Consider the following 57,671-nt stretch of genomic DNA (forward strand, 5'->3'; position numbering starts at 1 on the left):
TATAAATATAAATGATTCGGCAACGATCCATGGGACATCAGAAGAAGCTCAGGAACTGGCTCAGACGATTGCTAATGGATTGACAGGCGAAGAAGCTGAAGGGAACAATGTAGCTATTCCAGCTCCACCACCGCCTAAGCCGTACAAGCTTCCATCGTTCCGTTTGCTTGCCAAACCGCAAAATGCAGGCAAAGGTATGGGACAAAAGGATTACATGCAAACAGCACGCAAGCTGGAGGCCACGCTGGAAAGCTTCGGTGTTCGGGCGAAAGTGCTGGAGGTTGTACGTGGCCCAGCCGTCACACGCTATGAAATCCAACCGGACATTGGCGTGAAGGTTAGCCGGATTGTAAGTCTGACGGATGACATTGCACTTGCGCTTGCTGCAAAGGATATCCGTATGGAGGCACCTATTCCCGGCAAGTCCGCCATAGGAATAGAAGTTCCGAATAATGAAGTTTCTATCGTAACCATGCGTGAGGTAATGGAAACGACAGTTTTCCAGGAATCAGTTTCCAATTTGTCGATTGCATTTGGCCGTGATATTGCAGGACAAACGATTGTTGGTAATTTAGCTAAGATGCCCCATCTGCTTGTAGCTGGAGCTACGGGTTCGGGTAAATCGGTGTGTATCAATGGGATTATCACGAGTATTTTGTACAAAGCGAAGCCAGATGAGGTGAAATTTCTGATGGTTGATCCCAAGATGGTGGAGTTGAACGTGTACAACGGAATCCCCCATTTATTGGCTCCGGTCGTGACTGATCCCAAGCGTGCCTCACTGGCATTGAAGAAAATCGTAGTTGAAATGGAAAAAAGGTATGAGTTGTTTTCCAAATCAGGCACCCGTAATATTGAGGGCTACAACAATTTGATGAAGGATAACCCGGATGCATTTCTGCCTTACATTGTCGTTATTGTGGACGAGCTGGCAGATTTAATGATGGTTGCTGCAGGAGATGTGGAGGATGCGATTGCGCGTCTTGCCCAAATGGCGCGTGCAGCAGGCATCCATCTGATTATTGCAACACAAAGACCTTCGGTTGATGTAATTACAGGGGTTATTAAAGCCAATATTCCTTCACGTATTGCTTTCGGCGTTTCTTCGCAGGTGGATTCCCGCACCATACTGGATATGGGCGGTGCTGAGAAACTGCTTGGACGTGGTGACATGCTGTTCATGCCGATGGGGGCTTCCAAACCAGTCCGCGTTCAGGGAGCGTTTATGAGTGATCAGGAAGTGGAAAACATTGTTAACTATGTGCGTGAACAGGGTGAAGCTCAGTATGATGAAACGCTTGTGCCTGAGGTGGAAGAGGTATCCACTGATGCGGATGAAATGCTGGATGAGCTGTATGATCAGGCTGTCAACATCATTTTGGAGGCTAAACAAGCTTCCGTTTCGCTCCTTCAGCGCCGTATGCGGATCGGTTATACACGTGCTGCCCGACTGATTGACTCCATGGAAGCCCGCGGTGTCATCGGTCCTTACGAGGGAAGTAAGCCCCGTGAGGTACTTATCTCAATGGAACAATATCAGCAAAATAAAGTTAGCTCCTGAGCATTATCTTTTATCAGCATTCCATTTAAACGCTGTTTGTACGCATGATGAGTTGTTAAATATGACAACTCCATGCACGCAAATAGCGTTTTTTTGTGATGTTTTTTTGAGGTGTGGAACTGCCTGCTCAAAGAAGATTAAAAGGGTGAATAGCTTCTAGCGGAGCTTGTCATAATAAACGTAGCCATCCTGTTAATCCCACAAAAGAAAGGTAGAGCGCAGCATATGAAAAAAACAATGGTCTGGATTTGCACGGGTATCCTCGCAGCCTCGGCTATTACGTACACGGGACTTTTTAAAAACGACTCTGTACAGCAGCGAGTAGAGTCGCCAAGCACGCAGCAGAAAGTAACAGCGGCGCAGCCTGTTCAGCCGACATTCAGTTCAGAAGCGGTTGATTTTGGCTCTTATGGCCAGGATGTATATGAACTGCAATCACGATTGAAGCTGCTGGGTTTTTTTGGCGGAAAAGTGGACAGCCATTTTGGCAGCAGTACACTAAAGGCTGTAAAGGGTTTTCAAAAGGAGTTTGGTATCAGACCCGATGGAGTGGTTGGTGCGAAAACCAAATTAAAGCTGGTGAATGCTACTCCACACTGGAAGCCGACGGAAACGCCTATGCATCGTAATAATCAAGGTTCTGATCAGGGACAGGCAGCGAACAAAAACGATAAATCTGATCAAAATGAGGAAACGATGGGATCAGCCAACACCATGGGACTGTCTGAAAACGATCTTAAAATCATGGCCAATGCGGTCTATGGTGAATCCCGTGGTGAGCCGTTTGAAGGACAAGTTGCCGTGGCGGCTGTTATTTTGAACAGGGTCAAGTCGCCAAGTTTTCCGAATACACCGTCTGGGGTAATCTTTCAGCCGGGGGCTTTCACTGCTGTAGCAGACGGCCAAATCTGGCTCACGCCGAATGAGACTGCACAAAAGGCGGTACGTCAAGCCCTGAACGGCTGGGACCCAAGCGGAGGATGTCTATATTATTTTAACCCTAAAACAGCTACCTCCAAATGGATTTGGAGCCGTCCGCAGGTGAAAACCATCGGGGAACATATTTTCTGCATGTAAAACGCCGAAGCAGCCGGGAGCTTGTCTCCGGTTGCTTCTTGGCTTTTGCATGGTTAGAATAAAGATTGGTACACTTTACCTCTTTACAGGAAAAAGATGTACAGTAGCTATTGCTAATCAAAGGCTAGACGCAAATTGACGTCACAAAGGAGTTTTGGACTTGAACAAAACAGGTTTCGAGCGTGGCACACGCAGACAACTAAGGATTCATGTACTGCCCACCAAGCGCTTTAAGACGTTCGCCATATCGTTGTATGTAGGTACTCCGTTACGTGAGGAAACTGTAACTCGTGTGGGACTGGTACCTTTCGTTCTGCGACGGGGTACAGAATCGTATCCGCAGACTACACAATTTAGAGAGCAGTTAGAACAATTGTATGGTGCGGGTTTTGGATTCGATGTATATAAACGTGGAGATTATCAGATCGTGCAATTTCGCATGGATACAATTAATGACAACTTTGTAAGCAGTCCGGATAGTTTGCTGGATCGTTCGTTTTCTTTCCTTGGAGAGGTTCTGACGAAACCTGCATTGGAAAACGGTGCATTTCAAACGGGATATGTACAGCAGGAACGAGAAAATGTCCGTAAGAAGCTGGAATCTATAGTTAACGATAAAATACGTTATGCTGGGGAGCGCTGTATGGAGGAGATGTGCAAAGATGAGCCTTATCGTCTGCATCCTCTTGGGCAACGATCAGATCTGGACAGCATAAATACACAAAATTTGTATGAGGCTTATGGAGACTGGCTGAATAATGCCAGCATGGATTTATACGTCGTGGGAGATACCACGCTGGAAGAAGTTGAAAAGTTTGTGGATCGCTATTTTCAATTAAACCGCTCGACGGAAACGGGATATGTACCTGAACAGCCCAAATCGGTAGAACGTGATGTTCAAACTATAGTAGAGCGTCTTGATGTAAACCAAGGCAAGCTCAACATGGGGCTACGAACCCCTATTACGTATGGCGATGAACGTTATGCTTCTGCATTAATGTACAATGGCGTTCTGGGTGGGTATCCGCATTCAAAGCTGTTTGTCAATGTGAGGGAGAAGGAGAGTTTGGCGTATTACGCTTCGTCACGCTATGACGGGCATAAAGGCATTGGCACAATACAATCCGGTATCGAAATTCCTAATTATGAAAAAGCGGTTACTATTATCCGCAAGCAACTGGAAGATACACAAAATGGAGCAATTACCGAGCTAGAAATGACCCAAACGCAGGCAATGATACGCAACTTGCTAAAGGAAATGCAGGACTCCGCTTTTGAGATGATTGCCTATGATTTTAACAGACAGCTTTCCGGCAAAGAGCGGACGGTAGAGGAGCTGCTGAGCCAGGTGGAGGCAGTCAAGGTGCAGGATGTTCAGGATGCCGCCCGGACGTTCCGACTGGACACTATTTATTTCTTGAGAGACCAGAAGGGGGAATAGCGTTGGAGCATATATCGTATGAGCACTTGCAGGAGACGCTGTACTATGAAGTAATGGATAATGGCTTGCACGTTTATGTGTTGCCCAAACCGGGCTTTCAGAAGACGTATGCCACATTTGCAACTAAATATGGCTCGGTTGATAATCATTTCCGGGTAGAAGGTCAACAGTCCGTCAAGGTGCCGGATGGCATAGCTCATTTTTTGGAGCATAAAATGTTTGAAGAGCCCGAAGGCGATATTTTTGCTACCTTTTCCTCTAATGGAGCATCGGCGAACGCATTTACGAGCTTTGATCAGACCGTATATCTGTTTTCGGCAACCGAACGCATTCAAGAGAATTTGACCACACTAGTCAATTTTGTTCAGCATCCTTACTTTACAGATGAAAATGTGGAGAAGGAAAAAGGCATTATAGGCCAGGAAATCAATATGTATAAAGATAACCCCGACTGGCGGAGTTACTTTGGTCTGATTGAGGCATTGTACAAGGTCCATCCGGTGCATATTGATATAGCAGGTACTATTCAATCCATCAGTACGATTACGAAGGAAACATTGTACAGTTGCTATGAAGCTTTTTACCATCCAAGTAATATGATTCTTTTTGTAGTAGGTGGAGTGGATCCAGCCGAAGTAATCGAATTGGTACGTAATAATCAGGCGAAAAAAGACTATAAGCCGCAGGGGGAGATCGAGCGGATTTTCGATGATGAACCCACAACGGTTGCAGAGCCGCGTCATGAGGTAAAGCTGGCTGTTTCTTTGCCAAAGTTGCTGTTTGGATTCAAGGAGGCTGAAGTAGGTCTAACGGGAGAAGCTTTGCTACGTCATGATCTGGAAACCAAGCTGATGCTTGATCTCTTGTTTGGTTCCAGTACACAGCTATATCAGAAGCTCTACGATGAGGACCTGATTTCGGACAGTTTTGGCCATGAGTACAATAGTACGCAACAGTATTCATTTTCTGCGATCGGCGGGGATACCAAAGACCCTGATCGGCTGTTGGCTAGGATACGAGAAGAGGTAGAGTCTATTCAGAAGCAGGGGTTTGCAGCAGAACATTTTGAACGAGCGCGCAAAAAGAAGATCGGCGGTTATCTACGCACTCTCAATTCTCCCGAAAATATTGCGCATGAGTTTACAAGACATCGCTTCCGGGGCAGTGATTTTTTTCAATTGCTTCCGGTTTATGAAAGTATCACGCTTGAGGATGTAAACCGTCGTCTGAAAGATCATATAAAGTGGGATCAAATGGCAATATCGCTGGTGGTGAGTCCGTAATGTCCAGGGAGAGGGAACCGATGACCACCGAGGGCGGAGAGTTAAAGGCTATTGGCGATACGACTGTGCTGATTACAGGAGCAAGTGGTGGAATTGGTGCGGCTATTGCCGAGCGTTTTGCAGCAGTAGGGATGAATGTGGTCATTCACTACATGAAGTCCCATGAAAAAGCAAATGAAGTTGCCCGTCGTTGCATGACTTATTCAGGCAAGGTAATGACTGTTTCAGCCGATCTGCGGAGTAAGGAGCAGATTGAACGTATGCGGGAAAAGCTGGATAATCACGGAATGAAGCCAGATATTCTAGTGAATAATGCTGGATTATCTCATTATGGGCTGCTTTCAGATGTATCGGAAGAGGAATGGGACGAAGTGATGGCCGTGAATGTTAAGGGAACTTTTTTGTGTACGCAGGTTTTTATGCCGCATATGATTTCCCAACGCTATGGCCGCATTGTGAATGTTTCGTCTGTGTGGGGCATATGTGGAGCTTCGTGCGAGGTATTGTACTCCACTACCAAGGGAGGCATTAACGCTTTCACTAAAGCACTGGCTCAAGAGGTTGCGCCTTCTGGCGTAACAGTGAATGCTGTGGCTCCAGGGGCGGTAGACACGTCGATGTTGGATCACTTGGATGCAGGCGAAATTAACAGTTTGGAAGAAGAAATCCCTGCTGGACGATTGGCACGGCCTGATGAAATATCGTCCCTGGTTTATTTTCTTGCGCTTCCTGAGTCAGGTTATATTAATGGCCAGGTCATAAGTCCTAACGGAGGATGGGTGACGTAAGGAAAACAGCGCTTGGAGGAATCCACCAGTATAGTAAGCGTCTGTGAAGAGCATATTACAACTGTTGATTTTAAATCTGAATCATCTAAGGAGGATTTAAGTATGTCAACAGTTGTTCAGAATTTTGATGTTTGGAAAAAGTTCCTTGGTCAGCGTGTAGAGCAAGCAGAGAAGCTGGGAATCAGTCAAGATACCATTGCGGAGCTTGCTTACGAAATCGGTGATTTTCTGGATGAGAAGGTCGATCCAGCTAACCATTCCAACCGCGCACTGAAAGAACTGTGGGGAGTTGCCGATGAGGACGAACGTCACACCATCGCCCGGCTAATGGTTAAATTAGCTAAGAGCAACGCATAAGTAGGAACCAACATGAAAAGCTCCCTTTTGGGGGGCTTTTCTGTAATGGTTACAGAGCTGTTCTTGTAATTCCATTGTAATTTATATATCATAAACGTGATTGAGGCTTACAACACACTGTAGCCTATCGAATTTCAATAATTGGGTTTTGTCGAATGATGCTATCTTATGATACAATAAGGCTTTGATTTGGCATTGTTGACGGTTTGAATGTGAATGAGGTGCTAACGTGACGGAAGAGACAAAACAGTGGTACATGGAATACAAGATACATAAAAATCGACCCGGACTGCTGGGGGACATTGCTTCCATGCTTGGTATTCTGGGGGTTAATATACTGACGATTAACGGTGTTGAAGGCGAAAGACGGGGGATGCTTCTCGAAACAGACGATGACGAGAAAATACGCATTCTCGGAGATACGTTGAAAAAAGCCAGCAACATTACAGTCACGGCCTTACGTGCTCCGAGACTGGTCGATATATTGGCAGTAAGACACGGCCGTTACATCGATCGGGATTCGGATGATCGTAAAACTTTCCGTTTTACACGTGATGAGCTTGGGTTGCTGGTCGATTTTTTGGGTGAAGTATTAAAGAGGGATGGCAATCAGGTAATCGGTCTTCGCGGAATGCCGCGTGTTGGTAAAACGGAATCCATTATTGCCAGTAGTGTATGTGCAATGAAGCGTTGGACTTTTGTGTCGTCGACGTTATTACGACAGACGGTACGCAGTCAGCTTTCAGAGGAAGAAATGAATCCCAACAATGTGTTTATTATTGACGGCATTGTGAGTACCATTCGATCCAATGAAAGACATTATCACCTGCTTCAGGAAATTATGAGCATGCCAAGTACCAAAGTGATTGAGCATCCTGATGTATTTGTGCGTGAATCGGGATACAGCTTTGACGATTTCAATATCATTATTGAACTTCGCAATAATCCGGCTGAGGAAATTATTTATGATACCTTTACAGCCAGTTATACAGAAGATCTTTAAATAAGTGTAATTACACAAGGAGATGATGACATGTCAGAACTGGGTCAGCAATTAAAGGAGGCCCGGCTGCAAAAAGGATTGAGCCTTGACGATGTTCAGGAAATGACGAAGATACGCAAACGTTATCTGGAAGCCATTGAGACGGGCGATTACAAAGTGCTGCCGGGAAGCTTTTATGTCAGAGCTTTTATTAAAACATACGCCGAAACGGTTGGGTTGAATCCCGATGAGCTTCTGGAAGGGCACCAAAGCAATGTGCCTGAACCTGAACCGGAAGCAGTCATGGAGCCTGTTACACAAAAACGCTCCAGCCGTCCCGCGACGATTGGCAATCTTAAATGGTTGCCTACAGCGTTAATGTGGCTTTTTCTAGTTCTCATTGTTGGGGTTATTTATGCTTATTGGGTGAGTAACAACCATTCCACTCCAAAAACAGCAGAAAATACAACGCCGATTACAACACCAAGTACACCAAGTACACCAAGTACAACACCTAACACAACGCCAAGTACGACACCAAACACGTCTACTCCAAATACAACTACGACACCGAATAATGGTCAGACAACGGCACCAAATGGTGCTGGCGGGCAGACCCCTGATACGGGAAAAACCGGGGAAACCCAGCCAGGTGGTACGGGAACTACAGATGCGACTACTCCAAATCCTGGTCAGCAGCCGGATACGACTACGCCAGCGCAGGGAGTAACTGTGGCTCAGGATGGTAAGCAAGGCAAGACGACGATCTTCAAAGTCTCCAGTGCAACGGGGGCCACGGTCAAGGTTGATATTAAAGCAACGGGCGAAAGCTGGCTTGAGGTGTACAAGGGACAAAATTCCCGTGGAGAAAAGCTGAGCTATGGTATGACTAAAAGTGGAGATGCCATGTCTTTCGATATCGGTCCTGAAGGCTTATATATCAAATCAGGACGGTCATCTGCCACGGATATTTCCGTCGCCGGCCAACCGATAACCGATAATAAATCGACGACCCGGGTGTTGATACAGCAAGGGGAAGCTTCTTCCACTGGAGCGAGTACTGGGGTGACGGGTTCAACGGATACGACGACAAATGGTAGTACGGATACTACACAAAGTGGGACAGATTCTAGTACAACTACTGATGGTGAATAAACGCCTTGTTGCGGGGAAATACTAATGACTGTAATTCTTGGAAAGTCAGTCATTTCATTTTCCGCAAAGTGAGGTGTATACGTTATGACCGTCAGCTGGATTGTGACTGGGCTCGGGATTATTGTCAGTTTACTGGGCTATTATCTAACACCGAATGCATGGGGCTATGGCATATTAGGCTTTGGTCTTGCTCACATTGTGCTTGGAATTTTGGATATGTTTAGAAATCCAACACGAAGTCACTATTAGAAATGTTAAACTGCAATTGTAAATAAAGGCGTTTTTGTCGGGGAACTGGCAAGAACGCCTTTTTAGTGAACGGATTATTGGATTTTTGTAAATGACTAGCCTATAATTAGATATTGAACTTTGTTGTGGAAAGGAAAGTGAAACGATGGCTTCAGAAAATTCATTTGATATCGTCTCCAAAATGGATATGCAGGAGTTAACAAATGCGGTTCATCAGACGGAGCGTGAAATTGAAACGAGATTTGATTTCAAGGGGAGCAAAAGTAGCCTCAAGCTTGAGAAAGATGCTCTTACGATTGCATCGGAAGATGAATACAAGCTGAATGCGGTGATTGATATTTTGCAATCTAAAATGGTCAAACGAGGTCTATCCCTTAAAAATGTGGAATTTGGAAAATTGGAACCAGCCTCTTTAGGTTCAGTGCGTCAGCGTCTTTCTCTTAAGCAGGGAATTGATCAGGATAACGCCAAAAAAATTAATATCCTTATTCGGGATTCCAAGCTAAAAGTGAAAAGTCAGATTCAAGGTGATCAAATTCGAGTAACTGGAAAAAACAGGGATGACCTACAGGCCATTATTCAATTGCTGCGGAAAGCTGATCTGCCGTTGGAGCTTCAATTTACAAACATGAAATAAGCCGTTTTCTCTCATAGATTTTGTAGGACTAAACGTTGCTTGATGTGCAGCAGGTTATTTTGACATGCGTTTTGCGCCATATTATACTTGTAACGAAAATGCAGACATTAAGGTGTATAACGCTCGTCGAAAGCGATTTTACATAGGATTGATTTCAATCCGAAAGCTGCCATTTGTAATCAAGTACGATAATCAGGGGAGAGTGTGTTGTGAATTTACCCAACAGAATTACAATAACGCGGATTTGCCTTATCCCGGTGATGATGCTGGCTTTGCTGGTGGATTTTGATTTTTATCCGCCACCGATTGAGATCGGTGCTTTCAAGCTGCCGTATAATCAGCTGATTGCGGCTATTATTTTCCTTGTAGCAGCCAGCACAGACGGCCTTGACGGATATTTGGCTCGTAAAAATAATATGGTCACCAATTTGGGCAAGCTGTTGGACCCCCTTGCTGATAAGCTGTTGGTAACTGCTATTTTGGTTTCTTTGGTAGAAATGGGAAAAATTGATTCATGGGTTGTCGTTGTGATTGTCAGTCGTGAGTTTGCGGTTACGGGTCTAAGACAGATCGCTTTATTGGATGGCTCTGTGGTTGCTGCAAGCAATTGGGGGAAATTAAAGACGATCATCCAGATCGTTGCTATTGTAGCACTGCTCATTAATAATTTCCCGTTTGTTTTTCTGGGTATTCCGTTTGATTTAATAGCGATATGGGCAGCTGTGTTAATCACCATTTATTCGGGTATTGATTACTTTGTAAAGAATATCCATTTGCTGAGCTCCTCTAAAGTGTAACAGGATAAATCTTATGGAAACAGCAATAGGGACTTAACTTATTGCTGTTTCTTTACATAATTCCCACAATATACGCATCATAGGAGGACGAATTGATGAAAGCTGAAATTATTGCAGTAGGAACAGAGTTATTACTTGGACAAATAGTAAATACAAATGCCCAATATTTATCACAAGAGCTAGCTACAATCGGCATTGATGTATATTTTCAGACTGTAGTTGGCGATAACATGGATCGACTTCAGGAAGCGGTACGACTTGCTCAGAAGCGTGCGGATATTATTTTGTTTTCTGGTGGGCTGGGACCAACTCAGGACGATTTGACAAAAGATGCGATAGCGGCTGTATTGGGGCGGAAATTGCAGATAGATCGTCTTGCCATGGACAAGCTTGATCAGTTTTTCCGGAACCGCGGGGTCGAAATGACCGAGAATAACCGCCGGCAGGCGCTTTCTATTGAAGGAGCCACTCCGCTTGAAAATGAGACAGGTTTAGCTATAGGGGATGCGATTGCACAGGACGGTAAATTTTATGTTGTTTTGCCCGGACCGCCTAAGGAACTTAAACCTATGTTTGCAAATCATGCCAAACCTTGGTTGCTTCAGCAGGCATTGAGCGGTGAGGAGATGCCGATTTATTCGAAAATGCTAAAATTCGCAGGGATCGGTGAGTCAGCTCTTGAAACTCGCTTGCTAGATCTGATCCAATCCCAGACGGACCCCACGATTGCTCCTTATGCCAAGGAAGGGGAAGTTACGATCCGTATATCCACCAAGGCGGCCAGTGAGAGTGAAGCTTTAATTAAGCTGACTGCCACGGAAGTACAAATTCAGCAACGTCTTTCCGAATATATGTATGCAAGTGAAGATGTTACGCTGGAGAAGGTGATTGTAGATTTAATGGCCAAACGCGGACTCACTGTGAGTGCGGCGGAAAGCTGTACAGGCGGTATGCTGATGGAACACATCACTTCTATACCTGGCAGTGCTGTTATGTTTCAAGGTGGAATCGTGTGTTATTCCAATGAAATGAAGATGAAATTGCTCAATGTGCCCTATGATTATTTGGAAGGCGACCATGCGCCAGGCGCAGTGAGTAAGGAAGTAGCCCTTGTGCTTGCAGAGCAGGCAAGAATGATTATGGACAGTGATTTCGGACTTTCCGTTACTGGTGTAGCTGGGCCCGGATATTCCGAGCGGAAGCCAGTTGGTCTGGTGTATATTGGTATTGCTCAGCGTGACAAGGAAACGGAGGTATATGAGCTAAATTTAAGCGGTAACCGTGAGACCATCCGTTTGCGATCCGTCAAAGCTATCTTGTACAGATTGTGGCGTCGATTGGTAGAGAACGAGAAACTCTCTTAATTATCGATGAGTTGTTTTAGATAGATATTCATGATATAATCTTCTTATCGGAAGAACCGTTGCAAAGCTTTTTGCCAGCGGTTCTTTTTTCGTTTTATGAGAAAGGTTTAATTATAGAAGAGAGTTGTGGGAAATAAAAAAACGAATGTATGTTCGAAAAAATGCTTGGCAAGCGTGTCAAAACAAGGTATTATTAAAGTACAAACAATGAAGGATGTGAGTTTATTGTCAGATCGTCGTGCTGCGCTGGATATGGCGCTCCGTCAAATAGAAAAGCAATTTGGTAAAGGTTCCATTATGAAGTTGGGTGAGTCTACTCACATGCAAGTGGAAACAATCCCCAGTGGTTCGATTGCTTTGGATATTGCGTTAGGAACGGGCGGCTTTCCAAGAGGCCGGATTATTGAAGTATATGGACCGGAATCATCCGGTAAAACGACAGTAGCTCTTCATGCTATCGCAGAGGTGCAAAAAACAGGCGGACAAGCCGCCTTTATCGATGCCGAGCATGCGCTTGATCCGTCGTATGCGAGCAAGCTGGGTGTCAATATTGATGAGTTGTTACTATCGCAACCAGATACAGGTGAGCAGGCATTGGAGATTGCCGAAGCTCTTGTGCGTAGTGGGGCAGTGGATATTATCGTCATAGACTCTGTAGCGGCACTTGTACCGAAGGCAGAGATTGAAGGCGAAATGGGAGATTCCCATGTCGGTCTTCAAGCGCGTTTGATGTCACAGGCATTACGTAAGCTGTCTGGAGCCATTAATAAATCGAAAACCATTGCTATCTTTATCAACCAGCTCCGTGAAAAAGTAGGTGTTATGTTCGGTAACCCTGAAACTACACCAGGTGGACGTGCTTTGAAGTTTTACTCTACGGTACGTTTGGATGTTCGTCGTATCGAAAGCTTGAAAATGGGTAACGACATCGTGGGTAACCGCACACGTATTAAAGTCGTGAAGAACAAAGTTGCGCCTCCTTTCCGTCAGGCCGAAGTGGATATTATGTACGGTGAGGGTATTTCCAAAGAAGGAAGCTTGATTGACATCGGTACGGAGCATGACATTGTCGACAAGAGCGGAGCTTGGTATTCCTACGAAGGCGAGCGCCTTGGTCAGGGACGTGAGAATGCAAAGCAATTTTTGAAGGAAAATCCGAACATTGCTAGTACGATTGAGCAAAAAATCCGGGTGGCCAGTAATTTGATTACAACAATTGCTCCACCGACAGAAGAAGAGTTGGCGCAGGAGGCCAAGGAAGAACAGGAATTGCTGGAGCTTGAATAAGCTTGCCTGAGACTTCGCTTTTGATCTGTCATGTGAACTGTAGCCAGGGATTATGGTACAGTCCGTTTGAATAGCATAATTCTGATGCCCTGCACAGGTGTGCAGGGCATTTTTGCATCAAATAAAGTCTGCTTTGTCAGCAGAATCTAACTTTTGCGTAGCAGGTGATCATAGGCTGCTTTCGTGAATTTCAAAGTGAGGGAAACTAGTGCAGTTGGACGATAAAGATGAATACACTTCGGAAGAAGATAAACAGCAAGGGATTTCTCTTTTTCCAGATCATGTGGAATTGATGATTACTAGAGTGGAGCAGGGGCAGAGACGCAACCGTGGAAGATACATCATTCATTTTGGTCCATATTCACTGTCTGTATTGGAAGATGTAATGATCAAGTACAACATGTTCAAAGGAACGTCATTCGTCAAAAAAGAACTAGAAGATATCGTTCTGGCAGATGAAAAACAACAGGCTTATGTACATGCGCTGCGCTATTTGGGGCAAAAGCCTCGTACACGTCAGGAAATTGCCCAGCGTTTAGCGCAAAAGGAAGTGGATCAGACTGTTATTGATGAGATATTGGTGCGATTGCAACGGGAGAAGCTTGTAGATGATGATTTATACGCCCGTCAGTGGGCAAGACAGCGTATAACAAGCCAACGTAAGGGTAAGATGTGGATCAGACAAGAACTTCGTCAGAAGGGCATCTCTAAAGCCTCTATCGGGGAAGCATTAGGTGAGATCACTGACAATGAGGAGTGGGAGAGTGCATTGTCGATTGGACGTAAAAAATGGAATCAGGTACGTGGTGATATAATGGATAAAAAAAGGAAAACATTTCCGTTTCTTATGAGACGCGGATATTCGGGGGATATGACACGCCGCGTGGTCAATCATCTCAGTGCGGCTGAGCAAGACGGAGCTTTCGATGACGAGGAATTACTGCATTGGGAGGAATAAGTTGCAAAACGGTAGCTGAACTTCTGGCTAGATGAGCTGATTATGATATGGACAGCTGCACGGTAGTCTACTAATGTTTGCATTCCCTTGACAATGCCATTTGTCAAATAATAAAATATATATGAAACGATATTTGTGGAGTGCCCTTTTTCCTTCCAAAAAAGCGGAATCCACGGTAAAGTTCTCATCGCCAAATAACAAGTGATGCCGCTATGCCAGGCGGAATTGTACGTGTGAAAGCATGTGCATATGAAATGAAGCGACCTTGAGTCGTTATCTTAGTTTGACGATCAAAGTAAATGTGACAATTTCAAAAAGTCCCAAGGAATGCCTTGGAGGAACCAACGGGGAGGTGAACAGTATGATGACTGCGATCTGGTTCGTTCTCGTTGCTGTAGCCGCGTTATTCTTTGGGTTCGGGATTGGTTATTTTATTCGCAAATCTATTGCAGAAGCTAAGATCTCCAGTGCGGAAGAAGCTGCCGCGCAAATCGTGGAGAACGCGAAAAAAGAGGCAGAAGCGCTGAAGAAGGAAACGGTATTGGAAGCGAAAGATGAAATTCATCGCATCCGTGCCGAAGCTGAAAAAGAAACTCGTGAACGTCGCAATGAAATTCAACGACAGGAACGAAGATTGCTGCAAAAAGAAGAATCGCTGGATAAAAAATTGGAATCGCTGGAACGCAAAGAAGAACAAGTGGCCAACAAAGAGAAACGAATCGATGAAACCCAGCAGCAAATTGATTTGATTTACAAGAGCCAGGTAACTGAGTTGGAGCGTATTTCTAATCTTACGATGGAGGATGCAAGAAGTATTATTCTGACCAACGTAGAGCAGGAAGTTCGTCATGAAACAGCTCAGATGATTAAGGAAATTGAACAGCAGGCCAAAGAAGAAGCGGACAAAAAGTCCCGTGAAATCATCACACTGGCCATCCAACGCTGTGCGGCAGATCATGTAGCAGAAACGACGGTTTCTGTTGTGACATTGCCGAACGAAGAAATGAAAGGCCGGATTATCGGACGCGAAGGCCGTAACATTCGTGCACTTGAAACCCTTACTGGAATCGACCTCATTATTGATGATACGCCGGAAGCTGTTATATTGTCCGGATTTGATCCGATTCGTAGAGAGATTGCGCGTACTGCTCTTGAGAAGCTCGTAGCGGACGGACGGATACATCCGGCTCGTATTGAAGAGATGGTGGAAAAATCCCGTAAAGAGGTGGACGAACGAATCCGTGAGTATGGTGAACAGGCCACCTTTGAAGTGGGTGTGCATAGCTTGCATCCGGATTTGATCAAGATCTTGGGACGTCTCAAGTTCCGTACGAGTTACGGACAGAACGTATTGAAGCACTCGATGGAAGTTGCATACTTGACAGGTCTAATGGCCGGGGAACTGGGCGAGGACGTTGTACTGGCAAGACGGGCAGGCTTGCTGCATGACATCGGGAAGGCGCTGGATCACGAAGTGGAAGGATCACACGTTGAAATTGGCGTGGAACTGGCGAAGAAGTACAAGGAACACCCGGTCGTTATCAACAGCATTGCTTCACATCACGGCGACTGCGAAGCGACTTCAGTGATCGCCATGCTGGTTGGAGCGGCAGATGCTCTGTCAGCAGCAAGACCGGGAGCGCGGCGTGAAACGCTAGAGACGTACATCCGTCGTCTAGAGAAGCTCGAACGCATCTCCGAATCTTTTGAAGGCGTTGAGAAATCATACGCAATTCAAGCCGGACGCGAAGTTCGTGTCATGGTACAGCCAGAGAAAATTGATGATGCGGAAGCATTCCGATTGGCCCGCGATATTACGAAAACGATTGAGAATGAACTGGATTATCCAGGGCATATTAAGGTTACCGTTATTCGCGAGACCCGTGCGGTAGAATACGCAAAATAAAAGCATTTCAATGAAAAGTGGCCGCTGCTTGTAGGGCCACTTTTCATTATGTAAGGCAGACTAGGGAGGGTTTTCTATCAACGTATTATTTATTGGAGACATCGTCGGCAGTGTAGGCAGAAAGGCACTGAGGGAGAATCTCCCTTCGCTAAAATCAAAATACAACCCGCATGTTATTATTGTGAACGGAGAAAATGCAGCTTCGGGAAGAGGAATTACTCAAGCCATCGCCAGAGAGTTTTTTGATTGGGGCGTTCATGGGATTACGATGGGCAATCATACATGGGACAATAAGGAAATATTTGATTTTATAGATGATGAGCCGCGGATCATCCGTCCGGCTAACTTTCCGCCAGGGACACCAGGTCGGGGTTACACTGTTGTAAAAGGTGGAGGTAAGGAACTAGCCATTGTTAACCTGCAAGGTAGAACCTTTTTGCCAGCTATTGACTGTCCATTTCGGGCAGCAGATGAAATTGTAGACGAGCTGCGCAAAAAACATAAACATATTCTAGTAGATTTTCACGCTGAAGCCACTTCCGAAAAAATTGCCATGGGCTGGCATCTGGATGGACGTGCATCAATCGTGGTAGGAACACATACACACGTACAAAGTAATGACGATACGATTTTGCCACAAGGAACTGCGTATCAGACAGATGCGGGAATGGTAGGTCCTTATGAGGGCGTGCTTGGTATGCAGAAAGAGGCTGTATTACAGAAATTTCAGACCCAGCTTCCGGTACGCTTTCAAGTGGACATGGGCAAATGGCACTTTCATGCCATCAGCGTAGAGCTCAATGATGACGATGGGAAAGCCCGTAAAATTCAGAAAATCAGGCTTAAAGAAGACGAATGGCGGATGGATTAACTTTGTTGTGAGCTACTTAAGGAAAGAATAAGGAAAACTGTCACCAAAAAGCAGGAATTTTTTGCTGACCCTCGAATAACATCTAATAGTGGAATCAAACCATCATCATTCCCAGGGGAGGTACTTACTATGGATGTATTAAAAGTATCAGCAAAATCCAATCCCAATTCAGTTGCAGGCGCACTCGCAGGAGTACTGCGTGAACGCGGAAATGCAGAATTACAGGCGATTGGAGCGGGTGCACTAAACCAAGCCATTAAAGCGGTAGCCATTGCCCGGGGATTTGTCGCACCAAGCGGAGTGGATTTGATTTGTATTCCTGCTTTTACAGACATTGTTATTGATGGAGAAGATCGGACTGCGATCAAATTGATTGTAGAGCCAAGATAATAAATGGAAGTTGCCTGAGCCTGTTTACGTTTTGTAAACGGGCTTTTTTGCTTTGTGGTTTAATTACTATGGTTTTCAAAATAAATTTGTGGGCTTTAATCCAATGGGGGTATAGTGCATGAATGATAAGTTTGAAGCGAATTGGCCAGTTGTTGATCTTCACTGCGACGTGTTATGTAAAATGCAACTCGATTCGCAGGTAGATTTCAGTCATTCATCGCTTGATGTCACAAAAGAGCGTTTGCTAGAAGGCAATGTAAGATTGCAAACATTCGCTATATATATTTCACAGGTATTGGGTACACCGAAATTTGAGCATGTGGTTCGTCAAATTGAGCTGTTCAGGCAGCATGTAACTTCTACCTCAGGTGGGTTAAAACCTTTGCTGTGGAAAGAAGACTTGGCAGCATTTAAAAATACGTCCGCTATACGTCAAGTGGAGCAGGCAAAGCAGACAGACGTAGAGAAGCAAGCAGGAAAGATAACGAATGGGCATGGAAGTGGGACGAATCATACAGGATCACCTTGGGCGTTGCTTTCGCTTGAAGGGGTAGATGCGCTGGAAGGAAATCCGTTTTATGCGGATGTGTGCTATGCATTGGGAATACGGTTGATCGGGCTGACGTGGAATTATGCAAATTGGGCGGCTGACGGCATTATGGAGCTTAGAGGTGGGGGTCTAACCCGCAAGGGACATGATTTGGTCAATCGCTGTAATAGTCTGGGACTGCTGCTAGATGTATCACACTTGTCCTTACAAGGCTTTTGGGAAGTGATGGAGGAGGCGGCCTTACCGCCCATCGCCTCGCATTCGAACGCATTTGCGAGATGTGCTCATCCTCGTAACTTGCGAGATGAACAGATTCGGGCACTGATTGCCCGTAACGGACGAATTGGGTTGACCTTTGTCACGATGTTTCTGAAAGAGCAGGGTACAGTACACGCTGAGGATCTGTTACCGCACATTGAGCACATTTGTTCATTGGGTGGCGAAAGACATTTGATGTTCGGCTCTGATTTTGACGGTATCGAGGCCCATGTGCGAGGACTGGAGCACGCGGGGAAATATCCGGCTTTTGCAGAACTACTGCTGAAGCATTACTCTGAGGAGCTGGTCAAGGGATGGCTTGGAGAACATGCACTGGACTATTTAAGAACAAATCTGCCATCTAAAATGTTGTCCTAAATAGCTTAATATCGCAGTTGTTTTCGGCTGAGCATTTTCTTGACAAAGCGAGAACGATTACGAAATAATTGGAGCATCCGAGGATTGCATGGTGCTAAAATAACGCTTTCCGAAATTGGGCATACGTAGAAGCGAGCCTGAAAGCACAATGCTATACCGCCATACTAGAGGGGAGCTCCGTTACATAATGCTGATAAAAAAGGTTACCTGGCTTGAACTCTTTTATGATTTATTGTTTGTAGCAGCTGTCTCCAAGGCGACTCATGTTTTACTACATGTTGAGCATGGTAGTGTTGGTTGGCATAATTTAGAGAAGTTTATTTTGATTTTTATTCCGATCTGGTGGGCATGGGTGGGGCAAACAGTCTATAACAATCGTTTTGGTCAAGACAGTATAATGCATCGAATTTTTATGATTTTGCAATTATTTTTTGTGTTAATCATGACTGCTAGTCTTAATATAGATTTTGATGCGTATTATGTATCTTTTTTTGTTGGCTATATTGGCTTAAGAGGTTTGACTGTCGTTCAATATTTGCTTTTGGCCCCCAAGGAAACGGCTCATAAACAGGAAACAGCTCGTTTTTTTGGAACCTATCTTTGGGTTGGGATCGTAATCTCTAGCTTCTCCCTTTTCTTCGACTCGTGGGTTCGATATTTGATTTTGTATACTGGCATTGCGGTTGATATCCTCGTTCCATTAATCGGTCGTAAAAAATTGGTGATCACACCTATCCATACAGAGCATCTTTTGGAGCGTTTTGCACAGTTCACCTTAATCCTGCTTGGAGAATCAGTGATAAGTATACTTTCTGTTTTACAATCCGATCATTTCACGATCTCTTCCATTGGTTTTGCTGCTTTGACATTTGTATTGGTCATCGCAATCTGGTGGCAATATTTTGAGAATATAGAGAAGCGCGTAGACAAATCCAAACAAACAGCAGGACAGACTATTATCTATGGTCATTTGTTTATTTATCTTTCTCTTAGCATGCTTGCGGCTTCCATACAGCTCTTATTTTTAGGGCAAGCAGCCTATACTTTTGTGCTTTGCTTTACTTTTGCTTCTGTTTTTATTTATTTTTTGTCAGTTTTGCTGGTATTCCATCAGTACAGATTGAGTCATCTTAAACCTCGTCTCAGAGTCATTCTTTTCTTAACTGGAATCCTCTGTGCGCTGTTTATTCTGAATATATTTATTGTAGTTCCTCATCTCATCGTAGCTGAGATCATGCTTTTCTTTCTTCTGTTTGCAAAAATGACGGTTTGATCCCAGTTTTATATGGACGATATGTATGGCTGGTTAGGGCGAAAAAGGGAACTTTATGCACTATCCTTTTCTTTCTTGTCGAAATAGGAGTATAATAGCATAGATGTGTAAAGTATTGTATAGAGAAAAAGGAGTGACCACACGATGACTAAAATCGTACCTGTCGGCGTTTCCGCCCGTCATATTCACCTGACTCAAGAGCATATTGAAATCTTGTTCGGAGCAGGCTATCAATTGACTGAATTTAAACCTTTGTCCCAACCAGGACAATTTGCCGCAAATGAAACGGTAGCTGTAATTGGTCCTAAAGGCCAATTTGATAAGGTTCGCATTTTGGGACCAGCTCGTCCAGCTTCCCAACTGGAAATCTCTCGCACAGATTCCTTTGCTATTGGTGTAAAGGCACCTGTACGCGAATCCGGTAGCATTGATGGTACACCAGGAATTACAGTGAAAGGACCAGCCGGAGAAGTGGAACTGCAAGAAGGCGTTATCGTAGCAGCCCGCCATATCCATTTCCATACATCCGATGCAGCTAAATGGGACATTAAGGACAAGCAGTTGCTGAAAGTACGTGTTGGCGGCGAACGTGGCCTTGTATTTGAAAATGTTCTTGCACGTGTGTCCGATTCTTTTGCTTTGGATATGCATATTGACACGGATGAAGCGAACGGAGCCGGTGTGAAAAACGGTGACACTGCTGAAATCGTAGACTAATACACGTATTGAATACACAAGTTGTAAAAGTCCGATTCTTGCAAAAGAGTCGGGCTTTTTTTTATATACTATAAATACACCAATGCTCACCTTATACATAAAAAACTTTGTGCATCACACTGCATCTGATTCGTATCCGGGGATGATCTATGGCTATGACCTATAAATCATGCTATAATTTAGTGTAATGCCTTTTTCAAAGGTTTTTTGGAGCTTAAATAAAATAACCAACTGCCTAAAGATACAGTAAATCACAAATTAGCTCGTGAAATAGATGGTGTAAGGAGTGACCAGCGAATGGCTAAGGAAACAAAAGATTACTCCCAATATTTTGATTTCTCGGATGCGAAGATTATTTCTGAAGATGAGCATAGCAAAAAGATTCGTATTCGCGGACGTGAAATCAACATTATGGCGGAGCCGAACCATAGAAAAGAAAAGCAGCGTGGTAAAGAGGACGTACAGGTATTGTATGATAACGCAGTCCCGGATGAGCTAAAGCATATCGGTGAGGGCAAGCATTATATCGTATATACATTCGGTTGCCAGATGAATGAGCATGATTCCGAAACAATCAAAGGTTTGCTGGAGCAAATGGGCTACCAGGCAACCGAGGATCGGAAGGAAGCAGACATCATTTTACTGAACACCTGCGCTATCCGTGAAAATGCGGAAGATAAAGTGTTTGGTGAGCTGGGTCACCTCAAGCATCTCAAAACAGAAAAGCCAGGACTTTTGCTCGGAGTGTGTGGCTGCATGTCGCAGGAAGAGAATGTCGTGAACCGCATTATGCAAAAACATGGTTTTGTCGATATGATCTTTGGTACCCATAATATTCACCGTTTGCCTCAGCTCGTTAAGGAAGCACTCTTTAGCAAAGAAATGGTGGTCGAAGTGTGGTCCAAGGAGGGCGACATTATCGAAAACCTGCCGAAGAAGCGCGAGGGTATGCGGGCTTGGGTAAACATCATGTACGGCTGTGATAAGTTTTGCACCTATTGCATCGTTCCCTTCACACGTGGTAAGGAAAGAAGTCGCCGACCAGAGGATGTTATTGCTGAGGTACGGGATTTGGCCCGTCAAGGATTTAAAGAGATTACCTTGTTGGGTCAGAATGTCAATGCCTATGGCAAGGATTTGAAGGATATGAATTACAGATTCGGAGATCTGATGGATGATATGCGCAAAATCAATATTCCGCGTGTACGTTTTACGACCTCTCATCCGCGTGACTTTGACGACCATTTGGTTGAAGTCCTTGGTAAGGGTGGCAATCTGGTGGAGCATATTCATTTGCCTGTACAATCCGGTAATACGGATATATTGAAGAAAATGAACCGAAAATATACTCGTGAGCGTGTTCTGGAACTGGCCGCGAAGATAAAAGCAGCTGTTCCGCATGCTTCTCTGACAACGGATATTATCGTCGGTTTCCCGGGTGAAACAGACGAACAGTTCGAAGATACTCTATCTTTGGTGCGTGAAGTGGGCTATGACTTTGCCTACACATTTATTTATTCACCACGTGAAGGCACACCAGCGGCTTCGATGGAAGATAATGTGCCTATGTCGGTAAAAAAAGAGCGTCTCCGGCGTCTGAACATTGCTGTGAATCAAAACAGCCTTCGCTTTAATAGTCGATTGCGTGGCGAAGTGGTGGAAGTGCTGGTGGAAGGCGAGAGCAAAAATGACAGCAACGTGCTTGCTGGTCGGACTCGTTCCAATAAGCTTGTTCATTTTGAAGGATCGAAGGATCTGATTGGTTCCTTTGTCCAAGTTAAAATTACAGAACCTATGACCTTCTACATTAAAGGTGACTTGGTTCAAACGCCAGTAGCGGTTAACGGATAAAAAGAATAGTCTAGCGGGCTGCATGCGGTTTGAATAAAAGGCTGCGTGCAAGACCATCTAAGTGAGAAAAGGAGCGATGGACAATGACAGAGGAGCGGTTGCAACAAACAGAACTTCAATCGGCGGCGCGCCAGCATGATCATTTGGTCAATCGCGATATGATATTGGCAAAGGCCAAAGAGTTGGCGGGTATTCTGGGCAGCAGTGAGGAAGTCCAGGTGTTCCGGAAAGCAGAAGAAAAGATTCAGGACCATGAGCGCATCCAGCAACTGATTGCAACGATGAAGAAGAAGCAAAAGGAAATTGTAGCATTTGAATCTTTAAAGAATCAAAAAATGATTGCTAAAATAGAGGCTGAACTTCAGGAGCTACAGGAAGAGCTTGACGGTATTCCAATTGTAACAGAGTTTCAGCAGAGCCAGGTGGAAATTAATGAGCTACTGCAAATGGTGATCACGGCCATCCGTGATACGGTTGCTGAAAAGGTGAACGTAGAAGAGGGGAAGGTCACTTCCTCCTCTAATTGCAGTGACTAGAATAAGGTTTGTGGTGTGGAGGCTTAGCTTCCACGCCTTTTTTTCGGAAGCAATTAGTCATCGTATATGTTCATGGGACATCAAGAGAATTGCGACAGCATAGAAGGGATGGAAGAGAGGGAATGGATAAGTTGCGTAAGATGCTAGAGGGTGAAGATAATACCTTTTGGGAGTATTTAGGATGTGAGCTGATCACAGCTGATGCTAACGAGGCACATATCGCTTTGGAGGCCAAACAACATCATACCAATGTGATGGGGATTGTACATGGGGGGGTGCTCACTTCATTGATGGATCAGGCGATGGGGATGGTCAGTATGGCTTCAAGAAATATGGATCCATGTGTAACAACGAACCTGAATGTTCATTTCTTGTCAGCCATGGGACAAGGACGACTGGAGGTTAAAGCACGGATTATTCATCAGGGAGGCCGCACTATAACCACCGAGGCAGAAGTAAGGGATAGCGAAGGTACACTCGGTTGTACAGCTACAGCAACGTTCCGAGTGTTGCGTCAACAAGCAAGTGACTCAGGCAAGGCCTAACGCTTGACAAAAATTTTTATTATGTCATAATGAATTTATCAAAACGATATAATATGGTGATGCCAATGGATAGCAATCGTATAAACGAAGAGGCGCAGAAGGCGTCTTATAACATTAAGAAATACCGTACCCCGGATGGTGCTCCGGCGGATATCGTAATGTTTACTTTAACGAAGCGTGAGCGCAAGACGGTAACAAAGACATTGCCGATTCGTGAGCTGAAAGTGATGCTCATCAAGCGCCGGAGTTGGCCGTTTGCGGGACGCTGGGCGTTGCCTGGAGGGTTTTGTCAAGAAGATGAATCCATATATGGAGCGGCCAAGCGGGAACTGTTAGAGGAAACCGGTGTAGACGGCGGGCATCTGGAGTATTTGGGCGTATATAGTGGACCAGGCCGTGATCCGCGCGGGTGGATCATATCGCATGCTTTTTTTGCGCTGGTAGAAGAATGGATGCTAGAGCAACGGCAGGCGGCTGATGATGCTTCTGAGGTCGGGTTATTTACGATCAGAGAAGCGTTGGAGGAATTGGAGCTGGCGTTCGATCACCGGGATATCATAGTCGATGCTTATCGCAAGATTCAGTTGCAGATGCTTCAGACAACGATAGCCAAGCAGTTTTTACCGCCACATTTTACACTGGGTGAATTGTATCAGGTGATTCAGAGCGTCGTACCGGATTTCGAAGAGCCGAATTTTATTCGCAAAATAACATCGACTCGTAGCAGACAGGGAATACTGGAAGAGGTTCGGGATGAGAATGGTAAACCGCTGAGTTCCAATCAATATTCACAAAGACCGGCCCAGTTATATCGCTTTAGTGATAGAGTACCGCGTTTATCTATCTATACGTAACGTTTATTGGGATAGGTTACGCATAGAGCGTGCAATCTCACTTTGATGATAAGGAGCTGACTGTACGATGAAGGCACTGATTGTTATTGATTACACGAAAGATTTTGTGGACGGTAGTCTGCCTGTGGGACAACCTGCGATTGAGCTGGATGAACGGATCACAGCCATCACGCAAGCCTATGTAGAGCAAGGGGACTTTGTTGTCATGGCTGTTGATTTACATGAGGAGAATGACCCTTATCACCCGGAGAGTAAGCTGTTTCCTCCACATAATATACGTGGAACCGATGGACGACAATTGTATGGTAAGCTTCATAGCCTATATGAGCAACAAAGTGATCGTATCTACTGGTTGGATAAAACACGGTACAGTGCTTTTGCTGGTACAGATCTGGAACTCAGGTTGCGCGAACGCGGGATTCTGGAAGTACATCTGATTGGTGTGTGTACAGATATTTGTGTGCTGCATACGGCTGTAGATGCTTATAACAAAGGTTTTGCTATTACCGTATATAAGGACGCTGTGGCGAGCTTTAATCAGGCGGGACATGACTGGGCTTTGGGCCATTTTGAGGGAAGTCTTGGAGCCACGGTGTGGTCGGCTGAAGATACGCTTTTGCGCCAGAAGAAGTAAAATAACTGAATGATTGTGCACCAATGTCCGATAACAAAATGGAGTCGGATATTGCTGAATCTGGGCAGATAAGACGGTATGCCGTCACCAAGCCAGGGACCAGGGACAGTCAGAGAGGATGATACGATGAAGTCAACGAGCCTCGCATTACATACAGATAAATATCAGATTAATATGATGTACGCCCATTGGGTGAACGGAAGTCACCAACGTAAAGCTGTGTTCGAGGCGTATTTTCGTAAGCTCCCTTTCGGTAATGGATATGCCGTGTTCGCTGGTCTGGAACGCATTGTGAATTACATCTCAAATTTGCGGTTTACAGAAGAGGACATTCGCTATCTGTCAGAGCAGGAGGAAAAGTACGATCCCATGTTCATGGAGGCATTGCGCCAGTTTAAGTTTGGCGGAACGGTCCATTCGATGAAAGAAGGGGCGCTTGTTTTTCCAAATGAGCCTCTGGTCCGTGTTGAAGGAACAATTATGGAAACGCAGCTTGTCGAGACGGCGTTGTTGAATTTTATGAATTACCAGACACTCATTGCGACAAAAGCATCGCGTATCAAGCAGGTGGCCAGTGACGATACACTGCTCGAATTTGGTACACGGCGTGCGCAGGAGGCAGATGCAGCCATTTGGGGAGCGCGTGCAGCTTATGTTGCAGGTTTCGATGCGACTTCTAATATGCTGGCAGGCGAACATTTTGGGATTCCGACAAAAGGAACACATGCCCATTCATGGGTACAAACCTTTATGACGGAGCAAGAGGCGTTTGACGTGTATGCGAAGGTTTTGCCAGATCAGGTTACATTGCTGGTAGATACCTTTGACACGCTGGAGAGCGGTGTTCCTCATGCGATTCGGACAGCAAAGATGCTGGAGAGTCAAGGCAAGCGTATGAATGCCATCCGTTTGGATAGCGGTGATTTGGCTTATCTATCTATTCAGGCCCGGGAAATGCTGGATGCCGAAGGTTTGGATTACGTACAAATTGTTGCTTCCAACGATTTGGATGAAAATACGATTTTCAATCTAAAAGCCCAAGGTGCACGTATTGATGTATGGGGTGTAGGAACACAGCTGATTACGGCTTCAGATCAACCTTCATTAGGCGGAGTGTACAAGCTGGTTGAGCGGGAAGTAGACGGTGAAATGCTGCCGACGATTAAGATCTCGGGTAACCCGGAAAAAGTATCTACACCAGGCAAAAAGGATGTATACCGCATTGTGGATAAGAAGAAAGGGAGAGCTGTAGCTGATTACATTTCTTTCCCGGATGAAGAACGTCCGCGCAATGGTAAGCGCCTGAAGCTGTTTAACCCTTTGCATCCATATATGAAGAAGTATGTTGAAAATTACGAAGCTGTACCGATGCTTGAACCTATTTTTATAAATGGACAGAAGGTATACGAGCTTCCCGAACTGGATGAAATTCGTGCCTATCATGCTTCACAGTTGAAACTGTTTTGGCCAGAATATTTGCGGAAGCTGAATCCTGAAATTTATCGTGTTAATCTTAGCGAGAAGGTATGGGAGCTGAAGCAAAGGCTGATTGATAGCTACATGCAGCCCGAAGTTGAAGAAAAAGAATAATGTGAAAAGGCACCTCATTCAAATATGGGGTGCCTTTTTGTGTCGGCGCATGTGTGGAATAGGAGCTTATTTATAAATTTCTCTCATCACATGTCGCAGTTCAGGGACAATAATGCGTTCCATTGCCAAACGAACGGCTCCGCGGGAGCCAGGCATAGAAAACACAGCTGTTTGGCCCACAGTACCCGCTACAGCCCGGCTTAATATAGCTGCTGATCCAATGTCCTCAGCAAAGCTTAAGTAACGGAAGATTTCACCAAAGCCAGGTAGTTCCTTATCCAGTAAAGAGGAGATGGCTTCATATGTAGTATCACGCGGAGAAATGCCAGTACCACCTGTTAAAAGTACAGCCTCGATGTCCTCATGTGCTGCAGCTTCGGTTACCAACTGCCGGATACCCTCATAGTCGTCTTTGACGATAACATATCGAACAACCTTATACCCATTCGTTTCTAGTAGTTCCTTGAGCAGTCGGCCCCCAGTATCGGTTTCCATGGTTCGTGTATCAGAGACGGTCACGACCATGCAGTTAACCTGCTGCGGAGACTCCCGTCGGTGCTCCTCTACAGATGTTATGTTCATTACAATCTTCACTCCTTGATTCATGGTTAAGCATATTCTTTTTTTACAATAGAGGAATGACCGACTGGATGCAAGTCAGAAACGAGGGATAAAAAGTTATGTGATTAATATCCTTGCGCTTGCACCTTGGAATATAGTACACTTCCTTACATAAGTCGGGATTTTCTGGGTTTATTTTGTTGAAAGCGCGAACATCAATTGATTAATTTCAAGGCTCAGCGGGTAATAGTACAGCAGGATCAACAACTGGGAGGTAATGTATTATGAATCATTCATACCAAAAATGCGTGGATGCTTGCCTGGAATGTATGAACGCTTGCAATGTATGCTATGTAGCAAGTTTGAAGGAATATGATTTAGCTATGCTGCGTGAATGTATTCGAGTGAGTAGGGAATGCGCAGAGATATGTGGGTTTGCTGCTCAAATGTTGCAGCGCGGAACGGATTTTGCCGAGGAAATCTGTGAGCTATGCGCCAAAGCCTGTGAGGTATGTGCTGCTGAATGCAGCAAGCATTCCCATAATCATTGCAAACATTGTGCAGAGGCCTGCCGTCATTGTGTTGAGGCTTGTCGCCAATTGGTGGCAGTGTAATTACATATACAGAACTAGTCCCTGAAGAGGGAATAAAAGGTTGCTTTCTACTAAATAGGTTTGTATAATGGTGGGAATTAACGTCAAGGAACGGGAGAGTAGCAACGGAACCGTATCATTACAGCGAGCCGGAAGAGGTGGAAGCCGGTATGAAATCCGATGTGAAGCGCACCCGGGAGACGGTTGATCCAACGATAAGAACTTCTAGTAGATCAACCCGGCTGACACCGTTATTTGTCAATGGAGTGAAATCGCGATTTGTGTAAGCTAGCTTTATCTACACAACCGATTTACAAAGAGTGGTACCGCGGGGATATCGAAGTTCTCGTCTCTTGATTATATCAAGAGGCGAGGGCTTTTTTTTTGTTAGATCCTATAAAAAGAAGGAGAGAGGAACATGTTGTTGATGATTGCTACCCAAGCTATTTTAGCTCATACGGGCTTGGAGGAGAAAGAAGTTTTATCTTTATTCGAGGTGCCTCCGCAGCCTGAATGGGGAGATGTGGCGTTTCCCTGTTTTGTGCTGGCTAAGAAATTTCGAAAGTCTCCACAGCATATTGCAATGGAATTGGCAGAGCTAGTAAGCCATGAAGCGGGTCTAACCGCTACAGCATCGGGTGCCTATGTAAATATTACATTGGATCGATCTGTTCATATTCCACCGATGCTAGCTGAATTGAGCAAGACTGAGTTTCTCAAGCCCAATATTGGGCATGGACAGCGAGTAGTAATTGATATGTCCTCGCCCAATATTGCGAAACCATTTGGTATCGGTCATCTTCGCTCTACTGTTATCGGTGCCGCCTTGTATCGCATACTTGGTGAAACCGGATATGTACCGATTAGTGTGAATCATCTAGGGGATTGGGGAACACAATTTGGCAAGCAAATTGCGGCCTATAAAAGATGGGGTAATGAAGAGCAGCTACAACAGGATCCGATCGGGGAATCATTGAAGCTATATGTCCGTTTTCATCAGGAGGCTGAGCATGACCCGTCTTTGGAGGATGAAGGTCGCGAATGGTTCCGACGTTTGGAGCACGGGGATACTGAGGCTCAACAACTATGGGAGTTTTTTGTTGAAGTCAGTCTGGGTGAATTTGATCGTATGTACCAACGCCTTAACATTTCGTTTGACCATGTGTTGGGGGAAAGCTTTTACAATGATAAAATGCAGGCAGTTGTTGCCCAATTAAGAGCAAAAGGATTGCTGGAGGAAAGTGATGGAGCACTTGTGGTTCGTCTGGAAGACGAGCAGCTGCCGCCGTGTCTTATTTTGAAGAAGGATGGGACTACCATTTATCCCACCCGTGATCTGGCAACAGCGATTTATCGTCATGAAGTGATGAAGGCTGATCGGCTGCTGTATGTCGTTGGCGGGGAACAGAAGTTACATTTCCAACAGGTATTTGCGGTGCTCAAGCATGCAGGGGAGGCATGGGCAGAGCAATGTGGGCATGTACCGTTTGGTTTAATGCGGTTTGCAGGCAAAAAAATGTCCACAAGACGCGGCAAGGTGGTGAAACTGGAGGAAGTGCTGGATGAAGCTGTAGCGCGTGCTCAAGCCATTATTACGGAGAAGAATCCCAATTTGCTGGAACAAGAGGCAATAGCAGAAGATGTCGGCATCGGAGCGATTATTTTTGGCGATTTAAAAAATAACCGTCTGAATGAAGTGGATTTTTCGTTGGAGGAGGCATTGACCTTCGAAGGTGAGACTGGCCCTTATGTGCAGTATACCCATGCGCGTATACGCAGCCTTCTGGAGAAAGCTCGCGCTCGCGCTGAGGTTGATTCTAATTCCAGTGACAACGTCCTTGGTCAAGAAGGGCATTCTCCTGAATGGAATATCGTTTCGGATGAAATGCTGGGTGACGCAGGCTGGACCTTGCTTAAGCAGTTGGATCGCTATCACGGGCAGCTGATACGTGCTGCTCAGCAACTGGAACCTTCGGTTATTGCTAGATTTGCATTGGATACAGCACAGGCGTTCAACCGTTTTTATGCTAAGGAAAGGATTGTCGATGGTGGACAGTGGCGCATTCAGTTGGCGGAACAGACTGCAGATATGCTGGCAAGTACACTGCGACTTCTTGGACTGAAAGCTCCTAACCGGATGTAAGCTACCACAAGTGGGTATTTTTGTTAGGTTCACTGCTGCTTTTGCTAGCTAAAATTACTGCGAATTAGCTCTTTTCTCTAAAAGGCGCTGTAAAAGGAAAACTATCATAGACACTTTTGGGTTTGCATGGAGATGGTGAGCAGAAAAGAGCAAGACGGGTTACACTAATCGCAGGGTATTCCAATGTTTTGCAACCAATTTGTGCATATTTGAAACATTTGATGGTTTTATTGCGTCCGTAAGTATAGAAGCAAAGTAAACATGGAGGTGTATCTCATGATCAAAAATAAAAGCGTGGCAGCTGCGCTGCTTGTCGTCTGTTCATTGGCTGTGGCTACGTCGGCTTCTGCTTTTCGTGATATAAAGGGAGCTGAGCAGGAGAAGATCGTAAGTTCACTTCAGAACAAAGGAATTATTCAAGGGATAACCAAGGATAAGTTTGCACCGGATCAAACGCTCACGTATGCACAAGGAGTACACTTGGTTGTTCGGGCGATGGATCTTCAGGTTATGCCTGATTTTACAACGGGCTCCTTTGCAAACATTCCGGCTTCCGCATGGTATGCCGATTCCTATCGGATTGCAGTCCAGCACCAAATCCCTCTGTCACCGGATATTAATCCAAGTACCCGCATGACTAGGGAGCAATTCGCGAATATTCTGTATAAAGCAGTGAGTGCAACGGGTGAATATCCAACGGTCCGTATGCTTATTAACATAGCAGATGGCAAAAAATTAGACCAAGAGTCGAACGAAGCAGTTCAATTTCTTTTGTTGACCAAAATTGCAACATTGGATGAAAAGAGTAACTTTAACCCGGATCGTAAAGTAACGCGGATGGAGGCAGCAGAAATGGTCTATCATGCATCCGAGTTTGTACAAAATCATAAACCGATGCAAGCCACTCCGGAAAATCCAGCTGAGCCTGTAGATTCAGATCAACAAACCAATATTAGCATGAGCATAGAGAAGGCGAATGACCAGCAGAACAAAGTAACCATCACTCGTCTTCAGGCACCTAATCCAGGTTACGGTATTGAAGTGGATCACATCGACTACGTAGATGATACGAATGCGGTCATTTACTACAAGCTGACGAGTCCAAAACCAGGGGAAATGAACATTCAAGTCATTACAGATACCCACACCAGTACATTGATAGATAGTAAGTATAAGGTTACGCTCAAAGCAGTCGATGGAACAATGCTTCCTCCCACAGGTACAGGCACGTCTGTAGCTAAATAAAACGACAAGATATGTCATATATAAAATAAAGCCAGCGAGTCCCCAATATGAATGGAGACCGCTGGCTTTTTCATGCTAAATATTAATTGTTAGCCCCAGGCTCTAGTATTATTTAAGCTTTAAATGCGACTTTACCTGTAAGCAAGTCATTTTGCGCAGAAGGTGTAGCTGAGGAAGACGCAGATTCTGCTGCAACCGTTCCTGACTGAAGTTGATACATTTGGAAGTAACGGCCGCCTTGGGCCATAAGCTCGTCATGGCTACCCCGTTCAACAATTTCACCCCGATGCAGCACCAAAATTTGGTCTGCACTACGAATGGTGGACAAACGGTGGGCAATGATAAAGGTCGTACGTCCCTTTTTGAGCACTTCAAGAGCAGATTGGATGAGCGCTTCCGTTTCGGTATCAATATTGGCGGTAGCTTCATCCAGAATTAAAATGGCCGGATCAAAGGCTAACGCGCGAGCGAAAGAAATAAGCTGACGTTGCCCGGCGGATAAGGTGCTGCCTTTTTCAATAACAGGCTCATCAAATCCTTGGGGCAAATGGGCTAGCAGTTTGTCGGCGCCAACGTCATGCAGCGCTTTATTCACCTGCTCTCTCGTAATTCTACTATCTCCGAGACTGACATTAGAGGCTACCGTACCTGTGAACAAATATGGGTCTTGAAGCACAATACCCATATGATGGCGAAGCCATTGCTTAGGAATACTTTTGACAGGCGTTCCGTCAATGGTGATCGTTCCTTTTTGCGGATCATAGAACCGGAATAGCAGGTTGATAATTGAGCTCTTACCTGATCCGGTATGCCCGACAAGAGCAACCGTTTGGCCGGGCTGTGCTGTAAAGGAAATATGCTTAAGCACATCATCCTTTTTGTAGGCAAAGGAAACATCATTAAATTCTACCTGGCCTTTGTAACGCGGCATCGTACCATCTGTCACCGGCTCTCCAGTTTCGTCCATCAATTCAAATACGCGTCCTGAGGATACGATGGAAGTATCCAGTACGGCGAGCTGGTTGACCATCCCCGTTATAGGTTGGAACAATCGACCCAGCACATCGACGAAGGCATACAATACCCCTAGTGATATCGCACTACCTGTAGTGCCAAGCGCCGCAGATCCAAAATACCACAACACGACAGCGAAAGCGAGGTTTCTCAACACGTTGACCAAATTGTGCGAAGTAAAAGCGTTCAAATTCAGCATTTTATTCTGATGCTTCATATAGTCATCATTTAACTCTTCAAACTCTTGCTGTGTTTGTTTCTGATGCCTGAATACACGAATAATGGACATCCCCTGAATGGATTCATTAATAATCGCATTAATCTCGCTGAGCCTGGATCGGATGATCGTGTTATAGCGGGTTGCAACCTTGCGGTACAATACAATCCATAAGATCAGCAACGGTACAATAAATAGAGAGATAAGACCCAGTCTGAAATCCAGTAGAAAGAGTGCCACATATACCCCTGCCATCGTTACAATCCCTGAAGTGAAGTTTGAGAGTACAGCCACAAACAAATCTTTGACTGCCTCCGTGTCATTCGTAACACGGGATACGACCTTGCCTGCGGGTAAGTTATCAAAAAAGTAAACTGGCAAGCGCTGAATGTGTGCATAGAGATCAAGCCGAAGCTTCTGAATGACTTTGTTCGCCGAGGATTGCAGCCAGTATGTTTTGCCGAACTCGGCAAAAATCGAAACGACTAAAAAGAAGCAATACCACCCAATCAGCTGAAAAATGCCGGGCATTTCCGGTTTGTAAAAGCTATACAGCTCATCAGCCGTTAGAGCCTTAGCTTTATAATGAAAGGTGTCGGAGCCGCGTGTCACGGTCAGCGTACCGTTCGTAAAGGATCGGTTACCATCCGCTACCTGGACGGAACCATCGACAAATACAAAAGATCTGCCGACTTGTAAAATCCTCGCTTCGCGCCCTTTGGTCTCCCCGGCCTCAAAGCGATCTTCACGTTTAAAATGGGTTCCAGCATAACTTATAGTGCCGTCCACACTAGTCGTTTCATAAAATGGTTTTTCAATAGCGAGCATGTGGTCGTCAATCATCGTTTTGGCGATGAAGGGACCGGCCAGCTCAGCGGCTACTCCAATAGCCAGGGCGATGAGAGCGGCAATAAAACCCGCTTTGCTCGTCAGTGCATACTGGAACAGCCTTTTGCCGATATTGGGTTTCATTAGGATACCTCCCCTGAGGTCAGATCAGATTCCACTTGTTGCCGTTCATATTGTTGTCGGTACCATCCGTCAGCTTGAAGCAGCTCATTGTGGGTTCCTTCCTCAATAATACGTCCTTGCTCCAGTACGACGATCCGATCTGCATGCTCTACAGCCGATAGACGGTGGGTGGAGATCAAGGTTGTTTTACCCGAGCGTTTATGACGGATATTGTCAATAATACGTGCTTCCGTGCGGGCATCTACTGCTGATAGTGCATCGTCGAGTACTAGAATATCCGGATCACCAATAAAGGCGCGCGCAAGCGAAACACGCTGCTTCTGACCGCCGGACAGGGCGATGCCTTTTTCTCCAACCAATGTATCCAGTCCATCGGACAGAGTTCCCAGATCCTGATCAAAGGCGGCCGTACGAATTGCTTCCATGATGTAAACATCATCGGCACCAGGCTTTCCGAACTGAATGTTCTCGCGCACCGATTTGGAGAACAAAATTTGTTCTTGCGGCACGTAGCCAATCCAGCTGTGTAATTGTTCCGCTGCAATGTCCTCCAGCCGAGTGCCGGAGATTAAAATATCACCACTGCCAGTCGGATATTCATGCAATAGCTGTTTGAGCAAAGTGGATTTTCCACTGCCTGTTCGACCGACGACACCTAGTGTTTCCCCACGTTTGAGCTCCAGATTCACATGTGACAGATTGTCAACCGTGGAGGTAGGATAACGAAAAGTAACGTCTTTCATAGTGATGGATTCGGGATGATCCACTGGAACAGGTTGGGCTACATCCTGAACGTCTGGCTGGACATCGAGAGTTTCATTGACCCGGTCCAGGGAAGCGCTACCGCGCTGCATAATGTTAATCAGTTCGCCAATGGCAAACATCGGCCAAATCATCATTCCTAGATACATGTTAAAAGATACCAGTTCGCCTAGCGTGATATCGTTATGAAATACCAGATAAATACCATACCCGAGTCCGATAACGTAACTAAGTCCTACACATAAACGGATTGTTGGTTCAAAGAGAGCATCCATTCGGGCCACTGCCAAGTTTTTACGAAACACATCCTCAGTAATATCGGCAAAACGTTTTTCGTCCATTCGTTCTTGCACATAAGCCCGAATGACACGGATACCAGCCACCGACTCCAGCACCTGGTCGTTCATATCGCCAAATGCATCTTGTGCCAGTGTGTAACGCTCATGTACGGCTTTACCGTAAATACTCATGGCCAGCGCAATAAAAGGAAGGGGCAGAATGGCCGCCAGTGTTAGCTTCCAGCTAATCAGGGTTCCCATGGCAACCAATACAACGGTAAGGTAGACAGTGGAGTCCGTTAATGTCAACATACCGAAGCCTGCTGTACTTGCGACAGATCGAAGATCGTTCGTGGCACGAGCCATCAGATCGCCTGTACGATTGCGTTCAAAAAATGGAGGGGTCATCCGCAGCAGATGATTCATAAAACGTGTGCGCAATAGGCGCTCCACCAGATTAGCACCACCAAACAGCTTGTGCATCCATATGTACGTAATGTAGTAGATGACGGCAAGAATGCCTATGATGTACAAAATATAACGCCAAAGCGAGGACCAGGAAATCGAACCGCGTACAATCTCATCAATGGCGCTGCCTAGCAGCCGAGGTGGAGCAAGCTCCAAAACGCCAACCGCAATCAGCAAAAACAATCCAATGGCGTATCGGCTTCGTTCTCTTTTAAAAAACCAGCCTAAATTTTTGAGTACTGAGAACAAGAGGAATCCCATCCTTTCATGTCAAGTTCATTCGAGAGTTGTGTACCATTTTGAAGAAACAACAGCGGCTTGTTGCCACAAGTACGATTCGGCAACAGGCGCAAAAAAGGCATACCGTCCGCAGACGATATGCCTTAAATCTCAATATCATATGGCGCGCAGGTATTTTCAGCACACTCACCACTGAAAAACTGCTCAAACGCAGGCAGCCACTCGTATTAAACCATACAACAGAAATGGCCCAATTCTAAAGGATGCGACAGGGGAGATGCTCCGGTATGAAGTTGTTTTGTTTGTAGATGTGGGTGAAATACAATCATAAATTTTAGCACCGGAAACACTCCTTTCTTCCTCAAAATGGGGTTATTCTTACATGAGTTATCGTTCAAATTGGTAATAAATTTCAAAATGGATCTCGTATGGTTGAATCTTAACACCCTTTTTTACGAATTGTCAAACCTTTTTCAAAAAAATGTATATGACTTGTCCAGGAAGCCGCATGGGGAGAGACGGTTGGTCGTTATTCCAAAAGATGCTATGATATAGTTAACAGGACGTCATTGTACAAGGAGATGAGCATAACGCATGAGCATACAGGTAACTGAACCTGCGGCACAGTGGTACATTAAGGAGCTCGGTTTGAATCGTGGAGATTCCATCCGTTTTTTTGTTCGCTATAGTTCCGGCGGTGGGTTGCATCCAGGCTTTTCTCTGGGAATTGCCGTAGAGCCTCCGCAGCACCCTGCATTACAGCATGAAGCGGCTGGCATTACGTTTTATATGGAGGACCAGGATTACTGGTATCTGAAGGGCCACCATCTGGAAGTTAAGTATTTGGAGGAACATGACGACATTATTTACACCTATGAAAAGGATGAACAAGCTTAATGCCTCCACGTTAAAAATAGTATGCTAGTAATGGTTTATGGACATGAAAAGCGGCGGAGTATCGTGTGGCAGGGGATGAACCTGCACATGATACTCCGCCGCTTTATTGTGGTTAGGGCAGGATGCCGTATTGTTAAGGGTTGTTAAACATCGGACCATCGACTGCAAAATCAAAATCATCAATATCGTACACATGTACAGGTACGGAAGCTTCGATAATGCGGTGAATCCAGTCCAGTTGATCAGTCAGGATGGGTAATGCTTCACGCTGAGCTGTCAACACCAGTTCGGTTTCAATCGGATCAAAATACTCTCCGTAATGCGCCGTATCAACAGCATTAATGACAATGAGTGATGTATTGGCATCGAATAGGATTGGCAAGCTTTTCGCCCAAGGCATCTGAAGGGCACGCCGAATTTTTTTCTGATTCAACGGTTCTTCAAAATAACTGATCAGCTCACTTACTTTTCGCTTCACATGTTGATCGTCCATAGGGTTATCCATGAGAGGCTCTGTACTGTCCTGGAATTCGTACAGCTCTAGCAGTGATGTGTAAGGCACTATATATTCCACAGGGGCGGGAGATGTAAGCAACTGGCCATATATAGCCACCATTACAGCTTCCGTTACAAATTGTCGAGACATCGGTCAAGCCTCCTGCATTTACCAAATTATGCGATTTGAGTATAACACAAAGCGGGACTGAATTCAGCCAGATATGCAGATTGCCATCATTCATTTGTATATTTGTTGAACGGCTCTTTTCAATCCTGTGTCTAGAAATTTAGGAGCGACCGATTAATAAGGAGAGCAGCCCGGCAGCAATCAGAGGTCCAACAGGAACCCCTTTAAAGAAGGCAACGCCAATGACGGTCCCGATCAGTAGACCTGTCACAATAATAGGCTGTCCGGACATCAAAGTTACTCCGCGGCCGCCAAGGTAGGCTACCAGAATTCCGATACCAATCGCGAGCAGGGACTTCCAGTGCAGGAAGGACTCTGTCACCTGATTGATGCTGATTTTACCGCTGGCTAGCGGGGTCATGACCCCAATCGTCAAAATAATAATTCCGATCGTCAAGCCATACTTTTCAAGCCAGGGGAAAGCAGTATGAAAGCTGGTTACCCGCAGCAGTAGTAGTACTACCATAGCAATCGTCACGGTTGAGTTGCCACTGATAATTCCAAGGCCAGCCAGTACCAGTAGGATAAGTGAGCTGTAATCCATTCAGTTGTTCTCCTTTGATCGTTTAACTTTGGATATGTTCGGCGATTTGACGCCCGTGCCAGCGACCTGTTTCGATAAACACTTCATTGGCATTGCTGCCTGAAGCGATAACTCCGGCGACATATATACCTGGGATGTTAGTTTCCATCGTGGCAGGATTAAATTCGGGTTTGTCCAGATCTTCAGCCATGTGGACTCCGACAGACTCCAGTAGTTTTCGTTCTGGGTGAAATCCAGTCAGTGCCAGTACAAAATCATTTTCGAGCTGGAATGCTTCTGTGTTCATCGGAGTGACGATAACATGGTCTGGATGAATTTCAGTAATGCGTGCGCCTAAGTGCAGTGTGATCTTCCCTTTTTGTACCATACTGTCGAACAATGGACGAACCCACGGTTTGATATATGGAGACAACTCATTACGACGATAAACCATATCAATCGTAGCCCCGACCCGCACCAATTCCATTGCAGCATCTACCGCAGAGTTACTACCGCCGATGACTGCGACCCGGGTTCCTGTATAGGGGTGGGCTTCGCTGAAATAGTGAGTGACTTTATCCAATTGTTCCCCGGGAATGCCCAGATAGTTCGGATGATCAAAATATCCCGTAGCCACGACGACATAGCGTGAAGAATAGCTCTTGGTTATTTCCCGTTTGCTTAGAGTATGTACGGTAAATGTACCGTCTTCCTGCCGCTGAATGGATTGAGCCTCCTCATAATGCTGAATGTCCAGGTTATAATGTGAGGCTACTTTGCGATAGTACGCAAGTGCTTCATGACGAAAAGGCTTGTCATTGGGAGTGCTGAACGGAACATCACCGATTTCCAATAGTTCAGCGGTGCTAAAAAACTGCATATTTGTTGGATACAGAAAAATGGAGTGAACGATGTTGCTTTTTTCAATAATGATCGTACGCAAACCTCTGCGGCTGCATTCGATTGCAGCGGATAGTCCGCAAGGTCCGCCACCGATAATGATTACGTCGTGCATTTGGATGAACCTCCAGTTGTATTAGTTTATTTCGTCAAACGGATCTCAGAATTGATGCAAATAGCTCAGTGTGTGAGAAGTTTTCAAATAATAATCCTACCGTAATGTGTGCACAATATCCAGCCGTTTTCAGAAAGAGATGATGGAAGAGAGAATTGACAGAAACATTTGACAAACATATAATTAGATAATTATCTATTTAGGTTAAGCGAATTTGCTTGCATAGGAAATCTGTAGTAGTGAAAAGAGGTGCAGTTACGGTGCAACTAGATAAAATGGTCAATTATCATAAAGCACTTGCGGACCCAACGCGTATGCGAATATTACTCCTTTTATCCCGTGGTGAGATGCATGGTCAAGCTTTGGCGAAAAAGCTAAATCTGTCACAGCCTACGGTTACGCATCATGCTTCCAAACTCCGAGAGGTCGGGTTGATTAAGGAACGCCGTGATAAAAACACAGTGTATTTTACACTGAACCCAGAGCTGATTCGGCAGCATGCCGAGGCGACAGTGCGTTTTATTTTTGAAAAAGGAGAGGAAGAGGAAGATATGTCCGAATTGAATGAAACGCTGGAAGCAACGGTTTTACGCAATTTTTTTGCCAAGGACGGCAAGTTGCGTCAAATTCCTGCCCAGTATAAGAAAAAATTGATCGTACTACAGATGCTCGCCGAAAAACTGGAGCCAGGGCGCATCTATCCTGAACGTGAACTAAACGAGTGGATCAAGCAATACCATGAGGATTTTGCGACGATTCGGCGTGAACTGATCATGCATCAGTTTATGTACAGGGAGCGAGAAATGTACGAATTGAACCCGCGTGAAATGTGGACACGATGGGATCAGGTACGTTAAACAAAACTTGAAATAGTTTTAAATGTTTAGAATCAGCCTTGACAGACAATTGATGGACTTGTATGATAAAGGAAATTTTAGGAGGAGGCGATGTTATATGCGTACGAACATGAGTGAATGGGTTCAGCAGCAGAATGACTTGTCTCCCGCACGGACGATGCACGGCTAAAGACTGTTAGATCTATAGTCTTAGCTCAGCAGTTGGTTGGACAGTAGAACCAACGAAATCCGCAGGGAGTGATTCCCTGCGGATTTTTTTATGGTCAAGTGTTTTGTTATCCGGTTGTTGGTTTCGAAAGTAGTCCGTGTAAGACTGCTTGCATAAGTGAACGAACGGATCACATCGCTTGAGCTGTATACATTCCGCAGGGGTTTCCCTGCGGATTTTTTGCGTTGTTTGCTTGCGGAGAGAAAAATGTACACCTATTGAGTAACACCAAAAAAAAATTAAACATGATCTCAGGAGGAAAATAATGAGTATACATGAATACGGTTGGTCTGATTACTGGAACGGTTTGTGGGACCAATGGAAGCAAAACTATGAGGAACGAGCAGGAAACACGCAGATACGCCCTGCCCGCTTGATTGCCGATTATGGACAAAAGGTGAAGCTTATTACGATGGATGGGGAACGCTGGGGAGCCGCTTCAGGTAAGCTAAGACATGCTATTGTTGACCCGGCGGAAATGCCGGCTGTAGGGGATTGGGTGGCCATCACCACGTCGGACGAAGTATCGGATGCAGTAATCCATGCTCTCTTGCCACGCAAAAGCCAAATATCTAGACAGGCTGCAGGCTTTGAGACGAAGGAGCAACTGATCGCGACCAATGTAGATACGCTTTTCCTTGTTAATGCGCTGAATCATGATTTTAATATGCGCAGATTAGAACGGTACTTAATCATGGCCTGGAATAGCGGAGTAAACCCGGTTGTCGTGTTGAGTAAGAGTGACCTTTGTGAAGATGTCGAACAGCGGGTTGCAGAAGCGGAAGGAGTTGCTCCTGGAGTACCCGTTATCGTAATTTCTGCTTTGCAGAACGAAGGCAGAGAGCAGCTGGAGGCGTTCCTTGAGCCTGGGTGTACGGTTGCTTTGACTGGCTCTTCCGGTAGTGGCAAATCCACAATAGTGAACTGGCTATCCGGGGCTGAAGTTCAACTGACACAGGATGTGAGGGAGGAAGACAGCCGAGGCAGGCATACAACCACACACCGACAGCTTTTTCCCATTGCAAAGCAAGCCGTTCTGCTCGATACACCCGGTATGCGCGAGCTTAATCTATGGGATGATTCCACGGGTGTAGCTCATACCTTTGCTGATATTATGGAAACAGCTCAGCAATGCCGTTTTGCCGATTGCAAGCATAAGGGAGAAGCTGGATGTGCGGTGGAGGAAGCTATCCAAAGAGGGGAATTATCTGAATCCAGAGTGAACAATTATCGCAAGATGCAGCGGGAACTGGAATATCAGGCACGCAAGGAAGCAGACCGACGTAGAAAAGATAGCCGTTCAAGTACAACTCCGGGCCGCAGGGATCAGCGAGGTGGTTGGCGACGTGATGTGGAGTGGTAAGGCGAGCTGTCATGAAACATCATTTGTAGAAATTTAAGAAAATCTATGTGGTAGTCGGCATATGGTGTAGAGGGGTGAACATATGCCGAACTACAGCATTGTGGTGGATTTATCGGATCGTCGTCTATATTTAAAAGATGGAAGTCAGATCGTTCTTAGTTATCCAGTCGGTATTGGGAAGGTGGCTACACAGACACCGCATGGGCAATTTACGATTATTAACAAACAGCCCAATCCGGGCGGTCCTTTCGGAGCGTTCTGGATGGGGCTGTCCAAGCCGCATTATGGCATTCACGGCACCAATGAGCATGGTCCATTGGCAAGTTGGTGTCACATGGCTGCATTCGAATGCATAATAAGGATGTACTGGAGCTTCAAGAGAAGGTAAGTATAGGGACGCCGGTCACGATACAGCCATAACAGCTAGATGATATAGGATTCCTTTGGCTGCCTAGTACGATTTGGGTTGAATTTGGACACGGGCTTCAATCCGTTTGGAGCCCTTTTTGTCGTCTGCGGATTTAACTAATGATCCCGCAAGACGCTCTCCTTTTGTACCATAAGCCTGTTTGGCGTTGATCCACATATCTTCGTTCGGCTCGAAACTTATGACCAGGGTGTAGCGGTTGGCAAGGCTCGGCTTATTGACCCTCATGCTGAAGGAACCATCAGGCATGACCTTGGTTTGATCATCGTAGCCAAACTGCCATCGTCCCGGAAAATCAATTGTGAGCTTGACGTCCGAACCCTCGAGCAAATTGCTGCGCGCATATACGTGATAATAATTTCCTTTTTGCCTCACATCGGGCTTAATCCACACTTGAGGATTACCGTAGTCCTTTGGTTTGTTCCAGACAGGCTTAATTAGAGGGACATGGCGGTCTTGTTCAGGATCAAACTCAGCACCTATCCGAATTTCTTGCAAAAGTTGTTCGTTTTCTTCGTATTGATATACATAAGGGCCTTCTAATTTGTTGCCACCACTACCATACAGATTTCGTATTTCTTTGTCTTGGTCATCTGGACGGAACAGAACAGTCAGATCCATACTGCCCTGTATACCAGGTCGGTGCACTTGGAGTACAAAACTTCCGTCCTTTTGAATAGTTGTCTCGTCCGTATATCCGGTTAACAGAGAGTTTTTGACTGCAAGATTCCCTTTGATCCGTGCTCCAGCCGGCAGATTGGAATGCCCTGTAACCTTCACTGTATTTTTATCTATACTTACGTCACCTGATATTTCGACATAGCTGCTGCCTTGCTGATGGACAGGTGCATCGTTGGCAGCTCGTTCATCAAGGGATGATGCAGCTTGGTTCGGATTACCTGTCACGGTATAGGCACGTGCTTCAGCTTCGTGTTGGGCCATACTTCGAGTTGAGGCTTTCTCCCTGCTGCATGCAGCCAGCATAGTTAGGATGAAGAACATACATAAAAGGTTCCGGCTTATTTTGGTCATTATGTGCTTACTCATGGTTTTTGCTCGCTCCTTGTCCGTAGCTTCCAGGCTAAACTGATAAAACTTTCGAAACTTTATGTATTTACCCTATTTAAAGGGTATGTAATCCCGCCTGCTTTATCCTAGTCAAAGCGTACGTGTTTAAAGAACAGGTGGAATGGTTAAAAATGGATAGCCGGATCATCCCCTTGAAAAGCAGGGGCAGCTTGCTGTAAAGGAGCCTGAGTCATATGTCCATTGACCGTTTTATCTTAAAAAAGCTGGACAACTGCCGGGAAGAACATACACGCGCTAATTTACTAGAACTGTTTAGAATACGAATTGAGAAGGCGCAGAAAAAGGAACGAGGCGGTAAAAAAGGTTATCGCAGAATACTATAAATAGAGTCTGATCAAATGCATAGGCTGCGGTAAGTCACATGTAGCATGTTTCATAACCGCTGATTTGGAGAGGGTGCTGAAATGCCCCTCTCTTTTTTGTGTCTAATGCAAACAAAAAAAAAGTCCCTCTTAATAGAGGGACAATGCCAATGAATCATTTTCACTAACGCTATGCAGGATGGCTTCACAACCGACAATCTCTATACTGATCAAAGAGTTAAGACATTTTTGAAGGGCACGCTTGCCACTGGAGATTTTGTTCTCCAAAGTATTACTTAGAAGTTTTAAGGTTTTTTGTACCGGTTGCTTATTTTCTTGATTGAAGTATACGGGAATACGTTTGTTTTGAAATGTAATTAATGTTCTCACAAAAATCACCTCACCTGAGTTATTTCATGGCTTTATTGTAGTGCCCGTTTCTTAAAATTACCTTAAAAACACCTTATAAAAACATAAAGGTCTGAAAAATTTACAAAGTGTTCACAACAATTTGGGTAACAATCGAATTTAGTTCTACCTAATCGACAAAATGACGTAAGCACGCAAATGAAATTTGTAAATCCCTATTTTTGATTCATATGACTCTACTATTAATTTTAAGCATGACTATAGTCACCGTTTTATTTTGAGTGTGGGTATTTTGTAACAAATTGACAGTCTAATAGGCGGATGCTACAGTTACGATAGCCATATTTCCGTAGAAATAGGCTTTTTGCGTGAGTATTGCTGTATAAATTAAGGATCGGGAGGGATGACAGATGATCCTGACCGTGCTTTCAGGACGACAGGAAACAGAGTGGTTTGATATTGAGGTGGCAGATGAATACTCGGTAGAACATTTAAAATTGATGCTGGGTGTGCGTATTTTTGGTGAGCCTCCGGCTGAAGGCATGCAATATATTATGGAAGCAAAGTTCCCGGAAGGGCTTTGGTTCAGAGTGGAGGATAACCAGCTACTCACAGGAGCAGGCTTACGGGAAGGCTGCACCGTGCGCATTCAGCGAGCTTTTTCGACAACTCAGGACGAGGCGCCTGTATATGGAAGGCGTTCTTTGTTTCAAACTGAAAAAAATGGGTAAATACACACATGAAATAATATGAAACCTTGGTAAAATGAAATAGTAAGCGAAAAGGGGGACTTTTGTCTTGAATGTATTATACCAGCGATCCCCGAGATTAAGACCGGCCCTCCGAGAGGAGAAGCTAGAGATTTTACGGCCTCCGGCTGAGCCGAGCAAGCCGTCTTTTTCTATTATATCTATACTTATTCCGTTAATGATGACGTTGGTGACTATAGGCTTTTATGTATATATGAGCAGAACAGGCAAGATGGGCAACAGTAACTATTTGATGTTCCAGATGGTCACGGTGGTCATGATGCTTACATCTTATACGATTCCTTTTTTCGTCTATTTAAATAATAAGAAGGAATATAAGCGCAAGTTGGAGGAACGGGACCGCATGTACCGGGAGCAGCTCCAAAAGCATCGTGAAGAACTCAAAATGAAACGCGAAGAACAAGTTCGCACGCTATATGAAATTCACGGTGATCCGCAAATATGCACTCAAATCGTAAAAAACCGCAACAGTTCTCTTTGGGAACGATCACCGGAGGATGAAGATTTCTTGCAGGTACGTATCGGGACTGGACAAGTTCCCTTTCATATTAAACTGCAAATCCCACGACCTGACGGTTATGACCGAGATCCTTTGTTGGGAGCTGCAGATGAACTGGAAGAAGAATTTCGTTTGGTGGACGCTGCTTCCATTACATTGCCACTGTTTCAATCCAAAGTGATCGGATTGGTCGGCGAGCGGGAGCATACTCTGGCTGCGTTAAGAGTCATCTTGGCACAAGTAACGGTTCGTCATTCGCCAGATGAAGTGAAAATCGCCTCCTTCTATGATGAGCGAGAGGAAAGTGAATGGACTTGGATGCGCTGGCTCCCACATGTATGGGATGATGACCGAATCCAGAGAATGATGTCAGACCGCAGTAGTAGCGCCCATCAATTAGCTGACTTTCTGTTTGCTAGATTGAACCGTCGAAAAAATAATCGCAATGAACGTCAGGGCAAAGGGATGGAAGCCCCGTGTTATGTGATTGTTTTATCTGACACCCAACTGATTGAGGAAGAACCTTTGTTACCGTTGCTGCTGGAGGACGGCCGAGCCATAGATGCGTGTACAATTGTGCTGGCTTCTCGTAAAGAAGCTTTGCCAATGCAGTGTCAGCTGATCGTGGAAGCTTCCAAGGAACAGGGTGTATACGCCCTTAAATCAGAATCGGCGGAGGTTGAACAGCAAAGTTTTAAACCGGATCGTTTGTCCAAAGAGGAAGCCGATGCACTGGCGCGGTACATGGCGCCTATTCGCTTGAAGCGTTCTTCGGCTTCTGATATTCCCGCTGTTCTGCCTCTTTTTGATATGATGAGTGTAGCAAGTGTGGAAGAACTGGATGTGGCAGACCGGTGGCGACGTAACCGCCATCCTGATACATTACCTGTGCCGATGGGCGTGCGGGCAGGCGGCAAAAAGATTATGATTAACTTGCATGATAAAATAGAGCGTCAAGGGCATGGGCCCCATGGCTTGATCGCTGGTACGACAGGTTCAGGGAAAAGTGAGGTTATCCAGTCTATCGTAGCCTCGCTCGCTGCTGAGTTTCACCCACATGATCTTGCTTTTATGCTGATCGATTACAAGGGTGGAGGCATGTCCAACACGTTCGTTAACTTGCCGCATGTTGTGGGTACAATCACGAACCTGGACAATAATTTGATTGAACGTGCTAAAATATCTCTTAAAGCAGAACTGGTTCGTCGACAAAAGATATTGAACGATGCAGGCAATTTACAGCATATTGATGAATATTACAGACTACTCCGGCAGCGGCAGGAACAACCGCTGCCTCATCTGGTTATTATTATTGATGAATTTGCACAGTTAAAGCGGGATCAGCCAGAGTTTATGGACGAGCTAATCAGCATTGCCGCGATTGGGCGGACATTAGGTGTCCATCTGATTTTGGCGACTCAAAAGCCGGCAGGTGTTGTCGATGATAAGATTTGGAGTAACTCCAGGTTCCGCATCTGCTTGCGGGTGCAAAGCGAAGGTGATAGCCGTGATATGTTGAAAATACCGAATGCCGCGTGGATAACGAAGCCGGGACGAGGATATTTTCAAGTGGGTAGCGACGAAGTGTTTGAAGAAATGCAATTTGCTTGGAGCGGTGCGCCGTATATAGGCAACAGAGACATTTCTTCTGCCTTACCTGTTCATGAAGTGAGACTGAACGGCAAACGTGAAGCGCTATTGACGGGCGGAGAACGGGCAAGCTCAGGCTTAAAAGGAGAAGAAGCTCCTAAACAGCTTCAAGTATTTATTGATTATATTGCAAAAGAAGCAGCTAAGGCAGGAATCGAACGTCTTCAGGGACCGTGGCTTCCGCCGCTGCCAGAAATGTTGGATTTAACTAATCTACCGCAATGTACCGAAATAGATAGTACATCATCATCGTTGGAGCTGAAGTCTCTTATTGGGCTGGTCGATGATTTGCCGAATCAACGGCAGGAGCCGATGTATGCGTCGCTGGATCATGGTCATTGGGCTGTGTATGGCATGCCGGGCATGGGAAAAACGACCTTTTTGCATACGTTGCTGATGTCCACGGCACAGCGTTACGCTGTGATTCATTGGAACGGTTATATCATTGACATGGGTCGAACCATGCGCGACTTTGGAGAGCTTCCACAAATCGGTGCTGTTATGATGGCAGAGGAGGATGACCGGATTAAACGGTTGTTCCGCTATTTGTTCAAGATGGTGGCCCTACGCAAGGAAATGCTTTCTGAGGCTGGCGTCAAAACAATAAGTTCTTTTCGACGTTCTGCTGTTGAAGATGTGCCGCAAATTGTCGTAGTTATTGATGGATATCTTAATTTTCGTAATGCGTATCCGGATGAAAATGAACTGCTGGAATCACTCTTGCGTGAAGGAGGCAGTCTAGGCATCACCTTCATCATTACAGCGAATCGGATTACCGATGTGTTTGAGAAGTTCCGCAGTAACATACCTAATGCTGTTTCTTTCGAATTGGCTGATCCTAGTGACTACTATTATGCGGTAGGACGACCGGCCAAAACACCAGGACCTTTAATTCCGGGCCGGGCTCTGGTTAAAGGGCATGTTCCTCCGCTGGAGTTCCAGACGGCACTGCCTTCACCAGGAGAAGATGAAGCGGAACGATCAGCACAACTACGTCGCAATATCGCTGGTATTGCGCAGGGATGGAAGGGTAAGCACGCACCGGCCATTCTCCCATTGCCTGAGCGGATTCCGTTGCTGGAACTGCTTCAGCAGTGGGATCGGACGAGTGGACCATCAGGTGCGCTTCCTTACGAAGTACCTGTAGGCCTACAGAGTGACGATCTTGAGCCTTTTCTCCTAAATTTAAAAGAAGGGCCTAATTTTATCGTAGGTAGTCCAATGGAGGGTGGAAAAACCTCCTTCCTGATGAGTTGGATTATATCGCTCGCTTATTACACCTCGCCGGATCAAATGCAAGTCTATACGATCGATACACGCTATGGAGGTGGGGGACTATCCCGATTACGGCATCTTCCTCATGTCAAGGCTGCTGCCGAAAGCGAGGAAGAAATGGGACCTCTGGTACAACAGGTGCATGATATCGTTCAACAACGGAGCAAGGATGGAAATGATCCCGAACTGCTCCTGGTCATTGATGATGCGGATATGTTAAGCAAGCAACTGAACGATTTTATGATAAAGGATCAGCTTTCCGCCATTGTACGGTTGGGACGTGATCGCAATGTGCATGTCGTGCTAACGGGTGTGCCAGCTGATTTTCCTACCTTTGGTGTGGACTGGTTTAATGATGTCAAAGCAAGCCAAAGCGGTATGCTTTTTGGAACACTGGATTCGAATGATTTATCGTTCTTTCGTATCCCTTATTCAGAAGCGAATGCCGCTGCTGGTGGCCTAAAAGTCCTGCCTCCTGGGCAGGGATACTACGTACGACGCAAATTTACCAGGATAAAAGCGGCGATTCCCTTCTCAGAGCAAATGAGCTGTGAGGATTGGATAACGAAAATTCGTGACCGATGGCATGTTGTAGTTTGAAGGGAGGTGGCTCATAATGTTAACGTTTCAAGCTTCCAAGCAGAAGTTAATAACCCTCAAGGCAAAGGAACTGTTTTTTCTGGCAGGCGTATTGGGTTCTGACAGACTGCTTGGGGTGGAAGATCCGTTTAAGGGCTATCTAGCAGAGGAGTTGGCGGAAGAGTGGGAGCAGGTCAAAGCTGCTCTTCTGGAAAAAGGTTATCTGAAGCAGGCCGATAAGGGTAAAGAGCTGGCTATGCCTCCTACCGTTTTTTCAAGAGTTGCTATCGCGGGATTATCCAACAGGGCTTGCCGTATACGCTATGTAAGGGGAGGTAAGCAGTTTGAAGGCTATCTTCATTGCACGAATGAGCGTGTGGTGGAGCTTGTGAAATCTGTTGACGAACCCGATGAATATCGTCTGTACGATCTGGGTAATGTGGAAAAGGCTTGCGAAACATTGATTGATAAAATGGGCTGGGTTGATCGGCTTGTACCTGAATCTCCCGCGCTTATGTTTTCCAAGCAGACCTTTAATAAAATTTACGAGCAATCTGCAGGAGAAAGTTTGTCTCAAATCAGCAGTAAGCTAACTGAGGCTAGCGGAGATGAAGAGGGAGCAATGAGACTGGCTCAGTCTTTGAGTTCCCGTGTAGCCGAGGGAGAATTGCAATTGCTGGTCTGGAACGGCAGAGAGTGGGAGTCACAACGGGCAGCTTTTGTCCTTTGTCCTGCAATGAACTGGATATTTCGGATGAGCTCTGCGGGTAACGGAGACTGGTTGATTGCAGCTATGGCTTCGAGAGATCAGTTTGTGGACTTATTATTGAATTGGTTGAAACAGTCGGCAGTGACTGAAGAAGTGACAGAAGAAGGGTGATGGATATGCGCATTCGAGTTGAACCGGATGTGCTTCGGGGGCTTAGCGGGCAGCTACAGCATGCGGCGGAGCAAATTCAACAGTTAACAGCAGGTTTGGAGCAGGCGTTACAATCGCTGGATTGGGATGTATCTGCGCGTGAGGCGATCTTGAATCAGTGGATGCAAGCCAAGCGAATGTCAGAACAGATTCATGCTTATCTCCATACATCAGGTACACAACTGAACCGAAAGGCAGAGCAGTTTCAGTCTGTTGACCACAACTATCAAACGATTCTGCCATTTGCCAGCCAACCATTGGGACGACCCGTCACGATGCTCGATTGGTCGAATCAACAATCACCGTCTATTCTGCCTGGGCAAGCTTCGGAAGGAAGCAGTCTAATTTCAAACCCGCAGTCTGTCGTACATGCTATTGCAGGTGTACAGCCTTCGGATGTGGGCACCTTGCATCAGGATATTCTGAAGCAGGCGTCTTCTAGCAGTCCGCAGGATTGGTATTTTACTGATCCGTCTATAGCAAGAGATCAGCCTGTCGCTTAGTTCGGATCGTTCCGGGATATTTGGATCGGCCTGTAATCCATATGAATTTGTTATACCATTCCCGGTTTTATGGGACTAATATGGGACTTATTAGGTGGTTGTTTTATTAAGATTGTACTGTTAGATGCTGTTTTATAGTTAAAAAGTGGGATTATTGCAATTAGGTCCTTTGCCTTTTGTATGGGATTAAATAGCCATAGTACAATTTGAACCAGCTAAACAAAAACATTTTTTATCATCAAGGAGGACGCAAAAAATGGCAGGACGCATTTTAATTACCCCAGAACAGGTTGATCAGGTAGCTAACCAATTTAAACAAAGTGGTGAGCAAAGCCAGCAGATCGTTTCCAGTTTGACTCAGTCCATCTCCGGTATGGAAGGTCAATGGGAAGGTATGACTAAACAACGCTTTTTCCAAGAGTTCCAAGAAGCAAGCAAACAAATGCAAGCTTTCGTAACGACTTTGAATAGCATTAGCCAAGAATTGACAGCTATCGCTAACAAATTCCGTACGGTTGACCAAGCGAAATAAGTTGTCGTGCCTGATCGGCATTAACTTATCATATATCACTCTATAATGAAGCAATATGTGAACCTATTCCTCACGGTTTGGCACAGATTGTATAGGAAAAACCGGGCGATCTTCGGATACCCGGTTTTCTTGCCATCCATAGACGTATATAATAAGGTGAGGAAAACTAGCATACTGAATGATATAAGGAGAGGGATGTTTCATGTCTTTTCAACCGAATCCGGGAGACGAATTGATCATAAACGGCACAGCTTATGTGGTTGGACGACATCCCGCTGCACCCGGTTTAGCCTATGCACAAGCAGGGAGGCAGGGAATTGTATACCAGCTGATTGCCAAAAACGGAGCACCGCATGAGGCGAAAGCCTCAAAGTGTTTTTTCCGAAGTTCCGCATCCCGGCTATGGTTTATCAATCTGAGCATATGGAAACATACGGGAACATTCCCGGTTTGCAGGTATGCAAGCGTGATGTGCTCACTCCAGAAAGAAACGGAAGTCTGATCGCTGAGCAGCCTGATTTGCTGTATGCGGTGCTGATGCCATGGGTTCATGGTATGACATGGTTCGATTGTCTCACAGATCAGCGTCAGCTTGAGGCTTCCGATAGTCTGGCTTTAGCCAGAGCACTGGCAGGGATCGGTTCAGCGATGGAGCAAAAAGGATTGGCGCATTGTGATTTATCAGCGCCCAATGTTATGCTTCCGTTTTTTTCTGAAGTGGAACTGCCTGAAGGCACGTCAGCTGTGGAATTGGTAGACGTGGAGCAAATGTATAGCACCAAAATGGATCGTCCAGATGCACTATTGGCAGGATCGCCGGGGTATGCTGCACATCGTACTGTTCACAGCGGATTATGGAGCGCGTATGCCGACCGTTTTGCAGGGGCTATCATTATTGGAGAAATGTTAGGCTGGTCTGACCGTGTGGTGGTCGATAAAGCGTGGGGCGAAAGTTATTTTGATCAACATGAAATGCAGACGCCTTGCGAACGTTATTTTATTTTGCGGAAATCGCTTGAAGCCCGCTGGGGCAGCAAGGTGGTAGAACTATTCAGCCGTGCTTGGGATAGTCAGGATCTAAGCAGTTGTCCTACCTTTGGCGAATGGCTAGTTGTACTTAATGCCGTTACTGAGCAGGAAATTCTGGTGGAGGATACAGAAACGGAGCCAGCTGGGACAGATACAGGAGATCTGGCTGCTATGAGCGGCACTTCCAGTGAAGCGGTACCCTCGTTGGCAACACCTGCTCCGCTCAAGGCTGAACAGGCTGAAATGTTAAATCAGGCTGCCCTAGAGCAGGGAGAGCGTGGAGTAACGGATAAGCTGTTTCGACAGGCGCGTGAACTAGAGCAGCAGAACAAACCTGCTGCAGCGCTGGAAGTATATCGTTCGTTGTATCACTTTGTAGAAGATGGCAGTCCTCTGCATGTAGAAGTGTCGGCTGCGATCACAGGACTGGAGGAGCAGCTGAACCCCAAGATGCCAGAGCAACCTGAGAAATCGAAAGCCTGGTATCGCTCCAAAATGTTTATCGTGACAGCATCGGCCGCAGTCGTTCTTTTGGCAGCGGGAATCCCAACTGTGAGTATTCTTGCGGATCAGTCTAATCAGCGACAAATCGAGGCTGCAAAGCAAGAAGAGGTATTGAAGGCTGCAAAAGCAGCCGAGGAAAAGTTGGCTGCTGAGCAGGAGGCCGCTCAAAAATCGCTAACGGAGAAACAACGGCAGGAAGCTGAACAGCAGGCCAAACAACAGGCTCTTGCTGCTCAAAAGCAACAGGAAGAGCAGAAGAAACAACAAGCCCTGATCGCTCAACAGGTTAAATATGAAGCTTATCTGGCACAAAAGGAACAAAACAAGCAGGCTGCTGCCAAGTTGGCGAAGCAAAAAGCATATGATCAACAGGAAAAATATGAAAAATACCTGGCCTTGAAAAAGGAGCAGGAAGCTCGTGCTGCCAAGGAAGAAGCAGCTCGTAAAGCAGCAGCTGAGTCGGAACAAAAGCGAAAAGATGCTGTACAGGCACGTAACAAGGAGAATGTTCTCCAGCTTATTTCCCTCTATAACAAGGCGTATGCTTCTCAGGAAGGTGGAAGCACCGCGAAGGCCAAGAGCTTTGCCAAACGTTTTAGGGCATTATATGATAGCAATCCTTCTTATTATCGTTCAGTAGGTGAAGTGGGCTATCGGGCTTCCTCTATTTATAACTTTTTAGGAGATACGAATTTTAGACTGCCTAAAATTTGATGTTTCATATGTTTATATAATGTCGGAATGATAGATTAGGAAACAGATACAGATCGAAGGTAACTGAGGGGAGCATGTACAAACCATGAATTATACAATACAGGCTTCACAACGTACTCCCGCCCTGATCATTTACCTGATTGACATCAGCGCGTCGATGAATATGCTGATGGAAGGGCGGCGGCGTATTGACGTTGTATACGAAGCTATATCACTGGCGATCCGACAGATGGTTTTCCGATCGACCAAGGGAAATCGGTTGACTGCGCGCTATCGGATTGCAATTTTGGCTTATAGTGACGACGTATATGACCTGCTGAATGGTGTCAAGGGAATTGATGAAATCGCGGCTATTGGTTCGTTGCCTGATTTGACACCCAAACGATTCTCAGATTCAGCAAAGGCTTTCCTGCAAGCTGAACGTATTTTACAGGCGGAATTACCAGGGATGCAGGATTGTCCTGCACCTTTGGTCTGCCATATGACAGATGGTGTTTCCACAGGCGATGATCCGGAACCGATTGCGAAGCGCATTATGAACATGAGTGTACCAGATGGCAATGTACTGGTGGAAAATATATTTTTATCCGACAGGTTGCTGGAAACGCCTATTCAGGACCCCCGTCGCTGGAAAGGTCTGACGCATAATACGCCTTTGCAGGATGAACATGCTGTGAAACTGCGTAATATGTCTTCTGTGCTTCCTGAAAGCTATCGGGAAATGCTGTTTGAGGCAGATTATCAGTTAGGTGAAGGAGCCATAATGATGCTGCCTGGAACCTGTGCGGAACTGGTGTCCATTGGTTTTCAAATGTCAGCTGCAACGCCTGTACGGTAAGGAGGTAAAAGCATGAATCCACTGCTGTCCCTGCTCCCCACGAGCAAAAAAAAGGGATTGAATGCAAGGCTGACTCAGCAATTTGCTTACATAAGCTCTCAGACAGGCGATCAGCCTTTATCATCTCATCACAGTCGTTTTATGTGTCGTTATGGCTATGGAAGGTCTGCTGAATCTGCCAGTATGGGAGAAAGCGGACAGGATTTTGCCGCAGTACGTATTCATAAATCTGTCTGTTGTTTTGTCTTGTGTGATGGTGTCGGGCTCAGTTACCGAGGAGATTTTGCAGCTCGCTATCTGGGTTCTTCTTTACTGGATTGGATGGAACAGAGACAGGATCTGTCTGCTAATCAATTAAGGGAGTATCTTGAGCGTCTGGCAGGTGCAGCTACTGAGGAACTGGATCGGCAGCCTCTGGATCACGAATCAGGCTTAATGCGTTCAGTATTGGAAGATAAACGTCGACAGGGAAGCCAGTCCATGTATATTTGCGGTAAAATCGAACTGCCGAAACGAGGTACCCGTGGTCGTCTCCGACTTGCCTGGCAAGGGGATTCACGTTTGCGATTGTGGAACGGTACGGAAGAAATCAGCGAACTATTTGATCATACCTTCTCTACTGCGGAACGCTGGTCTACAAGCCGTGGACCGATTGGAGGGAAGCCGCATTGGTACGAAAGAAGCATACCCGCAGATATGCCAATGAGATTACAGGTATACACGGACGGTTTGTCCGATTTAGATCCTATTCGCGAGCCTGTCCCTGATGAGCAGATACAGGTATTACTTGATGCGTCTCATACCGGGGGACTTGATGATGATGCGGCATTTATTGAGCTGCAGTGGTAAATGAATAAGCCAAAGGACGTATGCATCCATATCGATGGTTGTAGAACGTCCTTTTTTGATAGATACATAGAAAACTGCGAATAGGCAAGATATTTACGGAATGTAACGAGAGGGAAGAAGAAAAGATGCACTAATGCGCGAAATATTCGATCTTTTCCTGAATATCGCAAAGGAACAGCAAAAAATGCGCAAAAATGGTGATTATAAAGTATACCCTTTTGGGTAATCTTGTGATTATACAGATTATTGAAAGGGAGCGATACGTATGAGCTATACATATGCAGGAGGCGCGCGCTTTGAAGGCAAAACTGCTCTAATTACGGGTGCAGGTTCTGGTATTGGCAAGGCAACGGCCATTCAAATGGCTAGAGAAGGAGCAAATGTCGCTCTTTTTGACGTAAGTAATGATCGCATTTTGGAGACGGAAAGAGAAATTAATGCCATACGTGAAGGGTCAGCCCGGGCTTTTGACGTGGACATTGCCGATCCGGTGCGTGTGGAAAAAGCAGTGCTGGAAGCGGTTGAATTGTTTGGCGGGCTGCATATCATCTTTGCCAATGCGGGGATTAACGGGGTCGTCGGACCGATCGAGGAGCTGAGCATTGAGGATTGGCGGCAAACCTTGTCTACGAATCTGGATGGCACCTTCCTGACGGTAAAATATACAATACCGCATTTGAAAAAGAATGGCGGCGGCAGCATTATCATTACCAGCTCGATTAATGGAAATCAGCGCTTTACCAGCTTTGGGATGTCAGCCTATAGCACATCGAAGGCAGGTCAAACCGGTTTTGCAAAAATGGCAGCCCTAGAGCTGGCCAAGTTCCGTATTCGTGTCAATGTCATTTATCCAGGGGCCATTTCGACGAATATTGATGAAACCACGGAGAAATCGGAAGGGTTGAAGCAGATTACCATCCCTGTGCAATTTCCCGAGGGAGATCAGCCGTTGGCAGATGGACCGGGACAGCCCGAACAGGTTGCTGATTTGGTAACATTCTTGGCCTCTGATCATTCGCGTCACATCACTGGCGCACAAATTGTGATTGATGGGGCAGAGTCGTTATTGTTTTAGAAAATGGAGTATTCTCTGGGACAGAGAAATGTTTTGTGGTATCTTAAGTGTATTCTTACTTACGGTGCGAATGTGAAGCTCACATAAAAACCCCAGATCCTTCGCACCTCGAAATTTGTCGAGATGGATTTATATTCATTTTATCGTTAGAAGTCAATAGTCGATTCAAGCTTTTTAAGCATCGTTATTTTCGAAATTATAAGGAATTAATACCGTTAGAGTATTAATTCCTGCATTTTCGCTGTCGCACTCTATATGAGTGCGTGGATTGAAATATGCAGCTCCGCGATATACCCATCCCAAGGAACCCGAGTCGCACTCTATATGAGTGCGTGGATTGAAATACCTGCATTCGTGTAGGTGCGTATAAGGTATTCAGTCGCACTCTATATGAGTGCGTGGATTGAAATGACTGCTTCGGCCGGTGTTTCCTCTGCGGCTTTCGTCGCACTCTATATGAGTGCGTGGATTGAAATCTTCAGATCAGCTTCGTAAATGGTCACCATAACCGTGTCGCACTCTATATGAGTGCGTGGATTGAAATCTATACGCAGGAACTCGTCATAATCCTTATCTATGAGTCGCACTCTATATGAGTGCGTGGATTGAAATCAACTCACAGGGCGGCATTCTCTATTTGGAGGCAAGTCGCACTCTATATGAGTGCGTGGATTGAAATTTGTTCATGTATCAGCCTCTCCCCCACTGTTTCGCGTCGCACTCTATATGAGTGCGTGGATTGAAATTGCTGTACTTGTAGCAACTTGAGATTGTCTAATAATCGTCGCACTCTATATGAGTGCGTGGATTGAAATCCGAAACAAAGGAAAAATACTCAAAATTCATTGAGTCGCACTCTATATGAGTGCGTGGATTGAAATTTCCTGGATGTGAATGTACATTTGATGCGTCCAAGTCGCACTCTATATGAGTGCGTGGATTGAAATTCTCTTGTTGTTTGGTTTATTGCCAGGTGTACCAGGGTCGCACTCTATATGAGTGCATGGATTGAAATAACTAAATAAACAACAAAGGACTCCATACTGGTTGTCGCACTCTATATGAGTGCGTGGATTGAAATTAAAATTTTTGGAAAAGGGTAGGGGGCTCAAATTGTCGCACTCTATATGAGTGCGTGGATTGAAATCCCTAGTTCCACCTGAAGAGCTAGAATTTTTTCGTCGCACTCTATATGAGTGCGTGAATTAAAATTATCTATAGTACCTAACTTGCATAAGAACTCCCAGCAGATTCTTCATGATTGTAGCCAAGACATAATTGATATTAAACTTTAGGAATATCGGTTTAGTTATCTTAAAAATATTATTTCCACATGACTATAAAAATATTTGTTTACATAACGAGAATAAATCTAATATGATTAAGAAGTCGTTGAGAATCTAGTGTTTTTAGGCGAAATACAAACCTCTTCACATTAAACAACCATAAGTTCGTAAAATGAAACCTGAGATAGGATACGGAAACCAAAGGCTTTAAATTAAGTAGATAAAAGAGGAGTATGTAGCATATAACGCTACGACAATATATAAAGAATTGTCGATGAATTCACTTAACAACGCAAGTGTTTAAGTGGTTATTCTGGGCTTTGTCGATATTATCTTATGCATGGTCACACATTTAAATATTTGTTCAATGGAGGTAAATAGATGAATTTATTAGCTATTCCTGGTCTGTATTTTTATATCTATCTAGGCATAGGCCTTATCGTGGGATATCGGTTTGTATCTCAGGAATTAACTGAACGTGCACAGGAAAAACGGCAAGACAACGAAGAGGAAAACGATAAGGAACTGTCTGCAGCAAGAGAGGGGCTTTATCAATCTCTACATGATCTTCATCGTTTAATAGGTCAGAAAGGTGTTATTGCTACGATATATATTTTATTTATGCTTTTTTGGCTTCCGTCTTGGTTAGTAATTACTTGGAAAAGGCTATTTACAAAGAAAACTGAAGGAGATTAAAAAAATGGAATATATCGCCCACATACGGGAAAGCAACCAAGAGATTCAAACAGTTGGTGAACATCTATACGAAACCCGACAATTAGCAGAAGTCTACGGTGACAAAATAGGTATACGACATATTACCGGATTAGCTGGTATGCTGCATGACTTGGGGAAGTACACGGAAAAATTCCAAAATTACATACGTTTAGCGGTACAAAATCCTGATAATCCGCCGAAGCGAGGAAGTGTAGATCATTCTAGTGCAGGTGGGAAATTATTATATACTCTCTTTCACATCCAACCTCAAGGTACGTTTGATAAGCAGGATGTATTTATTAAATATGTATTGACCGAAGTTGTAGCAAACGCTATTATTTCACACCATTCTTATTTACAGGATTTTTTAAATCCACAGCTGGAATCTAGATTTTTGTATCGGGTGCGTGACCTAGATATAGAGGGTTTTGAAGATGCAGTAGTGCTTTTTTATAAGCAGGTCATAGACAAATCTGCATTTTTTGATTATGTGAACCAAGCAATGGCTGAGTTGGATCAATATATGAAACGAGAAGGTGAGGTGGATTTTGAACTTAAATTAATGTATTTATCCAAGTTTGTTTTTAGTGCTTTGATTGATGCGGATCGAACTAATACCCGCTGCTTTGAAGAAAAAAAGAGTGCAGGTGATAAAACCAAAGTTGAACCAATGCATCACCAAAAGCTATTTCATGAGTATTACAAAAAATTAATGATGCACATCAAATCCCTGCAAGCAGGCAGTGATGCCAATACACCTATTAATTTACTTAGAAAAGAAATGTCCGAACAATGTGAGCAGTTTGCAAAAAGACCTTCTGGAATACATACGCTCTCTATCCCTACAGGCGGTGGTAAAACACTCGCCAGTTTTCGTTATGCCTTAAAACATGCTGCAACATTTGAGAAGAAACATATCATTTATGTCGTTCCATTTACAACTATTATTGAACAAAATGTACGAGAGATTCGCAAAATAATATTGGACGATGCGAATATTTTGGAGCATCACTCTAATGTGGTCGTGGACGATCATGAAGAGGAAGAGAGCAGTGAGTTCGAAGATGTAGTTGTGAGTACGCGTCAAAAATTAAAGCTGGCTAAGGATAATTGGGATTCGCCAATCATTTTCACCACAATGGTGCAATTTTTAAATGTCTTTTATGCTGGCGGAAGCAGAAATATTCGTAGACTTCACAATTTAAGCGAGTCCGTCATTATTTTTGATGAAGTACAAAAAGTCCCTACTCACTGTATTTCATTATTTAATCAAGCAGTGAATTTTTTGAAAACGTATGCTTACTCAAGTATTGTTCTTTGTACGGCTACACAACCAGAATTAGATTTTGTACATAACAAGCTGGCAATTGAGCCAGACGCTGAAATGATACATGATCTGGATCATGTCATAGAAT

The 57,671-nt window shown here is 45.1% G+C and carries 52 protein-coding genes, 2 pseudogenes, 1 CRISPR repeat array and 1 other annotated feature (2 of these 56 running past the window's edge); of the genes and pseudogenes, 46 read left to right on the plus strand and 8 right to left on the minus strand.

What is annotated here, in order from left to right; genetic code table 11:
- From C400_RS0119660 to C400_RS0119785, 26 genes are all read left to right on the plus strand, one after another.
- Positions 1 to 1,561: the 3' portion of an FtsK/SpoIIIE family DNA translocase gene (locus C400_RS0119660; RefSeq protein ID WP_017427949.1), read on the plus strand. Its footprint begins 1,121 nt before the window's first position; the window shows 1,561 of its 2,682 coding nt (coding positions 1,122-2,682); its start codon lies off the left edge, out of view; it ends in the stop codon at positions 1,559 to 1,561.
- A 225-nt stretch (positions 1,562 to 1,786) separates the two neighbouring features.
- Complete coding sequence (gene sleB, locus C400_RS0119665) at positions 1,787 to 2,638, plus strand: spore cortex-lytic enzyme (RefSeq protein ID WP_017427950.1); 852 nt, start codon at positions 1,787 to 1,789, stop codon at positions 2,636 to 2,638.
- 160 nt (positions 2,639 to 2,798) lie between these two features.
- Positions 2,799 to 4,079, plus strand: a complete 1,281-nt coding sequence (gene yfmF, locus C400_RS0119670) for an EF-P 5-aminopentanol modification-associated protein YfmF (protein ID WP_017427951.1) — start codon at positions 2,799 to 2,801, stop codon at positions 4,077 to 4,079.
- Positions 4,080 to 4,081: 2 nt separating this feature from the next.
- A complete protein-coding gene (gene yfmH, locus C400_RS0119675) occupies positions 4,082 to 5,362 on the plus strand; it encodes an EF-P 5-aminopentanol modification-associated protein YfmH (RefSeq protein ID WP_017427952.1) in 1,281 nt (426 codons plus the stop codon).
- A gap of 20 nt (positions 5,363 to 5,382) precedes the next feature.
- Positions 5,383 to 6,150 (plus strand): elongation factor P 5-aminopentanone reductase, encoded by a 768-nt coding sequence (ymfI, locus tag C400_RS0119680; protein ID WP_016821000.1) that lies wholly within the window; start codon positions 5,383 to 5,385, stop codon positions 6,148 to 6,150.
- A 102-nt stretch (positions 6,151 to 6,252) separates the two neighbouring features.
- Entirely contained in the window at positions 6,253 to 6,507 is a 255-nt protein-coding gene (locus C400_RS0119685) for a DUF3243 domain-containing protein (RefSeq protein ID WP_016821001.1), read from the plus strand.
- 229 nt (positions 6,508 to 6,736) lie between these two features.
- A complete protein-coding gene (locus C400_RS0119690; RefSeq protein ID WP_013370747.1) occupies positions 6,737 to 7,510 on the plus strand; it encodes a DUF3388 domain-containing protein in 774 nt (257 codons plus the stop codon).
- Between the two features lie 30 nt (positions 7,511 to 7,540).
- Positions 7,541 to 8,644, plus strand: a complete 1,104-nt coding sequence (locus C400_RS0119695; RefSeq protein ID WP_017427953.1) for a helix-turn-helix domain-containing protein — start codon at positions 7,541 to 7,543, stop codon at positions 8,642 to 8,644.
- A gap of 84 nt (positions 8,645 to 8,728) precedes the next feature.
- Complete coding sequence (locus C400_RS28085) at positions 8,729 to 8,893, plus strand: hypothetical protein (RefSeq protein WP_013370749.1); 165 nt, start codon at positions 8,729 to 8,731, stop codon at positions 8,891 to 8,893.
- 145 nt (positions 8,894 to 9,038) lie between these two features.
- On the plus strand, positions 9,039 to 9,530 hold the full coding sequence (locus tag C400_RS0119705) for a YajQ family cyclic di-GMP-binding protein (RefSeq protein WP_013370750.1): 492 nt from the start codon (positions 9,039 to 9,041) through the stop codon (positions 9,528 to 9,530).
- A 209-nt stretch (positions 9,531 to 9,739) separates the two neighbouring features.
- Positions 9,740 to 10,327, plus strand: coding sequence for a CDP-diacylglycerol--glycerol-3-phosphate 3-phosphatidyltransferase (gene pgsA / locus C400_RS0119710; protein ID WP_016821003.1), 588 nt, complete (start codon positions 9,740 to 9,742; stop codon positions 10,325 to 10,327).
- A 95-nt stretch (positions 10,328 to 10,422) separates the two neighbouring features.
- Positions 10,423 to 11,691, plus strand: a complete 1,269-nt coding sequence (locus C400_RS0119715) for a competence/damage-inducible protein A (protein WP_016821004.1) — start codon at positions 10,423 to 10,425, stop codon at positions 11,689 to 11,691.
- Between the two features lie 225 nt (positions 11,692 to 11,916).
- Positions 11,917 to 12,978 (plus strand): recombinase RecA, encoded by a 1,062-nt coding sequence (gene recA, locus C400_RS0119720; RefSeq protein ID WP_025364668.1) that lies wholly within the window; start codon positions 11,917 to 11,919, stop codon positions 12,976 to 12,978.
- A gap of 208 nt (positions 12,979 to 13,186) precedes the next feature.
- Positions 13,187 to 13,936, plus strand: a complete 750-nt coding sequence (locus C400_RS0119725; RefSeq protein ID WP_017427955.1) for a regulatory protein RecX — start codon at positions 13,187 to 13,189, stop codon at positions 13,934 to 13,936.
- A 361-nt stretch (positions 13,937 to 14,297) separates the two neighbouring features.
- Positions 14,298 to 15,842: a ribonuclease Y gene (gene rny / locus C400_RS0119730; RefSeq protein ID WP_013309958.1), complete on the plus strand. Its 1,545-nt coding sequence runs from the start codon at positions 14,298 to 14,300 to the stop codon at positions 15,840 to 15,842.
- Between the two features lie 76 nt (positions 15,843 to 15,918).
- On the plus strand, positions 15,919 to 16,713 hold the full coding sequence (locus C400_RS0119735; protein ID WP_025364670.1) for a TIGR00282 family metallophosphoesterase: 795 nt from the start codon (positions 15,919 to 15,921) through the stop codon (positions 16,711 to 16,713).
- 129 nt (positions 16,714 to 16,842) lie between these two features.
- Positions 16,843 to 17,103 carry a stage V sporulation protein S gene (locus C400_RS0119740; protein ID WP_007430104.1) on the plus strand — a complete coding sequence of 87 codons (261 nt, stop codon included), beginning with the start codon at positions 16,843 to 16,845 and terminating at the stop codon, positions 17,101 to 17,103.
- Positions 17,104 to 17,221: 118 nt separating this feature from the next.
- Positions 17,222 to 18,289, plus strand: a complete 1,068-nt coding sequence (locus tag C400_RS0119745; protein WP_017427956.1) for a dipeptidase — start codon at positions 17,222 to 17,224, stop codon at positions 18,287 to 18,289.
- Between the two features lie 187 nt (positions 18,290 to 18,476).
- Positions 18,477 to 19,562, plus strand: coding sequence for a low temperature requirement protein A (locus C400_RS0119750; protein ID WP_017427957.1), 1,086 nt, complete (start codon positions 18,477 to 18,479; stop codon positions 19,560 to 19,562).
- A 144-nt stretch (positions 19,563 to 19,706) separates the two neighbouring features.
- On the plus strand, positions 19,707 to 20,279 hold the full coding sequence (pduL, locus tag C400_RS0119755; protein ID WP_016821010.1) for a phosphate propanoyltransferase: 573 nt from the start codon (positions 19,707 to 19,709) through the stop codon (positions 20,277 to 20,279).
- 297 nt (positions 20,280 to 20,576) lie between these two features.
- Positions 20,577 to 22,130 carry a tRNA (N6-isopentenyl adenosine(37)-C2)-methylthiotransferase MiaB gene (gene miaB / locus C400_RS0119760; protein WP_016821011.1) on the plus strand — a complete coding sequence of 518 codons (1,554 nt, stop codon included), beginning with the start codon at positions 20,577 to 20,579 and terminating at the stop codon, positions 22,128 to 22,130.
- Between the two features lie 83 nt (positions 22,131 to 22,213).
- Positions 22,214 to 22,666, plus strand: coding sequence for a RicAFT regulatory complex protein RicA family protein (locus C400_RS0119765; RefSeq protein ID WP_016821012.1), 453 nt, complete (start codon positions 22,214 to 22,216; stop codon positions 22,664 to 22,666).
- A 122-nt stretch (positions 22,667 to 22,788) separates the two neighbouring features.
- Positions 22,789 to 23,211, plus strand: coding sequence for a PaaI family thioesterase (locus C400_RS0119770; protein WP_016821013.1), 423 nt, complete (start codon positions 22,789 to 22,791; stop codon positions 23,209 to 23,211).
- 65 nt (positions 23,212 to 23,276) lie between these two features.
- Positions 23,277 to 24,065 carry an NUDIX domain-containing protein gene (locus tag C400_RS0119775; RefSeq protein ID WP_013370763.1) on the plus strand — a complete coding sequence of 263 codons (789 nt, stop codon included), beginning with the start codon at positions 23,277 to 23,279 and terminating at the stop codon, positions 24,063 to 24,065.
- 67 nt (positions 24,066 to 24,132) lie between these two features.
- On the plus strand, positions 24,133 to 24,699 hold the full coding sequence (locus C400_RS0119780; protein WP_017427958.1) for a cysteine hydrolase family protein: 567 nt from the start codon (positions 24,133 to 24,135) through the stop codon (positions 24,697 to 24,699).
- Between the two features lie 126 nt (positions 24,700 to 24,825).
- Positions 24,826 to 26,289 (plus strand): nicotinate phosphoribosyltransferase, encoded by a 1,464-nt coding sequence (locus C400_RS0119785; RefSeq protein WP_016821015.1) that lies wholly within the window; start codon positions 24,826 to 24,828, stop codon positions 26,287 to 26,289.
- Between the two features lie 66 nt (positions 26,290 to 26,355).
- Here the strand turns inward: C400_RS0119785 and C400_RS0119790 are convergent, their stop codons facing one another.
- Positions 26,356 to 26,871: a MogA/MoaB family molybdenum cofactor biosynthesis protein gene (locus C400_RS0119790; protein WP_016821016.1), complete on the minus strand. Its 516-nt coding sequence runs from the start codon at positions 26,869 to 26,871 to the stop codon at positions 26,356 to 26,358.
- A 263-nt stretch (positions 26,872 to 27,134) separates the two neighbouring features.
- On the opposite strand from C400_RS0119790, the gene C400_RS0119795 reads away from it, so the two are divergent.
- The 3 genes from C400_RS0119795 (at position 27,135) to C400_RS0119805 (ending at position 30,831) form a co-directional block, all read left to right on the plus strand.
- The gene (locus C400_RS0119795) at positions 27,135 to 27,464 is read left to right on the plus strand and encodes a four-helix bundle copper-binding protein (protein WP_016821017.1); all 330 of its coding nucleotides are present in this window, start codon (positions 27,135 to 27,137) and stop codon (positions 27,462 to 27,464) included.
- 77 nt (positions 27,465 to 27,541) lie between these two features.
- Positions 27,542 to 27,800, plus strand: a binding site (T-box leader).
- Between the two features lie 61 nt (positions 27,801 to 27,861).
- Positions 27,862 to 29,586 (plus strand): arginine--tRNA ligase, encoded by a 1,725-nt coding sequence (gene argS / locus C400_RS0119800; protein WP_017427959.1) that lies wholly within the window; start codon positions 27,862 to 27,864, stop codon positions 29,584 to 29,586.
- Positions 29,587 to 29,862: 276 nt separating this feature from the next.
- A complete protein-coding gene (locus C400_RS0119805; protein ID WP_017427960.1) occupies positions 29,863 to 30,831 on the plus strand; it encodes an S-layer homology domain-containing protein in 969 nt (322 codons plus the stop codon).
- A 112-nt stretch (positions 30,832 to 30,943) separates the two neighbouring features.
- Here the strand turns inward: C400_RS0119805 and C400_RS0119810 are convergent, their stop codons facing one another.
- Together C400_RS0119810 and C400_RS0119815 are read right to left on the minus strand one after the other, a co-directional pair.
- Positions 30,944 to 33,034 (minus strand): ABC transporter ATP-binding protein, encoded by a 2,091-nt coding sequence (locus C400_RS0119810; RefSeq protein WP_017427961.1) that lies wholly within the window; start codon positions 33,032 to 33,034, stop codon positions 30,944 to 30,946.
- A complete protein-coding gene (locus C400_RS0119815) occupies positions 33,034 to 34,791 on the minus strand; it encodes an ABC transporter ATP-binding protein (RefSeq protein ID WP_017427962.1) in 1,758 nt (585 codons plus the stop codon). Before C400_RS0119815 ends, C400_RS0119810 begins: the two co-directional genes overlap by 1 nt.
- Positions 34,792 to 34,841: 50 nt before the next feature.
- On the opposite strand from C400_RS0119815, the gene C400_RS26975 reads away from it, so the two are divergent.
- The gene (locus C400_RS26975) at positions 34,842 to 35,042 is read left to right on the plus strand and encodes a hypothetical protein (protein ID WP_231124967.1); all 201 of its coding nucleotides are present in this window, start codon (positions 34,842 to 34,844) and stop codon (positions 35,040 to 35,042) included.
- 334 nt (positions 35,043 to 35,376) lie between these two features.
- The gene (locus tag C400_RS0119820) at positions 35,377 to 35,679 is read left to right on the plus strand and encodes a HesB/YadR/YfhF family protein (RefSeq protein WP_016821022.1); all 303 of its coding nucleotides are present in this window, start codon (positions 35,377 to 35,379) and stop codon (positions 35,677 to 35,679) included.
- 133 nt (positions 35,680 to 35,812) lie between these two features.
- Here C400_RS0119820 and C400_RS0119825 read toward each other — a convergent pair whose 3' ends face one another.
- The 3 genes from C400_RS0119825 to C400_RS0119835 form a co-directional block, all read right to left on the minus strand.
- Positions 35,813 to 36,325 (minus strand): hypothetical protein, encoded by a 513-nt coding sequence (locus C400_RS0119825; protein ID WP_013370774.1) that lies wholly within the window; start codon positions 36,323 to 36,325, stop codon positions 35,813 to 35,815.
- 139 nt (positions 36,326 to 36,464) lie between these two features.
- Positions 36,465 to 36,908 (minus strand): DUF441 domain-containing protein, encoded by a 444-nt coding sequence (locus C400_RS0119830; protein ID WP_013370775.1) that lies wholly within the window; start codon positions 36,906 to 36,908, stop codon positions 36,465 to 36,467.
- Positions 36,909 to 36,930: 22 nt separating this feature from the next.
- On the minus strand, positions 36,931 to 37,902 hold the full coding sequence (locus C400_RS0119835) for a YpdA family putative bacillithiol disulfide reductase (protein WP_016821023.1): 972 nt from the start codon (positions 37,900 to 37,902) through the stop codon (positions 36,931 to 36,933).
- 260 nt (positions 37,903 to 38,162) lie between these two features.
- On the opposite strand from C400_RS0119835, the gene C400_RS0119840 reads away from it, so the two are divergent.
- The 3 genes and pseudogenes from C400_RS0119840 (at position 38,163) to C400_RS0119850 (ending at position 40,750) form a co-directional block, all read left to right on the plus strand.
- Positions 38,163 to 38,759 carry a DUF2087 domain-containing protein gene (locus C400_RS0119840; RefSeq protein WP_013370777.1) on the plus strand — a complete coding sequence of 199 codons (597 nt, stop codon included), beginning with the start codon at positions 38,163 to 38,165 and terminating at the stop codon, positions 38,757 to 38,759.
- Between the two features lie 473 nt (positions 38,760 to 39,232).
- A complete protein-coding gene (rsgA, locus tag C400_RS0119845) occupies positions 39,233 to 40,330 on the plus strand; it encodes a ribosome small subunit-dependent GTPase A (protein ID WP_017427963.1) in 1,098 nt (365 codons plus the stop codon).
- Between the two features lie 82 nt (positions 40,331 to 40,412).
- Positions 40,413 to 40,750, plus strand: a pseudogene (locus tag C400_RS0119850) (L,D-transpeptidase).
- A 31-nt stretch (positions 40,751 to 40,781) separates the two neighbouring features.
- Here C400_RS0119850 and C400_RS0119855 read toward each other — a convergent pair.
- On the minus strand, positions 40,782 to 41,804 hold the full coding sequence (locus C400_RS0119855; protein WP_226888622.1) for a flagellar motor protein MotB: 1,023 nt from the start codon (positions 41,802 to 41,804) through the stop codon (positions 40,782 to 40,784).
- Positions 41,805 to 42,019: 215 nt separating this feature from the next.
- On the opposite strand from C400_RS0119855, the gene C400_RS28090 reads away from it, so the two are divergent.
- Entirely contained in the window at positions 42,020 to 42,169 is a 150-nt protein-coding gene (locus C400_RS28090; RefSeq protein WP_016821028.1) for a hypothetical protein, read from the plus strand.
- Positions 42,170 to 42,298: 129 nt separating this feature from the next.
- On the opposite strand, the gene C400_RS26980 is transcribed toward C400_RS28090, so the two are convergent.
- Complete coding sequence (locus tag C400_RS26980; protein WP_013370782.1) at positions 42,299 to 42,538, minus strand: hypothetical protein; 240 nt, start codon at positions 42,536 to 42,538, stop codon at positions 42,299 to 42,301.
- Positions 42,539 to 42,927: 389 nt separating this feature from the next.
- Between C400_RS26980 and C400_RS0119870 the strand changes: the two genes are divergently transcribed.
- From C400_RS0119870 to C400_RS0119920, 11 genes and pseudogenes are all read left to right on the plus strand, one after another.
- On the plus strand, positions 42,928 to 43,248 hold the full coding sequence (locus C400_RS0119870) for a hypothetical protein (protein ID WP_013370783.1): 321 nt from the start codon (positions 42,928 to 42,930) through the stop codon (positions 43,246 to 43,248).
- Between the two features lie 67 nt (positions 43,249 to 43,315).
- Positions 43,316 to 47,311 (plus strand): type VII secretion protein EssC, encoded by a 3,996-nt coding sequence (essC, locus tag C400_RS0119875; protein WP_017427965.1) that lies wholly within the window; start codon positions 43,316 to 43,318, stop codon positions 47,309 to 47,311.
- A gap of 16 nt (positions 47,312 to 47,327) precedes the next feature.
- Positions 47,328 to 48,170, plus strand: a complete 843-nt coding sequence (locus tag C400_RS0119880; protein WP_017427966.1) for a hypothetical protein — start codon at positions 47,328 to 47,330, stop codon at positions 48,168 to 48,170.
- A gap of 5 nt (positions 48,171 to 48,175) precedes the next feature.
- Positions 48,176 to 48,712 carry a WXG100 family type VII secretion target gene (locus C400_RS0119885; protein ID WP_013370786.1) on the plus strand — a complete coding sequence of 179 codons (537 nt, stop codon included), beginning with the start codon at positions 48,176 to 48,178 and terminating at the stop codon, positions 48,710 to 48,712.
- Between the two features lie 256 nt (positions 48,713 to 48,968).
- Positions 48,969 to 49,244, plus strand: a complete 276-nt coding sequence (locus C400_RS0119890) for a WXG100 family type VII secretion target (protein ID WP_007430133.1) — start codon at positions 48,969 to 48,971, stop codon at positions 49,242 to 49,244.
- 202 nt (positions 49,245 to 49,446) lie between these two features.
- Positions 49,447 to 51,491 (plus strand): annotated as a pseudogene (locus tag C400_RS0119895) (hypothetical protein).
- 85 nt (positions 51,492 to 51,576) lie between these two features.
- The gene (locus tag C400_RS0119900; RefSeq protein WP_013370788.1) at positions 51,577 to 52,329 is read left to right on the plus strand and encodes a vWA domain-containing protein; all 753 of its coding nucleotides are present in this window, start codon (positions 51,577 to 51,579) and stop codon (positions 52,327 to 52,329) included.
- A gap of 12 nt (positions 52,330 to 52,341) precedes the next feature.
- On the plus strand, positions 52,342 to 53,178 hold the full coding sequence (locus tag C400_RS0119905; protein WP_016821033.1) for a hypothetical protein: 837 nt from the start codon (positions 52,342 to 52,344) through the stop codon (positions 53,176 to 53,178).
- Between the two features lie 265 nt (positions 53,179 to 53,443).
- Positions 53,444 to 54,253: an SDR family oxidoreductase gene (locus C400_RS0119910; RefSeq protein WP_017427968.1), complete on the plus strand. Its 810-nt coding sequence runs from the start codon at positions 53,444 to 53,446 to the stop codon at positions 54,251 to 54,253.
- A gap of 243 nt (positions 54,254 to 54,496) precedes the next feature.
- Positions 54,497 to 55,465: direct repeats of the CRISPR family, unit length 32 nt; unit sequence GTCGCACTCTATATGAGTGCGTGGATTGAAAT.
- Between the two features lie 455 nt (positions 55,466 to 55,920).
- Positions 55,921 to 56,235: a hypothetical protein gene (locus C400_RS0119915; RefSeq protein WP_017427969.1), complete on the plus strand. Its 315-nt coding sequence runs from the start codon at positions 55,921 to 55,923 to the stop codon at positions 56,233 to 56,235.
- A gap of 4 nt (positions 56,236 to 56,239) precedes the next feature.
- Positions 56,240 to 57,671 carry the 5' portion of a CRISPR-associated helicase/endonuclease Cas3 gene (locus C400_RS0119920; RefSeq protein ID WP_017427970.1) on the plus strand. The gene runs 1,052 nt beyond the window's last position, so the window shows 1,432 of its 2,484 coding nt (coding positions 1-1,432); the start codon lies at positions 56,240 to 56,242; its stop codon lies off the right edge, out of view.

The sequence above is a fragment of the Paenibacillus sp. ICGEB2008 genome (genome assembly GCF_000307675.1).
In the GTDB taxonomy this organism is placed as follows: Bacteria; Bacillota; Bacilli; order Paenibacillales; family Paenibacillaceae; genus Paenibacillus; species Paenibacillus polymyxa.

Excerpts from the sequence above, each read along its gene's own strand:
- sleB (WP_017427950.1), top strand. The coding sequence starts at position 1,787 with ATGAAAAAAACAATGGTCTGGATTTGCACGGGTATCCTCGCAGCCTCG.
- ymfI (WP_016821000.1), top strand. The coding sequence starts at position 5,383 with ATGACCACCGAGGGCGGAGAGTTAAAGGCTATTGGCGATACGACTGTG.
- C400_RS0119685 (WP_016821001.1), top strand. The coding sequence starts at position 6,253 with ATGTCAACAGTTGTTCAGAATTTTGATGTTTGGAAAAAGTTCCTTGGT.
- C400_RS0119695 (WP_017427953.1), top strand. The coding sequence starts at position 7,541 with ATGTCAGAACTGGGTCAGCAATTAAAGGAGGCCCGGCTGCAAAAAGGA.
- C400_RS28085 (WP_013370749.1), top strand. The coding sequence starts at position 8,729 with ATGACCGTCAGCTGGATTGTGACTGGGCTCGGGATTATTGTCAGTTTA.
- C400_RS0119705 (WP_013370750.1), top strand. The coding sequence starts at position 9,039 with ATGGCTTCAGAAAATTCATTTGATATCGTCTCCAAAATGGATATGCAG.
- C400_RS0119715 (WP_016821004.1), top strand. The coding sequence starts at position 10,423 with ATGAAAGCTGAAATTATTGCAGTAGGAACAGAGTTATTACTTGGACAA.
- rny (WP_013309958.1), top strand. The coding sequence starts at position 14,298 with ATGATGACTGCGATCTGGTTCGTTCTCGTTGCTGTAGCCGCGTTATTC.
- C400_RS0119740 (WP_007430104.1), top strand. The coding sequence starts at position 16,843 with ATGGATGTATTAAAAGTATCAGCAAAATCCAATCCCAATTCAGTTGCA.
- C400_RS0119745 (WP_017427956.1), top strand. The coding sequence starts at position 17,222 with ATGAATGATAAGTTTGAAGCGAATTGGCCAGTTGTTGATCTTCACTGC.
- C400_RS0119750 (WP_017427957.1), top strand. The coding sequence starts at position 18,477 with ATGCTGATAAAAAAGGTTACCTGGCTTGAACTCTTTTATGATTTATTG.
- pduL (WP_016821010.1), top strand. The coding sequence starts at position 19,707 with ATGACTAAAATCGTACCTGTCGGCGTTTCCGCCCGTCATATTCACCTG.
- miaB (WP_016821011.1), top strand. The coding sequence starts at position 20,577 with ATGGCTAAGGAAACAAAAGATTACTCCCAATATTTTGATTTCTCGGAT.
- C400_RS0119765 (WP_016821012.1), top strand. The coding sequence starts at position 22,214 with ATGACAGAGGAGCGGTTGCAACAAACAGAACTTCAATCGGCGGCGCGC.
- C400_RS0119770 (WP_016821013.1), top strand. The coding sequence starts at position 22,789 with ATGGATAAGTTGCGTAAGATGCTAGAGGGTGAAGATAATACCTTTTGG.
- C400_RS0119775 (WP_013370763.1), top strand. The coding sequence starts at position 23,277 with ATGGATAGCAATCGTATAAACGAAGAGGCGCAGAAGGCGTCTTATAAC.
- C400_RS0119780 (WP_017427958.1), top strand. The coding sequence starts at position 24,133 with ATGAAGGCACTGATTGTTATTGATTACACGAAAGATTTTGTGGACGGT.
- C400_RS0119785 (WP_016821015.1), top strand. The coding sequence starts at position 24,826 with ATGAAGTCAACGAGCCTCGCATTACATACAGATAAATATCAGATTAAT.
- C400_RS0119790 (WP_016821016.1), bottom strand. The coding sequence starts at position 26,871 with ATGAACATAACATCTGTAGAGGAGCACCGACGGGAGTCTCCGCAGCAG.
- C400_RS0119795 (WP_016821017.1), top strand. The coding sequence starts at position 27,135 with ATGAATCATTCATACCAAAAATGCGTGGATGCTTGCCTGGAATGTATG.
- argS (WP_017427959.1), top strand. The coding sequence starts at position 27,862 with ATGTTGTTGATGATTGCTACCCAAGCTATTTTAGCTCATACGGGCTTG.
- C400_RS0119805 (WP_017427960.1), top strand. The coding sequence starts at position 29,863 with ATGATCAAAAATAAAAGCGTGGCAGCTGCGCTGCTTGTCGTCTGTTCA.
- C400_RS0119810 (WP_017427961.1), bottom strand. The coding sequence starts at position 33,034 with ATGAAACCCAATATCGGCAAAAGGCTGTTCCAGTATGCACTGACGAGC.
- C400_RS0119820 (WP_016821022.1), top strand. The coding sequence starts at position 35,377 with ATGAGCATACAGGTAACTGAACCTGCGGCACAGTGGTACATTAAGGAG.
- C400_RS0119825 (WP_013370774.1), bottom strand. The coding sequence starts at position 36,325 with ATGTCTCGACAATTTGTAACGGAAGCTGTAATGGTGGCTATATATGGC.
- C400_RS0119830 (WP_013370775.1), bottom strand. The coding sequence starts at position 36,908 with ATGGATTACAGCTCACTTATCCTACTGGTACTGGCTGGCCTTGGAATT.
- C400_RS0119835 (WP_016821023.1), bottom strand. The coding sequence starts at position 37,902 with ATGCACGACGTAATCATTATCGGTGGCGGACCTTGCGGACTATCCGCT.
- rsgA (WP_017427963.1), top strand. The coding sequence starts at position 39,233 with ATGAGTATACATGAATACGGTTGGTCTGATTACTGGAACGGTTTGTGG.
- C400_RS0119855 (WP_226888622.1), bottom strand. The coding sequence starts at position 41,804 with ATGAGTAAGCACATAATGACCAAAATAAGCCGGAACCTTTTATGTATG.
- C400_RS28090 (WP_016821028.1), top strand. The coding sequence starts at position 42,020 with ATGTCCATTGACCGTTTTATCTTAAAAAAGCTGGACAACTGCCGGGAA.
- C400_RS0119870 (WP_013370783.1), top strand. The coding sequence starts at position 42,928 with ATGATCCTGACCGTGCTTTCAGGACGACAGGAAACAGAGTGGTTTGAT.
- C400_RS0119880 (WP_017427966.1), top strand. The coding sequence starts at position 47,328 with ATGTTAACGTTTCAAGCTTCCAAGCAGAAGTTAATAACCCTCAAGGCA.
- C400_RS0119885 (WP_013370786.1), top strand. The coding sequence starts at position 48,176 with ATGCGCATTCGAGTTGAACCGGATGTGCTTCGGGGGCTTAGCGGGCAG.
- C400_RS0119890 (WP_007430133.1), top strand. The coding sequence starts at position 48,969 with ATGGCAGGACGCATTTTAATTACCCCAGAACAGGTTGATCAGGTAGCT.
- C400_RS0119900 (WP_013370788.1), top strand. The coding sequence starts at position 51,577 with ATGAATTATACAATACAGGCTTCACAACGTACTCCCGCCCTGATCATT.
- C400_RS0119905 (WP_016821033.1), top strand. The coding sequence starts at position 52,342 with ATGAATCCACTGCTGTCCCTGCTCCCCACGAGCAAAAAAAAGGGATTG.
- C400_RS0119910 (WP_017427968.1), top strand. The coding sequence starts at position 53,444 with ATGAGCTATACATATGCAGGAGGCGCGCGCTTTGAAGGCAAAACTGCT.
- C400_RS0119915 (WP_017427969.1), top strand. The coding sequence starts at position 55,921 with ATGAATTTATTAGCTATTCCTGGTCTGTATTTTTATATCTATCTAGGC.